Origin of the sequence: Allochromatium palmeri (assembly GCF_009720725.1) — a bacterium.
GTDB classification, from domain to species: domain Bacteria; phylum Pseudomonadota; class Gammaproteobacteria; order Chromatiales; family Chromatiaceae; genus Thermochromatium; species Thermochromatium palmeri.
Genome location: NZ_WNKT01000034.1, coordinates 1 through 44,644, shown reverse-complemented (window position 1 = coordinate 44,644; position 44,644 = coordinate 1). Strand labels below are relative to the sequence as shown.

General features: G+C 63.8%; 49 protein-coding genes and 3 pseudogenes. 27 read left to right on the top strand and 25 right to left on the bottom strand.

Translation table 11 applies throughout. From position 1 onward, the window contains the following. Nucleotides 1-321 precede the first annotated feature (321 nt). Nucleotides 322-2,229, bottom strand: a complete 1,908-nt coding sequence (locus tag GJ668_RS21110; RefSeq protein ID WP_186343117.1) for a glycosyltransferase family protein — start codon at nt 2,227-2,229, stop codon at nt 322-324. Nucleotides 2,230-2,499: 270 nt separating this feature from the next. On the opposite strand from GJ668_RS21110, the gene GJ668_RS14285 reads away from it, so the two are divergent. After that, nucleotides 2,500-2,676: a hypothetical protein gene (locus GJ668_RS14285; protein ID WP_155450812.1), complete on the top strand. Its 177-nt coding sequence runs from the start codon at nt 2,500-2,502 to the stop codon at nt 2,674-2,676. Here GJ668_RS14285 and GJ668_RS14280 read toward each other — a convergent pair. The 4 genes from GJ668_RS14280 to GJ668_RS14265 are packed head-to-tail and all read right to left on the bottom strand — an operon-like array spanning nt 2,673 to nt 5,726. Continuing rightward, nucleotides 2,673-4,070, bottom strand: a complete 1,398-nt coding sequence (locus GJ668_RS14280; RefSeq protein ID WP_155450811.1) for a type I restriction enzyme subunit R domain-containing protein — start codon at nt 4,068-4,070, stop codon at nt 2,673-2,675. The genes GJ668_RS14285 and GJ668_RS14280 overlap by 4 nt on opposite strands. A gap of 20 nt (nt 4,071-4,090) precedes the next feature. Further along, nucleotides 4,091-5,062, bottom strand: coding sequence for a Fic family protein (locus tag GJ668_RS14275; RefSeq protein ID WP_246194893.1), 972 nt, complete (start codon nt 5,060-5,062; stop codon nt 4,091-4,093). Between the two features lie 50 nt (nt 5,063-5,112). Beyond that, nucleotides 5,113-5,499 carry a type II toxin-antitoxin system VapC family toxin gene (locus GJ668_RS14270; protein WP_155450809.1) on the bottom strand — a complete coding sequence of 129 codons (387 nt, stop codon included), beginning with the start codon at nt 5,497-5,499 and terminating at the stop codon, nt 5,113-5,115. Then, the gene (locus GJ668_RS14265; RefSeq protein ID WP_155450808.1) at nt 5,499-5,726 is read right to left on the bottom strand and encodes a type II toxin-antitoxin system Phd/YefM family antitoxin; all 228 of its coding nucleotides are present in this window, start codon (nt 5,724-5,726) and stop codon (nt 5,499-5,501) included. The genes GJ668_RS14270 and GJ668_RS14265 overlap by 1 nt, the downstream gene beginning before the upstream one ends. 91 nt (nt 5,727-5,817) lie before the next feature. Between GJ668_RS14265 and mobI the strand changes: the two genes are divergently transcribed. Further along, entirely contained in the window at nt 5,818-6,252 is a 435-nt protein-coding gene (mobI, locus tag GJ668_RS14260) for a conjugative transfer protein MobI(A/C) (RefSeq protein ID WP_343032224.1), read from the top strand. A gap of 43 nt (nt 6,253-6,295) precedes the next feature. Here the strand turns inward: mobI and GJ668_RS14255 are convergent, their stop codons facing one another. From GJ668_RS14255 to GJ668_RS14240, 4 genes are all read right to left on the bottom strand, one after another. Continuing rightward, entirely contained in the window at nt 6,296-7,615 is a 1,320-nt protein-coding gene (locus GJ668_RS14255; protein WP_155450806.1) for a HipA domain-containing protein, read from the bottom strand. Beyond that, complete coding sequence (locus GJ668_RS14250; protein ID WP_186343116.1) at nt 7,605-7,883, bottom strand: helix-turn-helix domain-containing protein; 279 nt, start codon at nt 7,881-7,883, stop codon at nt 7,605-7,607. Before GJ668_RS14250 ends, GJ668_RS14255 begins: the two co-directional genes overlap by 11 nt. A 77-nt stretch (nt 7,884-7,960) precedes the next feature. Continuing rightward, the gene (locus GJ668_RS14245) at nt 7,961-8,404 is read right to left on the bottom strand and encodes a peptidoglycan DD-metalloendopeptidase family protein (RefSeq protein ID WP_186343115.1); all 444 of its coding nucleotides are present in this window, start codon (nt 8,402-8,404) and stop codon (nt 7,961-7,963) included. A gap of 274 nt (nt 8,405-8,678) precedes the next feature. Next, nucleotides 8,679-9,473 (bottom strand): outer membrane protein, encoded by a 795-nt coding sequence (locus tag GJ668_RS14240; protein WP_155450803.1) that lies wholly within the window; start codon nt 9,471-9,473, stop codon nt 8,679-8,681. A gap of 162 nt (nt 9,474-9,635) precedes the next feature. On the opposite strand from GJ668_RS14240, the gene GJ668_RS14235 reads away from it, so the two are divergent. Both GJ668_RS14235 and GJ668_RS14230 read left to right on the top strand, forming a co-directional pair. Then, the gene (locus GJ668_RS14235; RefSeq protein WP_246194891.1) at nt 9,636-9,926 is read left to right on the top strand and encodes a hypothetical protein; all 291 of its coding nucleotides are present in this window, start codon (nt 9,636-9,638) and stop codon (nt 9,924-9,926) included. A 114-nt stretch (nt 9,927-10,040) separates the two neighbouring features. Beyond that, complete coding sequence (locus GJ668_RS14230) at nt 10,041-10,397, top strand: DUF1622 domain-containing protein (RefSeq protein ID WP_155450801.1); 357 nt, start codon at nt 10,041-10,043, stop codon at nt 10,395-10,397. Nucleotides 10,398-10,574: 177 nt separating this feature from the next. Here the strand turns inward: GJ668_RS14230 and GJ668_RS14225 are convergent. Next, a pseudogene (locus GJ668_RS14225) lies at nt 10,575-10,850 on the bottom strand (GNAT family N-acetyltransferase); the annotation flags it as partial. A 129-nt stretch (nt 10,851-10,979) separates the two neighbouring features. Between GJ668_RS14225 and GJ668_RS14220 the strand changes: the two are divergent. The 4 genes from GJ668_RS14220 to GJ668_RS14210 are packed head-to-tail and all read left to right on the top strand — an operon-like array spanning nt 10,980 to nt 12,537. After that, nucleotides 10,980-11,312: a YebG family protein gene (locus GJ668_RS14220; protein ID WP_155450799.1), complete on the top strand. Its 333-nt coding sequence runs from the start codon at nt 10,980-10,982 to the stop codon at nt 11,310-11,312. A gap of 3 nt (nt 11,313-11,315) precedes the next feature. Then, nucleotides 11,316-11,465, top strand: coding sequence for a TM2 domain-containing protein (locus GJ668_RS20630; protein WP_246194889.1), 150 nt, complete (start codon nt 11,316-11,318; stop codon nt 11,463-11,465). Between the two features lie 27 nt (nt 11,466-11,492). Next, nucleotides 11,493-11,732, top strand: coding sequence for a TM2 domain-containing protein (locus GJ668_RS20625; protein ID WP_246194887.1), 240 nt, complete (start codon nt 11,493-11,495; stop codon nt 11,730-11,732). After that, complete coding sequence (locus GJ668_RS14210) at nt 11,704-12,537, top strand: nucleotidyltransferase domain-containing protein (RefSeq protein ID WP_246194886.1); 834 nt, start codon at nt 11,704-11,706, stop codon at nt 12,535-12,537. Before GJ668_RS20625 ends, GJ668_RS14210 begins: the two co-directional genes overlap by 29 nt. A 12-nt stretch (nt 12,538-12,549) precedes the next feature. Here the strand turns inward: GJ668_RS14210 and GJ668_RS14205 are convergent, their stop codons facing one another. Continuing rightward, a complete protein-coding gene (locus tag GJ668_RS14205) occupies nt 12,550-12,939 on the bottom strand; it encodes a hypothetical protein (RefSeq protein WP_155450798.1) in 390 nt (129 codons plus the stop codon). A 44-nt stretch (nt 12,940-12,983) separates the two neighbouring features. Next, on the bottom strand, nt 12,984-13,328 hold the full coding sequence (locus GJ668_RS14200) for a phenylpyruvate tautomerase MIF-related protein (protein ID WP_155450797.1): 345 nt from the start codon (nt 13,326-13,328) through the stop codon (nt 12,984-12,986). A gap of 196 nt (nt 13,329-13,524) precedes the next feature. Here GJ668_RS14200 and GJ668_RS14195 point away from each other — a divergent pair, with 196 nt between their 5' ends. Then, nucleotides 13,525-13,809 (top strand): ATP dependent RNA helicase, encoded by a 285-nt coding sequence (locus GJ668_RS14195; protein WP_155450796.1) that lies wholly within the window; start codon nt 13,525-13,527, stop codon nt 13,807-13,809. A 243-nt stretch (nt 13,810-14,052) separates the two neighbouring features. Here GJ668_RS14195 and GJ668_RS14185 read toward each other — a convergent pair whose 3' ends face one another. Genes GJ668_RS14185 through GJ668_RS14165 form a run of 5 tightly spaced genes read right to left on the bottom strand, consistent with a single transcriptional unit; the run spans nt 14,053 to nt 16,253 of the window. After that, a complete protein-coding gene (locus tag GJ668_RS14185) occupies nt 14,053-14,505 on the bottom strand; it encodes a hypothetical protein (RefSeq protein ID WP_155450794.1) in 453 nt (150 codons plus the stop codon). Between the two features lie 3 nt (nt 14,506-14,508). Further along, entirely contained in the window at nt 14,509-15,228 is a 720-nt protein-coding gene (locus tag GJ668_RS14180; RefSeq protein ID WP_155450793.1) for a ProQ/FINO family protein, read from the bottom strand. 1 nt (nt 15,229) lies between these two features. Continuing rightward, a complete protein-coding gene (locus tag GJ668_RS14175) occupies nt 15,230-15,799 on the bottom strand; it encodes a DUF2939 domain-containing protein (protein WP_155450792.1) in 570 nt (189 codons plus the stop codon). A 32-nt stretch (nt 15,800-15,831) separates the two neighbouring features. Further along, nucleotides 15,832-16,035: a YbaK/EbsC family protein gene (locus GJ668_RS14170; protein ID WP_425482494.1), complete on the bottom strand. Its 204-nt coding sequence runs from the start codon at nt 16,033-16,035 to the stop codon at nt 15,832-15,834. 38 nt (nt 16,036-16,073) lie between these two features. Further along, nucleotides 16,074-16,253: a hypothetical protein gene (locus GJ668_RS14165; protein ID WP_155450791.1), complete on the bottom strand. Its 180-nt coding sequence runs from the start codon at nt 16,251-16,253 to the stop codon at nt 16,074-16,076. A 273-nt stretch (nt 16,254-16,526) separates the two neighbouring features. On the opposite strand from GJ668_RS14165, the gene GJ668_RS14160 reads away from it, so the two are divergent. Then, a complete protein-coding gene (locus tag GJ668_RS14160) occupies nt 16,527-17,111 on the top strand; it encodes a hemerythrin domain-containing protein (RefSeq protein ID WP_343032222.1) in 585 nt (194 codons plus the stop codon). Between the two features lie 92 nt (nt 17,112-17,203). Here GJ668_RS14160 and GJ668_RS14155 read toward each other — a convergent pair whose 3' ends face one another. After that, nucleotides 17,204-17,740 (bottom strand): lipocalin family protein, encoded by a 537-nt coding sequence (locus tag GJ668_RS14155; protein WP_155450790.1) that lies wholly within the window; start codon nt 17,738-17,740, stop codon nt 17,204-17,206. A gap of 106 nt (nt 17,741-17,846) precedes the next feature. Continuing rightward, on the bottom strand, nt 17,847-18,119 hold the full coding sequence (locus GJ668_RS14150; protein WP_246194883.1) for a YchJ family protein: 273 nt from the start codon (nt 18,117-18,119) through the stop codon (nt 17,847-17,849). An 81-nt stretch (nt 18,120-18,200) separates the two neighbouring features. Here GJ668_RS14150 and GJ668_RS14145 point away from each other — a divergent pair. The 3 genes and pseudogenes from GJ668_RS14145 to GJ668_RS14135 form a co-directional block, all read left to right on the top strand. Next, nucleotides 18,201-18,571: pseudogene (locus tag GJ668_RS14145) on the top strand (YrrC family ATP-dependent DNA helicase); the annotation flags it as partial. Nucleotides 18,572-18,597: 26 nt separating this feature from the next. Continuing rightward, nucleotides 18,598-19,224, top strand: a complete 627-nt coding sequence (locus tag GJ668_RS14140; protein ID WP_155450789.1) for an arylesterase — start codon at nt 18,598-18,600, stop codon at nt 19,222-19,224. Then, a complete protein-coding gene (locus GJ668_RS14135) occupies nt 19,221-20,165 on the top strand; it encodes a bile acid:sodium symporter (RefSeq protein WP_186343114.1) in 945 nt (314 codons plus the stop codon). The genes GJ668_RS14140 and GJ668_RS14135 overlap by 4 nt, the downstream gene beginning before the upstream one ends. Here GJ668_RS14135 and GJ668_RS14130 read toward each other — a convergent pair. Further along, a complete protein-coding gene (locus tag GJ668_RS14130) occupies nt 20,152-20,706 on the bottom strand; it encodes a DUF427 domain-containing protein (protein ID WP_155450788.1) in 555 nt (184 codons plus the stop codon). The two genes, GJ668_RS14135 and GJ668_RS14130, sit on opposite strands and share 14 nt — an antisense overlap. Nucleotides 20,707-20,756: 50 nt before the next feature. Here GJ668_RS14130 and GJ668_RS14125 point away from each other — a divergent pair, with 50 nt between their 5' ends. The 4 genes from GJ668_RS14125 to GJ668_RS14110 are packed head-to-tail and all read left to right on the top strand — an operon-like array spanning nt 20,757 to nt 22,014. Beyond that, nucleotides 20,757-21,014 carry a hypothetical protein gene (locus GJ668_RS14125; protein WP_155450787.1) on the top strand — a complete coding sequence of 86 codons (258 nt, stop codon included), beginning with the start codon at nt 20,757-20,759 and terminating at the stop codon, nt 21,012-21,014. Beyond that, nucleotides 21,011-21,337 (top strand): hypothetical protein, encoded by a 327-nt coding sequence (locus tag GJ668_RS14120; RefSeq protein ID WP_155450786.1) that lies wholly within the window; start codon nt 21,011-21,013, stop codon nt 21,335-21,337. Before GJ668_RS14125 ends, GJ668_RS14120 begins: the two co-directional genes overlap by 4 nt. A 37-nt stretch (nt 21,338-21,374) precedes the next feature. Further along, nucleotides 21,375-21,857 carry a diguanylate cyclase domain-containing protein gene (locus tag GJ668_RS21100; protein ID WP_155450785.1) on the top strand — a complete coding sequence of 161 codons (483 nt, stop codon included), beginning with the start codon at nt 21,375-21,377 and terminating at the stop codon, nt 21,855-21,857. After that, nucleotides 21,748-22,014, top strand: coding sequence for a tyrosine-type recombinase/integrase (locus GJ668_RS14110; RefSeq protein ID WP_343032223.1), 267 nt, complete (start codon nt 21,748-21,750; stop codon nt 22,012-22,014). The genes GJ668_RS21100 and GJ668_RS14110 overlap by 110 nt, the downstream gene beginning before the upstream one ends. On the opposite strand, the gene GJ668_RS14105 is transcribed toward GJ668_RS14110, so the two are convergent. The 3 genes from GJ668_RS14105 to GJ668_RS14095 form a co-directional block, all read right to left on the bottom strand. Further along, nucleotides 21,962-22,135 (bottom strand): hypothetical protein, encoded by a 174-nt coding sequence (locus GJ668_RS14105; protein WP_222930796.1) that lies wholly within the window; start codon nt 22,133-22,135, stop codon nt 21,962-21,964. The genes GJ668_RS14110 and GJ668_RS14105 overlap by 53 nt on opposite strands. Before the next feature lie 84 nt (nt 22,136-22,219). Beyond that, on the bottom strand, nt 22,220-22,690 hold the full coding sequence (locus GJ668_RS14100; RefSeq protein ID WP_246194882.1) for a nucleotidyl transferase AbiEii/AbiGii toxin family protein: 471 nt from the start codon (nt 22,688-22,690) through the stop codon (nt 22,220-22,222). After that, a complete protein-coding gene (locus GJ668_RS14095) occupies nt 22,683-23,294 on the bottom strand; it encodes a DUF6088 family protein (protein WP_155450784.1) in 612 nt (203 codons plus the stop codon). Before GJ668_RS14095 ends, GJ668_RS14100 begins: the two co-directional genes overlap by 8 nt. Before the next feature lie 764 nt (nt 23,295-24,058). Here GJ668_RS14095 and pglW point away from each other — a divergent pair. From pglW to GJ668_RS14050, 10 genes and pseudogenes are all read left to right on the top strand, one after another. Beyond that, nucleotides 24,059-28,270 (top strand): BREX system serine/threonine kinase PglW, encoded by a 4,212-nt coding sequence (gene pglW / locus GJ668_RS14090; protein ID WP_155450783.1) that lies wholly within the window; start codon nt 24,059-24,061, stop codon nt 28,268-28,270. Nucleotides 28,271-28,313: 43 nt separating this feature from the next. Beyond that, nucleotides 28,314-28,538: a hypothetical protein gene (locus tag GJ668_RS14085; RefSeq protein WP_246194881.1), complete on the top strand. Its 225-nt coding sequence runs from the start codon at nt 28,314-28,316 to the stop codon at nt 28,536-28,538. Beyond that, a complete protein-coding gene (locus GJ668_RS14080; protein WP_155450781.1) occupies nt 28,535-28,954 on the top strand; it encodes a type II toxin-antitoxin system VapC family toxin in 420 nt (139 codons plus the stop codon). The genes GJ668_RS14085 and GJ668_RS14080 overlap by 4 nt, the downstream gene beginning before the upstream one ends. Before the next feature lie 62 nt (nt 28,955-29,016). Then, a pseudogene (gene pglX, locus GJ668_RS14075) lies at nt 29,017-31,608 on the top strand (BREX-2 system adenine-specific DNA-methyltransferase PglX); the annotation flags it as partial. Then, on the top strand, nt 31,600-32,634 hold the full coding sequence (locus GJ668_RS21280) for a DUF7008 domain-containing protein (RefSeq protein WP_425482493.1): 1,035 nt from the start codon (nt 31,600-31,602) through the stop codon (nt 32,632-32,634). The pseudogene pglX and the gene GJ668_RS21280, both read left to right, overlap by 9 nt. A gap of 33 nt (nt 32,635-32,667) precedes the next feature. Further along, nucleotides 32,668-33,267 carry a Uma2 family endonuclease gene (locus tag GJ668_RS14070; protein ID WP_155450779.1) on the top strand — a complete coding sequence of 200 codons (600 nt, stop codon included), beginning with the start codon at nt 32,668-32,670 and terminating at the stop codon, nt 33,265-33,267. 62 nt (nt 33,268-33,329) lie between these two features. Next, entirely contained in the window at nt 33,330-36,995 is a 3,666-nt protein-coding gene (locus GJ668_RS14065) for a BREX-2 system ATPase PglY family protein (protein WP_155450778.1), read from the top strand. A 10-nt stretch (nt 36,996-37,005) separates the two neighbouring features. Continuing rightward, nucleotides 37,006-39,729 (top strand): BREX-2 system phosphatase PglZ, encoded by a 2,724-nt coding sequence (gene pglZ / locus GJ668_RS14060; RefSeq protein ID WP_155450777.1) that lies wholly within the window; start codon nt 37,006-37,008, stop codon nt 39,727-39,729. Beyond that, complete coding sequence (brxD, locus tag GJ668_RS14055) at nt 39,726-41,084, top strand: BREX system ATP-binding protein BrxD (protein WP_155450776.1); 1,359 nt, start codon at nt 39,726-39,728, stop codon at nt 41,082-41,084. The genes pglZ and brxD overlap by 4 nt, the downstream gene beginning before the upstream one ends. Before the next feature lie 74 nt (nt 41,085-41,158). Then, nucleotides 41,159-43,345 (top strand): DEAD/DEAH box helicase, encoded by a 2,187-nt coding sequence (locus GJ668_RS14050; protein ID WP_155450775.1) that lies wholly within the window; start codon nt 41,159-41,161, stop codon nt 43,343-43,345. Between the two features lie 129 nt (nt 43,346-43,474). On the opposite strand, the gene GJ668_RS14045 is transcribed toward GJ668_RS14050, so the two are convergent. Both GJ668_RS14045 and GJ668_RS14040 read right to left on the bottom strand, forming a co-directional pair. Further along, complete coding sequence (locus tag GJ668_RS14045; RefSeq protein WP_343032221.1) at nt 43,475-43,819, bottom strand: WGR domain-containing protein; 345 nt, start codon at nt 43,817-43,819, stop codon at nt 43,475-43,477. After that, entirely contained in the window at nt 43,809-44,597 is a 789-nt protein-coding gene (locus tag GJ668_RS14040) for an SDR family oxidoreductase (protein ID WP_155450774.1), read from the bottom strand. The genes GJ668_RS14045 and GJ668_RS14040 overlap by 11 nt, the downstream gene beginning before the upstream one ends. Nucleotides 44,598-44,644: the final 47 nt, after the last annotated feature.

Here is a 44,644-nt window from a genome sequence, read left to right as displayed (position 1 = left end):
GTGATATGACGATCTACATGTGGCCGAAATGGGCCGCACGGGCCATTGAATGGAGCGCGAAACACTCATGACGTAGCCACTGAAAACAAAATGTTTGTGAAAAAGGGCACTTTCAGTGTTAACGAATAGTAAACGGTATTTGATCAGCGTTTCCTCAGGTCTTCGAGCTCAGACTGACTGAGCTTGATCTGATGCGTCGTTGGCCCAGTCGGTGTGAGGAGCTGTGAAATCCACCGCGCCTCAAAGTCAATGCCGAGGAACTGACACAGACGTCGCAAGCCTTGCCTAACGAAGTTCGGAATGCATTCATTCATCGTCGCTCTAACAAAGCTTGGGCCATCCGTGCGAAACGAATTTCGATAGAAGGTTCCGCCAGTCTTCGGCAATTGCCCGTGGCCCGAATCGATCATTTGCGGCTTGCCGAGCGCATTCCGCAATTGCATCGCGTCGCTCCTTCGATGCCGCAAGGTAGTCCAACCCTTTAGCCCAGTCATCTCCCGTTACCGCCAACAGTCCGCGATCTTCGGCCAAGAGCTCGGCATAGAGTGGGTTGTTGGTTGCAATGCTCGGTACGCCACACAATGCTGCCTCATACCATTTGAGCGGGCTTTTCGCGTCATTGAAGCGATTTCTGGTCAAAGGTATGAGATTGATATCGGCACGCGCAATTTCGTAGTGTAGGTTTGTGTGCGGTACGAGCGGTCGGCACTCCACGCGTGGATGCGCTGCGAGCTCGGGGAAGCGTTCCATGTCCAAATTGCCGACAAGGGATAGCGTCCAGTCCAGGTGTCGACCCAAGAATTCTACCAAGGGTTGGACAACGATCGCAAAATCACTGTCGTGTGTCGGTGACCCGCTGGCGTAAACGACTCTGCGTTGCTCCCCTGCAGATTGAAACTGCTGCCTCCAATGTTCGGACAGGCGGGCCGCAACGTCGCCGTATCCGTTTGGAATGCACGCGGCAGGTTGTCCGTTGGCGGTGAGGTGGTCGGCGATGGCTTGAGTACTGACAACAGAAAAATCGGCGGCAAACAGGGTTTTCCGGAACGCTTTGACCTTGTCTCGCCAGCCAGCGACCGCCGCGCCATCAAGGCCGGCAATAAATTCGATTTCCCCTCTGTCGATCAAGGCTTCGTCGAAGATGAGGTCGTCGATATCGGAGATGGTCGGAATACCTAGCTCGTGACAACGTTGGTATAGGGCCTCAATGGACGTATCCCAGAAGCTTCGGTGTACGACGACCAGCCGGGCATCTCGGAGCGTCCTCGGTTCGGCGAGTGCTTGCTCCGATCGCAGCCAAGTTGCTGCGATCCCGTGTTTATTCAGCGTGTCTACCATGTTCTTGACACGGTAGATATGGCAGGGAATTTGCGGCCGGTTGCTGACAAAGACGATCTGCTCACGACCTATAGCCGCACCGGGGGAAACTTCCGCCGCGCTCAGCAGGGTTGATGCGTGATTCCACTGAGCTGCGGCGATGAGGTCCTGGCTTGGCGATGAAGCTTCCCCTTGGCCAGATTGCGGCACCGAAAGCTTAAACGCCTTGTCCGCGAAACCACCGTCCCAATCAGGGGAACCTGCAGACAGTTGCTGGAAACAACGGGCCGTAAACATTGCGCTGTATGTTTCCTGGTTGGATTGCCCGATCTCTTTGGTGCCAAACCTCGGTGCTCGAATCTGCGGACTGGGTTGTTGTAACGCTGCATCCGGGAATCTGTGACGCACGAGGTTCCAAAGCTTTTCAGCCTCGCTGTTCTGATCCTCTAGCCAAGCGTCGTAGCGGATGGTGTGAATCGGTTCTAGCTCTAGCCATTGCAGTGCGTCCAAGTGGTACCTCAGCCACAGCATGCGGGCGTGGTCGGGGTCCGTAATCGCACCCGGCGCAATATCTGGGATCGTGCTGCGGTATGCCAGCGAACGCGCGACGTCCTCGGGGTTGCGAATGACCTGAATCAACAAAATCCTTGAGAACAGGTCAACCAGGATGGGGTGATAAAGCGGAAACAGCCGACAAAGCCTCGGATCCTTGATGATGATCTGATCCCCGGAATTCAAAGCGTCGGCGAGGATCTCGCGGATCTTTTTCTGCCCTGTGATAGCCGCTGGGTGTTTGAATGCCTCGGCAGCAATCTGGTTGGTCGCCTTCCAGCCGTCACCGATTTGATCGAGAACCCGATGGTTGGTGAGAATAAGTTCCTTGGGTTCCCAGTAACCCTCGGGATTGTCCACGGGGTGAGGGGGGAGAGGCTCTCCCGGAAGTTCAAATCCCATTTCGATTAAGTGCCGGGTCAATGCGGACGTTCCGCTCCTGTGCATACCAAGTACAACGATGCAAGACGAATGAGCGCAGGACATACTGAAGACCTGATTGGCGTATCGACCTCGGGATGAGGCCGGTAAAGACTAGACTGGCCTCCGAGACGCAGTCAAGAAGCGCCCTCATCCAGGCCCTTGAGCAGGGCGCGCAGCGTCTCCGGGCCGCTGTCGAGCAAATGCTGGTTGAGCCAGCGCAACGACAGGGGGCAGCCAGTCGCCGGGCGCGGCATCCGGCACCTGCTCGCGCAGGGCATCCAGCATGGCCCGCTCGAGCAGGCCGAGGCGACCTTTGCCCCGATTCAGCTTGACGAGCCGTGGTTCCTGCCCAAGTTTGAACTGATCGTAAAATATCGCGTTTAACCAACCGGGATCCCACTGATCATTGATAAATAGCGGTGTGTGGCAGTGAGCAACAATGCCATCGACGGATAAAGATGCCGTCTTTCCAAATAGCGGTTTGCGGCGGTGATCAAATCATCGATGGTCAGCGCCATCTCCACGGCGAGCCGGGTCCGGGTCTCGGCATCCGGCCGGGTATAGCGGCCCAGAATCTCGCCGACCACGCCAAAGAACGCCTGAGCAGCCCAGCGTCCGCGCAGTGGTGCCGGGATGGCGTCCTCTTGCCCCTGCACGATGGCCGCGTGATAGCGCTCCATGCGCTGAAGATACTCCACCTCATCGATCCGTCCGGCGCGGTAGTCGTCGATCGCCTGCTGCACCAGGTCGACGAAGCGCTGGTAAAACACCGGATCCTCGTCCATCTTCTCGGTGATGGTGCGCGTCAGCCGGCTGGCGATGGTGTCGGCCTTGGCCGCCTTGCCTTCGACCCGCTCGACCTCGGCCTGGAAGGCCTCGACGTTGAAGATATCCACCGGCGGGGTGATGACACTGACGTCCGGCGATTGAATGTGCGCGTCCATGAGTTTGCGCACTTGCTGCTCGTAGGCGCTGTAGTCGATCTTTTCGGCATAGCGCTGTTGGACCGAGCGCCGCAGCTGGACAAAGAACTTGAGATCCTGCTTGTATTGCGCGATGCGTGCCTCCGGGGTCTGCTCGAAGAACACCTCACTGCCGAGTGCGACCGCCAGGGTCTTCAGGTAGGCGCGCAGGACCGCGTAGAAGTCGGCGCGGACATCCTCCGCCGCGAGATGGCGCTCCAGCGCCTCCTTGTCCTTCTTGTTCTTGACCTCCTTGAAGATGGCCCAGAGGTCGGTGTGGCGTTGCGGCAGGCGGGCGATCTCAGCGGCGATGTCGATCAGGACGTCGGTGAGATCGACGTCCTGGGGATCGAATTCCGCCAGGGTGTCAAGGGTGTCATAGGTGTGCATGGCGGCGTTGAGCTTGCCGAGCACACCGCGATAGTCGATCAACAGACCCGTGTCTTTTTCCTCATAGAGCCGGTTGACGCGCGCGATGGCCTGGAGCAGCGAATGCTCCTGCAGCGGCTTGTCGATGTAGAGCACGAGGTTGCGCGGCTCATCGAACCCGGTCAAGAGCCGGTCGATGACGATCAGGATCTCGACCCCGTCGTCGAGGCTGTAGGGCGAAAACGCATAGGTGTGACCGCGCGTCTCGAAGCGGGCGTTTTTCTCCAACCAGGGCCGCAGTATACCGGTCAAGACCACCGGATCGAGTCGGCCGCCACGCAATTCCAGGGCCTCGTCCGGGGTCAGATAGGTCCAGCCGAGCGCTTCCAGAACCTGGATGGCGGGGATCTTGGAATCAAGGTCTTCGAGGTAGGGGGAAAGCGTCATGGCATTCAATCCTTACAAGATCATACAGCACCCTGCTGCGCCAGGCACTGACGGCCCTTGTCGGTTAGACGATAGTGCTGCAAGCGGCTATTGGGCTTATCTGGAATCGTCATCTCGATCAGACCATCGCTCAGAGCAGGCTGGAGATAGCGCACGCGAAAGGACTTGCGATCCCGCAGATCCAGAGCCGCTTGCAGTGTTTCGCGGGTCATTTCACCTCGGAGCGCCCGTAGCAGCGCACCGACTTGGGGGCTGACTTGTGGTGCGACTTGGGGGCGCGTGGTGGCCAGGGCCTCGGCGAGCATTTGCAGCATGAAGGCGATGAAGGACGCGCAATCGGTCTGGTCGGTGCTGTCTTGCAAGGCTTGGTAGTACGCGCTTTGATGCTCGAACACGAGACTTTCGACCGGCACGTCGGCGAACAGCGGATTCCAGTGCGCCAGGATCAGACTCTGCCACAACCGCCCCAGGCGGCCATTGCCGTCGGTAAAGGGGTGGATGAACTCGAATTCGTAGTGGAACACCGCGCCGGCAATCAAGGGGTGCGCGTCGCTGTCGGCCAGCCAGGCGAACAGATCCGCCATCAGGTGGGGCACGCGGTTGGCCGGCGGCGCCATGTGGATCACCTGCTCCCCGGCCATGACGCCCACACCGCTGCGCCGGTAGGCGCCGGCCTCGTCGATCAGGCCAGACATCAGGATCCGATGGGCCTCCAGCAGATCGGCTTCGCGCTCTGGATGCCAGGCGTCGAAGTGCTCGTAAGCGGTCAGGGCATTGCGCACTTCCTGGATCTCGCGTGGGGGAGCGATGATCCGCTTGCCCTCCAGGATGGCCGTAATCTGGGCTTCGCTGAGCGTGTTGCCCTCGATGGCCAGTGAGCCATGAATGGTGCGGATCCGGTTGGCACGCCGGAGCCGGAGCGCCCTGGTCTGCTCGGTGAGTAGGGTCAGCCGCCCGATGGTTTCGCTGATCCAGGCGACCTGGTTCCTCATGATTCGTTCATTTTGAGGGTACCCTTCTCTCATTCCATACAAGTCGCGTCTCACCAAACTCGCGTCACCCCATAGGCATCGAACGCTGTGTCGCTCGACACCAGCGTCAGCCCCTCTTGCCACGCCTGGGCGATCAACAGGCGATCGAAGGGATCACGATGATGCAGCGGCAGGGTTTCAACCAGGGTGGCATGCCCGAGGTCGATGGGCAGGAGCTGAAAATCGTTGGCCGGCAGATGTTCCTGGTAATAACGCTGCACAGACACCGCAAGCTTGAGCTTGCCTATGGCGCACTTGATGGCCATTTCCCAGGCAGAGACCAGGCTGACATAACAGTCGTTCTCGGCATCGCCGATCAGGTTTCGGGCCTGTGTAGAGAGTTGCGGGTTATCGTCCACCCACCAGAGGAGAGCGTGCGTGTCGAGCAGGAGCCGCATCAGACGTAATCCTCGAATCCATCCGGAATGTCATCGAAATCCGGTGCCATCCGGAGCAACTGTCCCTTGCCGGAGCCGGGCCGGCGCGCTCGCCTGGGTAATCGCACCGGCACCAGCCTGACCAGTGGGTGGTTGTCTCGGGCAATGATGATCTCCTCACCGGCGAGGGCGCGACGGGCGAGTTCGGAGAGCTGGGCCTTGGCCTCGGCGATATTGTATTGGCTCATGCGGCAATCCTGATCGGTCGTTTGTTGGTCATTTTAGGTGACTAACCGGCTTTTAGGAAGCGCTCCGGGGACTTGACACTCCACCCGCTGCATCGAGATTCTGGACGTTCTGGAAGAGGAGGCGAGGGTGCTGACGAGCGCCTTCACCGAGGCCATGCTCCGGGAGCGTCGAGCACGCCCGGCCAGCGAGCGTGGCAGCATCGGGCTGAGAGTGCGGCGAACGGCGGGGTCGGCACCGGGGCGCTTTCAGATCGAGTGGTATCGCGTGCGCGGCAAACGGCGCACCCAGTACCTCAAGTGTGGTAAGGACAAGGATGGGCGCATCAGCCATCGATATCGACCCAGCGCCTTTGGGCGTGTCACGGACTGGGAGAAGGCGCTGATTGCCGACTATGAACCCCAGTTATCGCGTCTGCGCGCCGTTCAGTCGCACATCGCTCAGATCGAGCGGCGCTTCGCCCTGATCGGGCAGGCGCTCAGTCCGCGCGACATCGGGACGGATGATACGGATGAGCCGTCATGGTGAAGCGTGTCGCGTATTTTGTAGCGGTAGCGTTTGCGCCCGCCCCTCAAACGACGGCCATCATCTCGCGAATCTGTGGGGCCAGCTCCAGTTGACGCCGGCACTGCTGTTCCACGATCGCACTGATCTGCTGGATGACCGCCTCCACCGCCCCAGCGTCCATGGCCGCCGCACGCACCGCCGGCAGCTGTCGGCGGATCAGCCGCACGCTGCGTTCGATTTCCTTGCGCACCTGCGTCGGATGTGTGTCCGTGGCAGCGCAAAACTGCGCCCATTCATAGGCCGACAGTTCCTCGGTGCTGAATGCATCCCCGACCGCCATGGCGAAGGTCTGACTGACCTGAGCCGGATAGAGCGCGCTACAGGTCAGGTCATAGGCCGGGGCCTGTACCGGACCGGCGGCGGTCATGAAAAAGGACAGATTCTTGGCGTGCGCATCGGCATTGCCCAGCAGCACCTGAAACACCTGCCAACGCAGCAACTGTAACCTGGCTTTCGCCGGCTGCGGACTGGCCGCGATCGCGGCGAAGAACCGGCCCAGCGAGGCCCCATCGCGAATCTCCCGCACATGGGGATGGTCGCCGTAAGGACGTTCGTATTTGTAACTGCCGGCCAGATCGAGCAGTTGGCACCCGTCGATGACGTGCCGCCGCCGTACCGCCGCCCCGTCGCGGTCACGATCGAAGCGGGCCACGCTCAGCACCGGCTCCGGCAGGTGATGCAGGTCCACGGGCGCGGCATCCAGCCCCGTGGCCGTCGCCAGCCGCATGCAGAAGAACTCGTTGGACGTCAGCCCCGCCAGGCGCGGATCGACGGGGTCGGGCTTGAGGATGTGTGTGGACGCCAAGTCCGGACCTTCGACCAGATACCAGTCCTCGTCCTCCACCAGGAGCGCCAGCTTGTCCTGGAAACCGGCGATGGACAAACGCACCTTGCCATCCCAGACCGTGAAGGGGACGTGCGGACGCTGGCGAAGACGTTGGGCGAGTTCATCCGGCGTCAGGAGACGCTTGTGGGTCTGATCCCGACCTGGACTGTCCGGAAGCACCAGACGCAGGGCGCCCGCCGTTTCGCGTCCCAGTGCGATCAGCAGGCCAATCAGATTACCTTTGGAGACGCGGTTGGCGCGTGCCGCCTCCTCCAGAGCCTGACCCTCGGGCAGCAGGTTCTCAAAGAACCGGCGCACGCGGGCGCTGTGCTCGTCGGCAGACTGATCGGACGGCGCGAGCGGGAGCGCCGGACTCAGCGGATAGGCCATCGGGCGGGCGCACCAGTCAGCGGTATAGGCGAATGAAAAACGGTGGTGCGTGGCATCATAAGCCAGCGTGCCGACCCGCTCCCGGTCGAGCCAGACCTCAAGCCGCATCCGTGCCTCCGGAACGGCCACCGTCGGGCGGCGCCTGCCAGGTCAGGCGAATCCCCAACCCGTTCATCACCTTGAATGCCAGTGCCAGTGACACCGTGCCGGTCCCGGTTTCGAGGTTTTGCAGGGTCTGCTTGGCGACCTTGACGCTCAGCGCCGTCTCTTCCAACGTGAGCCCCGAAGCCGTGCGCACTGCGCGCACCAGGGCACCCAGCTGTTGCGGGTGGGTGATGAGCGGCGCTGGGTGGGGTGTGGCCTTGACGGTACGCATACATTGATCCTTTTTTCCTAGGATCATAGCTGAGCGAGGGGCCGTGAACAATGTAAATACTTTTTAAATAGGATTATTCAATCCGTAGTGCCGGCGACGGTCGTCCAGCGCGTCAGCGGATCCGTGCGCGGATCGACGGCTCGACCATCGCGCCACACTTCGTAGTGTAGATGAGGACCGGTTCCCAGGCCCGAGTCGCCGGTATACCCGATGAGATCGCCTTGACGCACACGCTGCCCCGGCTCGACCAGGATCCCGGAGAGATGGAAGAACTTGGTCTCGACCTTCCCCGGATCGCCCTCCGGGCCATGATAGAGAGCGATGAAGTGACCGGCGCCGTGTTCCTGATAGCCGGTGCGGGCAAGGCCGTCGGCCGGGGCGAAGAGCGGCGTCCCCATGGGCGTAGCCAGATCGACTCCGCGATGCGCTTGAAGACGCCCCGTGACCGGATGCCGGCGCTCCGGTGAAAACGCCGAGGTTACGGGATAGCGTTCCGGATCCTGCAACGGCGCCGACAGCACGACATCCGGTCCAGCGACCGGCGCTGGAGCCCACACCCGCGTGATAGCTGAGATTGGAGGCATCCTTGGGCAGGACGCGGCCGTGGCGCGCGCCTATGGACGCGGCGTGCTGCGGATGGTGCGGGCGATGTCGTCCGGCCGTGAGTAAGCGGCCTGGACGCCACACCGACCGGCTGTCATGGGTTCGCGTGTTCCGTGGATGAGGCAAGCGATTCATGTGTAGCTCATAAAACGCGATTCATGAGCCAGTCGAAGCTGTCCCAGCACGTCCCGCTCAGAACTGATACCGCACTCCCAATCGAACGGACTGATTCCGGATCGCCGCCTCCGTGCCGTCGATCTCCAGGGTGCGCGTCCCACGCGCGCGCACGATCGTCGCCGTGCCGGCCTCTGTGCCCATCCAGCCCAGATCGGTATAGCTCCAGCTCAGATCGACCGTGAAACGCGAATCGACACGAACGCCCACGCCAACAGCCGCCCGCCACGCGAACTGATCCTGTTCGCCGTCGCTCGTCACCGTCACGGCTCCCGGAGCCAGTCCAGGGAAGCGATAGGTCATCGGATCCATTTCATGCCGGGCCCAGCCCGCGCCCACGGCCACCCAAGGAACTATCCGCTCCCAGCCGACATCGATATCCGCCACGACCTGCGCCATGAGCAAGCCGGTGTCGAGATCGCCCGTAACCGGCTGTGCCCCCGGCACCGAGAGGAAATTGGCCTCTCCCGAAAAGCTCCGGTCAGCGACCCGCTCATAGCCGAGTTCCAGACGCCAGATGGGCGAGAGCCGATAGCCCACGCCCAGATCCCAGCCCAGCGCGTCGTCGAGCCGGCCATAGGCGCCGATCGGCCGGCCATCGGAACCCAGAGAGCATCCAAAGAGGGCGGGTGGATTGTGGTTGGCGCAGTTCTCGTCGGTCAGGTGCTCATGGCTCGATGTCACCCAGCTCAGACCGCCGCGCAAATACCAGGGTGAGCCGTCGGCTATCGCCACGGGCGTGAAGGCCAGCAGTAGCCAGGCCGACATCCGGGGTTTGAGCCGATCGGACAGGGACGGGGGCGTGGTACGCATGACGGTCTCCGTGAGTCAGGGTCTGAGGATTCTATGGTGGATGTATCGCTTGAATGACGCCGGATGATATCCCACAGTATTCGCTTCCAAGCGGCGCAATCCAAGACAGGTGATCGATGCGTATCGGCGTCCCCCGCGAGATCAAGACCGAGGAATACCGGGTTGGGCTCACGCCCGACGACGCACACCGATCCGACCTATGTGGTCGATGGCGTGGTGCACTATGCCGTGGCCAACATGCCCGGTGCCGTTCCTTACACCTCGACCCATGCCCTGAATCATGCGACCCTGCCGCGCGTGCTGGCTCTGGCCGATCAGGGCTGGCGATCGGCGCTACGCGAGGATCCGCATGTGCGCCACGGTCTCAATATCGGCGAGGGGCAGGTGACGCATCCGGCGGTCGCGCAGTCGCTGGACGTCGAGTACGTGCCGGCTGAACAGGTGGTCGCCTGAGCGAACGCCTCAGCCGATCGACAGCGCCGTCATGCGCCTGCTCACCAGACTCCTGAAATGGATCAGCCTGCTGTTGGGCTGCCCCGGCTATGGGATTGAGGAACCGATACAACCATGACCCACTTCAAAGACCTCATCGAATGGATTGCCCTGCTGATCGACGGCGCTGGGGTGCTGGTCATCGTCGCCGGTATCCTGATCGCCGGTTGGCGTTATCTGATGCAACGGCGCGCGGGCAGCGATCCATACCACCGACTGCGGCAGGATCTGGGGCGCGGCATACTACTTGGCCTGGAACTGCTGGTGGCCGCCGACATCATCCGCACCGTGGCCGTGCCGCCGACGCTGGATGGCGTGATGGTGCTGGGTCTGATCGTGCTGATTCGGACCTTCCTGAGCATGGCGCTTCAGGTCGAGCTGGAGGGACGCTGGCCGTGGCAACGGGGGCGGGAGGGCGAGTCTCCGGAGTGATCTGACCTGACCACTGCCTGTGGCACAGTCCCAGGCCAGATCATGCGCGGCACAGGACTGCGCGAGCCAGGCGAAGAGGGCCGGTGGGTAGCCGGGCCGAGCACGGGCGTAGGTCGCCGCGACCGGGCTGAAATGGTCCTGGAACACTGTCATGGTGATGGCCTGGAGGTTTCCCCGTCAGCCCAACTCGAAACTGGTCACGCCATAGATTCGCGTCAGATCCAGCGTCGGTGCCGGACCGGCATACATGCGCGCGGTCTCGAACACCGGCTGCCAGCCGTGGCGTTCGACGAGCGCGACGGCGGCCGGATGACAGGCCGGAATGTCGAGGAACACGGGTTCCTTGCCCGCGACATCGGACCGGAGGGCGGTGAAGAGTCGCTCGGCACCGGCAGGTGTCTCGGCCAGGAGCGGGCCGATCTTGAATCCCTGCCGGCACGCGCGGCGCACGCCATAGGATCGGGCGCGCGCCTGTCATCCCGAACCTGGATCGATTGTGGCAGGTGCGCGCGGCGCGTGACAGGGTATGGCGAATCGGCGGGTTATACTTGCTCTTCAGACCCACACAGAGACGCGATCACCATGATCGAGATCGAATACATCGTCCGTGACCGCCGGGGAGTGGAACGCTTGCGCACCGCCGACAAGAAGGCCGCCGAAGCCTATGACCGGATTCTGGAGAACGCTGAGCGGCTGGCCGACTGGCTGCGCGCCGGTTCAGTGTTGCCGACCCTGCCTGATGAAGACCTGGAGACGCTGACGGTGCATCTGGCCGGTCATGCGCGCGAGGTCGAGCTGATCCTGAAGGGCAAGTCGGTGGAGTCTAAGCCGGACGCGAGGCCGGAGTCCTCACCCGAGATCCGACCCGAACCCAAGCCGACTGAACCCGCGCCGCTCAAGGCCGTGAAGGTGTAACCGATGCCCGACCGCGAGGCCGCGACCCACTCGCCGCTGATGGGCTATATCCTGTGGATCTTCGGCTTCATGGGGGCGCATCGCTTCTACTACGGCCGGCCGATCTCCGGCACGCTCTGGTTTCTGACGCTCGGGCTGTTCCTGATCGGCTAGATCATCGACCTGTTCCTGATTCCAGGGATGAGCCGGAGCGCGGATCGGCGCTATGCCCCAGGCGTCAAGGACTATGACCTGACCTGGATTCTGCTGACCTTTCTCGGGCTGTTCGGTGTCCACCGCTTCTATCTGGGCAAGTGGATCACGGGTCTGATCTGGCTGCTGACCGGTGGACTGTTCCTGGTCGGTTATCTCTACGATTACTGGACGCTCAACGATCAGATCGAGACGGTCAATGATGAGCAGCGTTCCGGGCGGGTCTGAGTCCGGCACGTTCGGACCAATGGCCATCGACCCGGCTATCCAGGCCGACATCGACGACCGGCTGACCGACATCGAGGCGGCGCATGCGGTGCGGATCCTCTACGCCTGTGAGTCCGGCAGCCGGGGTTGGGGCTTTGCTTCGCCCGACAGCGATTACGACGTGCGCTTTCTCTACGTCCATCCGTTGCCCTGGTATCTGCGTATTCATCCGGCGCGGGATGTGATCGAGGAGCCGATCAGTGATGTCCTGGACATCAACGGCTGGGAACTGCGCAAGGCGCTCGCGCTGCTGCACAAGGGCAATGCCACCCTGATCGAATGGCTCGATTCGCCCATCGTCTACCGGGCCGAGCCGGTCTTTCTGGAGCGGTTGCGCGAACTCGCCCAACGGCTGCACCGGCCTGAGCGCGCGTTTCATCATTACATCCACATGGCGCGGGGCAATGCCCGCGCCTATCTGGGCGGTGAGCGGGTGCGGCTGAAGAAGTACCTCTATGTGCTGCGTCCGCTGCTGGCGACGCTGTGGATCGAGCAGGGGCGCGGACCGGCGCCGATGCGCTTCGAGACCTTGGTCGAGACGCTGATCGCGGATCCGGCGTTGCGCGCGGCCATCGCGGACCTGTTGCGCGTCAAACGCTCAGTCGGCGAGGCCGAGCACGGCGCACACAGCCCGATTCTGGATGCCTTCATCGCGCGCGAGCTGACGCGCCTGGAGTCCGTGGTTCCGCCCACGGCCCCCAAGGTCGAGCCGACGGAACTGGATTACCTGCTCTACGAGACGGTGTGCCGATTGCGTGACGGATGACCACAAATCAACTCAATGCTTGGTGATATTAGAGTAATCACTTATTGGATCCGCGGTTGTCTTTGGCAAATATGCAACGGTGATTTTATATTCAACATCATTTTCCGTAATTTTCGCATACTCGATTGGAGATTTTGGTTTTGGAAACATTTCCCTCTTTTTTTGCATAAGAAATTCCATGTCGCGTTTTATATTTTGAATATTTTCTTCGCTTTCACTTGGGTTGTTTTTCTTGTAGTTATCCAAAAAATGAGCTAATGCGTCTTTTGCGTTTTTTTCTGAAAAAAGTGAAATGTTCCATGCGATGCAGACTACATTCAAATAGTTTTGTTTTTCTTCAATAGTTGATCCAAGGTCAATATAATCCGATGCCAGGTCAATAATCATTTGTGATAGTTTCATTGTATTGCACTTCAATTGTTTTCAATATGAACAGCACGAACACATCAAAAGGTCGCGTTGTTCCAGCCGAACAAATGTCGGGGTGGGGCGGCGAACTCGATGTAGACGCGCTCCGGCGGGATGGCCAGGGTCTCGGCGAGCAGACCACAGAGCGCGCGTGAGAACTCCGGTGTCCGCGACTCGGGCAGGCCCAGGCTCTTGAGTTCCAGATAGGCGGCCGGATCGGCTGTCCCCGCAAACAGCAGATCGCGTCCACCCTCCAGGACCACCATCACATAGGATTCGGGCTTACCGAGCAGGTCGGCGACCATGCGCGAGGCGCGGGCCAGCAGCTCCGGGCGGGACTCGGGGGCGATCTCGACGTTGGTCAGCAGGCGCAGTGTGGGCATGGGGTGATCCTCGTGGCGATGACGGGTGCTCAGGATAGCGCGCGAGCGGCTGACTGTCCGGGTTCGGAAAACCGATTGACAGGGGATGAGCTTTTAATAAAAATAAGAATCGTTATCAAATGTCCCCGCCAGCCACTCCAGACCGGATCGCTACGCTGGGTGTTTCATCAACCGCTCAGCTCGGGAGAAACACGCTATGTCCGCCCTGACGCACCACCTGGAACTCGACGATCTCACGCGCCTGGAAGCCTCGCACCTGCGCCGACGCCTCGCTGATCTCATCCATCAGTATGTGCGCGAGCGCTCGGTCGCGCTGGCCGAGACGATCTTGTGCCATATCGAGGCCCTGTGCCTGCATCCCACAGATTGCCGGGAGCCCGAGCAGCTGTGCGCCTATCGTCGGCTGGCCTGTCACTGGCGTTGCCTCGCCGATGTGCAGCGTCTGCGCGAGCAACAGGGTGATTCGGGTTGGCGGCCTTGAGCGGATGAATCAGGCACTATTTACGAAGACACAGGAGTTGGCGATGACTTTGAGACAGCTTCAGACGTCCGCGATCCGATGCCGGCCATTCTGGGGGCAAGCTTTGAGCACGGGTTTCGTGCCGCCGGTGCTGGCAATCGGCGCGCTGCTCGGTGGATTCTTCTGGGGCTTGCCGCTCGGGCTATAGGCTCAGTCAATCAAGGATGTGCCCATCGGTGGACATCGAGTGCGGGGCACGAATCATCAGGGCAACGGCAGGAATGGCGCCCACTGCGCGAAGAAGGCCACGGCGGCACTGTCCTGCTGCATGGCCGAGATGACCGCTGTGCCTTGAGCTGCACCGCCATAGGCGTAGTATCCGACGGCAGCCCCGCCGATGGCCACCAGTCCGACGGCCGCGCCACCCAGGGCCAGTGCCCCGAGCGCGAGACCGCCCAAGCTGACCACGCCGATCGCCAGGCCACCGATGGCGACCCCACCCATGGCCAGTCCGCCGAACGCCAGACCACCCCGCGCGAGTCCACCCAGGGCGATCCAGCCCGTGGCCACATCACCGATGGCCAGCAGACCACGCGCGTGACCGCGCCATTGGCCCTGTTCGGGATCTGGACCGATGGCCAGACTCACCAGCGGCAGTCCGAAGGCGTGGCGTGTCGAGCGGTAGCGGATGCCACGGGGTAGCGTAGAGGGTTGCATGGATTAGGGCTCCATGTGTGTATTATTCGGCTTCGCCTTCTTCTCGAACACCTGCAATGCCGGCTGCTCCAACACCACCACCGCCTCGCCATCGGCACCGGCTCGCGTCCCCAGCTTACCCGTGAGCGCCGCCACCCACTGCGGCCACTCCGCTTGCGCCTTCTCCAGCTTCTTCCAGGCTTTCGGCGGCAGCGTGGCCACCACCAGCGCCGAATCGGTCTGGACGCCGATCTTCATCCCGCTCTTGACCGGCATCGGCTTGGGCAGGGCGGAGAACTTCAGGGTCAGTTCCAGGCGTCCGGTCACGATGTTGTCCTCGCTGAGTGGGGCGTCGATGGGGAGGTCGGGGGCCGGTTGTCCGGCGGGTGCTGTATTGGAGGCCGGACGGTTCGGTGGTGTCCAGGTGCCGGCGAGCTTGGCCTTGGCCACGGCCTCTTCGGCTTCGGTTACGGCGCCGACCGGCTGGCCCTGGAGGTCGAGGCGGGGCATTCCGGCCAGCGTCACCTTCAGATAGGGGCGGCGCGCGCAGTATTTCGCCAGAGCGCGATGGATCATTTTTGGGTCATGCCCGGCGGCCAGCAGATCCTCACGAATCCCGATCTTGAGCGGGCGCGGTTGCTGCCAGTCGAAGCAGGCTGGATAGAGGGCGGCCAGTTCGATCCAGGGCTTCTGGGGCTTGGCGTCGGGCGCGACGGTGGATTCTGGGTTGGGTGTGTCGGTCATCTCAGGAGGTCTCATCGAGCGGCAGGATCACGTTGACCAGCTTCCAGGACAGTCCATCGCGTTGCAGCACGAAGCGCGTCTCCCGGCCATCCTTGCCTGGAACCCAAACCGAAAAACGGCTCAGCGAATCGTAGCTGTGGCGGGCGTTCTTGAAGAGGTCGCGGTCCTGTGTCTGTGCCTGATCCGGCTCGGGCGTTTGCACCGGGCTGGACGCCGCGCGTGACGGGGCGGAGCCGATGGACGGACGTTTGCCTTCCATCAGACTGGCCAGACCGGCTGGTGTGATGAAGGCGTCGACGAGACCATCGACCAGTGTGGTGGCCAGTCCGGTCGCTAGCGCCCCGAACGGATTGTCTTCCAGTTCCTTGGCCGCGCTCTTGAGGATCGTGACCTTGAGCTGGTCCTTGAGGTTTTGGCGCAGGGTCGGGAAGTCGACGCGCTCGGCGAGCCGTTCGGAATCCTTGTCGTTGATCCCGCGCTCGATGTCGGCCACGGCAAGATAGGGGCCGGCACCGATCCAGAGGGCGAGCAGCAGGGCAACCAAACCAATGATCCATCCGATTCGTTTCATTCGGGTCTCCAGAGCCTCCAGTTTTCTGGGCGTCAGACGGCCATGTCCACCAGGGTCGGCTGGAGTACGCGCAGCAGATCCCTCGTGGCCAGTGAAATGATGTAGCCGCGCTTGCCGCCGTTGATGTAGAGGCGCGGCCGTTCAGCGATGCCCTGCTCACAGTAGACCGGCATCGCGCGGCGCGTGCCGAACGGCGAGGTGCCGCCGACCTGATAGCCCGAATGCTTGTCGGCGATCTTGGGATCACGACGGGTTCCTTGGCGGGTTTCATCGGTCAGTGCATCCCTGAACCGAACAGGGCGCTCAGGATCGCCATGAACACCGAGGCGATGACCGTCAGGATGAAGACGGCCGGGATTGAGGCGATGGCCGCCTTGACCATGAAGACGACCATCGACAAGAACGGCATCTGGATGTCGACGACGGTGACACGGGTGTTGGGTTCATTGGACATCGGGCGGACTCCGTGTGGCGGATGGTGTGGCAGTATCGCGAGCCGGGGCGGGCGCTTCAAGCCTCACCGGGCGTTCCTCCGTCCAGATACGGCCGGCGCACTCGAATCCTTTCTGATCGGCTCCCATCACCGCGTTTCGCCTGTGGCGCTGGTGGAATGGCTGGAGCGCAACCAGAAGTTTCAGCACGAGGGCGTGTAAGTGTTGCGATGATGCAGGGATGTTCGTGTATGCTTGCCGTCGTCGTGTGCCGTGGACGTGGAGGGAGGGGCAGCGTGTCTTCAGAAGATTGTCAGGATTCCGGATCGAACGCGCTGGTGCCGCGTCCGGGCACGGGACTGGCCGAGACGAGGAGCGTTCTCATGCAGCGAGTCTTTGCCCTGCGTCAACTCTCCAGCGATCACCATCGCGGTCTGGTCTTGGCCCGACGCGCCCGCGAGAAGGCCACGACTGGTCCCGAGCACCAGGCCCGCGCCTGGGGGGCGGTGCGCGAAGCCTTCGTCCAGGAGCTGGAGCCGCATTTTCAGCTCGAGGAGCAGAACCTGCTTCCGGCCCTAGAGCACGCCGGCGCATCGGAGTTGGTGGCGCAAACGCTCCAGGAGCATCGCCAATTGCGTACCCTCGTCGCCAAGGGCCAGCCCAGAGACTTGGCCGCATTCGCGCAGACCCTGAGCGACCACATCCGCTTCGAGGAGACGCGTCTGTTCGAGACGGCGCAGCGCGTACTCGACGAGGCGACGTTGACGGCATTGGCCGAACGGCATGCCGAGGGTGCCCGAAGGGCGTGTGAGGCCCGTTTGGCGGTTTCTGGGTCTGATGCTCAGACGCGAGAGCCGGTGAGCGAACCCAGAGCCGGATGACGTCATGGGGAAGACCGGTCAGCGCATGTGGAGAGAGTGGATTCACGGCGGCACCCGACCGGACCTCGGAGCCACATGACCTAACGTCGCGCTCATCTCGCGGCGCGCTGCGGCGTTGGTCTCACGCGCGCCGCGTCATAGCCCCGCGCCGCCGCGATCGCCAACGCCCGATCATACTCGGCGGGATCGAGACGCGGCGTGCGCGCAATCAGCCACAGCCGCCGTCGACTCGGCGTGCCCATCAGCACCCAGCGGTATTCAGGGTCGAGCCCAATGACCCAGAGCGCCCCCCGAATCAGACGATAAAACGTCAGCACCAGCTTCGAGCCGCCCGGGTTCGCGGGCCGGACCCTTCCGTTCACCTCGGTGCGCCGCAGGCCCGCCTTGGCGTTGTAGGAGACCGTTCGAACGCCGATGCGCCCGTCGGGGCGCTTCGTGTAGGTGGCAGTGACGTCCACGCAGAATTGACCGAAACCGTCGGCCTCGAGATTGGGCAGCCTCGCCACTTCGAACCAGGTTCCCAGAAGGCGATCGAGGTCGACCTGCTCCACGGTCGCGGGCGGTTGACGGGCGGCGACGGAGCCGCCCTGGAAGACGTTGCGCAAGGCTCGGACGATGTCTTTGATCATGTCAGCATAGTTGGGCGTGGCTTGCGCGGATGCAACCGCGTCTCAACGGGCCATATCGTCGCCCGGCGCTGGGCGCGGCCCTGGAACTTGGAGCGGGCGACAAACGTCACCCAGCCCTCCTGATCAGCCGCACCCCGGCCTCGGTGCTCAGGATCTTGAGGCCGAGCCAGCGGAGTCCCGGCTCCAGGGTCAGCGTGGCCGGGCGGGTCGTCGGATGCCAGGTGGCGAGCAGATAGTCGGCCTGCTCAGTAGCAAAGGCGCTGTAGCGCGAGCGCATCAGGGCCTCGGCCGTTGGCGGGATGGTCTGGCCGGACAGATGGGGATCGCAGCAGTCGTCGAAGGGGCGACCGGAGCCGCAGGGGCAGTCCGAGCCGCTCATAGAGTCCGTTCATGCCGTTGATCGGATCACAGCACACTTCAGGCTACCATTGACACTGATTTCCAGCGACACCCGAGCATGATGATGCCCGCCACCCCCACGCCCGAGCGTCTGACCGGCGCCGTCGAGCGCGTGACCTTTCACAGCGCCGAGACCGGCTTTTGCGTGCTGCGCGTGAAGGTGAGCGTGAGCTGATGACGGTGGTCGGCTCGGCGGCCAGTGTCACGGCAGGGGAGTACCTGGAGGCCGAAGGCCAGTGGATCACGGATCGCCAGTACGGCTTGCAGTTCAAGGCCCAGCAGTTGCGGATCGTCCCTCCCAGCACCCTGGACGGGATCGAAAAGTATCTCGGATCGGGGATGGTCAAGGGCATCGGGCCGCACTTTGCCAAGACCCTGGTGCGCGCCTTCGGCGAGTCGGTATTCGAGGTCATCGAGCAGCAGCCTGAGCGACAACCACTGAATCGAGGAGATTTCCCATGCGCCTGTATCCCAGACTTACGCCCCTGATCCCGGCCCTGATCGCCCTGCTGTTGGCGGTAGGGCTGGCCGGCTGCTCTGAGCCGCGTCTGACGCCGATTCCGCCCGATGGGACACTGCTCGCCTTCGGCGACAGCCTCACCCAAGGCGTCGGGGCCGATCCGGATGACAGCTATCCGGCCGTGCTGGCCCGGCTGAGCGGGCGCACCGTCATCAATGCCGGGGTGTCCGGCGAGGTGACGGAGGAGGGCCGTGCGCGTTTCGAGGCGCTGATCGAACAGGAACAGCCGGATCTGGTGCTGTTGCTGGAAGGCGGCAACGATATCCTGCGCAACCTCGATCCCGCGCAGACGCAGGCCAATCTGGCGTCCATGATCGAACAGGCGCAGGCCCAGGGCATCCCGGTCGTGCTGATCGGCGTGCCGCGCAAGGCGCTGTTCTCGGATGTCGCGCCCTTGTATCGTGAACTGGCCGAGACCTACCGGCTCGTCTTCGTCGAATCGCTAATCGCGGATCTGTTGCGCACGCCCGCCTACAAGGCCGATCCGATTCATTTCAACCGCGCCGGTTATCGCGCCCTGGCCGAAGCCCTGCAAGCGGTGCTGATTCGGGAGGGCGCGCTGTGAATCACGGTCATGTCGATGGGCCAACGGGAAGCGTCCTGACCCGCCTGTTCCCGCTCTGGGCGTTGCTGGCGGGCCTCATCGGCTTTATCGCCCCTGAGACCCTGTCGAACTGGCGCGCGGCAGTGATGCCGTTGCTGGGCGTGGTGATGTTCGGGATGGGGGCTACCCTGCGCCCGGCCGATTTCCGGGCCATTGTCCGCCGACCGGCGCTCATCGGTCTGGGGGTGTGTCTGCAATTCGGCCTGATGCCGCTGATCGGCTGGACACTCGCGCACGCACTGGCACTCCCGCCCGAGCTGCTGGTGGGGATGGTGCTGGTCGGTGCCGCTCCCGGCGGCACGGCCTCGAACGTCATCTGCTATCTGGCACGCGGCGATGTGGCGCTCTCGATCAGTCTGACCGCCGCCTCGACCCTGCTGGCCGTCGTACTCACGCCCTGGCTGACCTGGGTCTATGCCGACGCCTGGGTGACGGTTCCGGTGGGGGAGATGCTGAAGTCCATCGCGCTGGTGGTGCTGCTGCCGGTCATCGCCGGAGTGGCGGTCAATCGCTTCGCCGGGCGTTGGCTCGGACAGATCCAGTCCTGGATGCCGAGCGTGTCGGTGCTGGCGATCCTGGTCATCATCGCCATTGTCGTCGCGCTCAATGCCGGGCGTCTAGGCACGGTCGGTCTGGGGTTGGTGGTGGCGGTGATGCTGCACAATGGATTGGGGCTAACGCTGGGCTATTGGGGCGCGCGGGCATTCGGACAGGACGCGGTGCGCGCCCGGACCCTGGCCATTGAGGTCGGGATGCAGAACTCGGGACTGGCCGCGGCCTTGGCGCTCAAATCCTTTCCGGCGGCCGCCGCGCTGCCGGGGGCGCTGTTCTCGGTCTGGCACAATCTGTCCGGCGCCATGCTGGCGGCCTGGTGGTCACGGCGGCTGCCTACCAATGCCTAGTCCCTGGCTCGCCCTTGAAGGGCCCGACGATCTCGGCGGTGATCCAGCCGCCATAGTAGCCGCCGGCTTGCGGGCGGACCGTCTCGCCGGCGACGACACAGCGCAGCCGCGCGGGATAGGCGGCCAGCCAGCCGGCGATTACCGCCGCGTCGCCCTCGGCGTCGGGATAGCTCCAGAGCGCGTCGCGGATGAGTCCGTCCGAGCCCTGGACATGCCAATAGTGCGCCTCACCCTTCCACTCGCACAGGGTGCGGCGTGGCGAGGGGCGCAGCATGGAAGCATCGAAGGCGTCGAACGGCAGATAGACGCTCGGCGGACTGCCAGTTTCCAGCACCCGGATGCTGACATCGGATCGGGCCAGACACCGGTTGCCGGCGTGGATCTCGATCAGGCGCGCATCGCGGACATACAGCGGCGGGCGCGGATAGTCCCAGACCGATTCCTGTCCGGCGCCGGGGACATGGGCAAAGGCGGGGCGCTGCTGGCCGCGAAAGGTCCAGGCGGCGCGGGCGCGTTCGAGAGCCTCCTGATCGATAGACATGACGAATCTCCTGACGGATAACGAGCGGGATCGGGTTCAGGCTATCATCCATGATCTCTGTCCCCGACCACCCTGGAACGCTCATGGAATTCTGCATCGCTCGGCGCATGTTCATCCTCTGGATGTTGGCTCTGCTGCTGGTGTCGCATCCGGCTGTCGCTGAAGACCCGGACATCGCGCGCCTCTTCGTCGAACGCGGCCTCACCGGTACGCTGGTTCTGTCATCGTTGCAGACCGACAAACAGGCGCTGTCATGGCGTCAGCGCCTGACGCGCGAGGCACTGCAAGCCAAGGAGATTGTGCAATGATCGATACATCGCTGTCACAGGGGCGCGGTTGGCTTCTGGCGCTGGTTCTTACCGTAGCCGCATCGCCTGCGGTCGCCCAGCTGGCCCAGCAAGCCTTCCAGGTCGTCATCACCCGTGCCGGGCACGACTGTCAGGCCATCGAGCGCACACGCGCACTCGGCACTGGCTCGAATTCGGATGCCTTGGTCGCCGTGGCCTGTGCCAAGGGCGGGCGTCATGTGGTGGCCATCCACCGCGACAACAGCGTCTCCTACATGAGCTCATGCGAAGCCTTCGCCACGGGTACGGGACTGGCCTGCTTCGAGGGGCGGTCATCGCGGTGATCGATCGGCCCACGATCAGGCGCACGCACGAGATCAGGTGCTCGAACGCCTCGTCAACAAAAAGACTCAGGAGCTGCAACAAGCCCTCACCGAGATCGCCCGCATCGCCACGACCGACAAGCTCACGGGCCTGTCCAATCGGCTCAAGATCGATGTGTATCTGGACACCGCCATCCAGCGGGCTCAGGACACGGCTTATCCGCTCTCACTGATCCTGTTGGATCTCGATCACTTCAAGCGCATCAACGACACCTACGGTCATCTCCAGGGCGATCGTGTCCTGAGCGCGCTCTGTGCCTCCATCGATCGCGTGCTGCATTGGGACGAGGCGCGCGATCAGGGCGAGATCTATTGTCTTTGGGGACAGTTCCAGGTGCGCCGTGAGTGCATTCGGGACGGGGTGCGCTGGGATCGAAGATTTCCGCTGGCACGATCTAAGACATACCTGGGCGAGCTGGCATGTTCAGGGCGGAACATCGTTGCAGGATTTGATGGCGATGGGTGGCTGGTCGAGCTATGACTTGGTGCTCCGGTATGCGCATCTGGCACCGGAACACTTGGCCGAAGCGGCAGCCCGGATTGAATCGGGCCGCACATTATCCGGCACACCGTTGAAGGCTGCAATCAGTAGTCCTCCGGCAGCAGAATCGTCGTTGCCGAGCGGTCCCACTCGGTGATGACCCAGACCTTCAGGTCATCGTGAATCCGGTAGGCGCTCAGCAGCCGAGAGCCGTCCTTGAGGGCTTGGTAGTTGCTGGCAGTCCTCCTCGTCCAAATCGCCCCAGTCTCCCAAAGCATATCGGGCGAGAATCGTCGGGGTAATCGCCTCCAGGCGCGCTGACGTAGATGTCTTTCTTTTCCTCCCCGCCGTGGTAGGCCGCTTCAGCGGCGACCAATGCTGTTGATTTCAGCTTCCAGCTGCCGCAGGCGCGCCACGATGGTCTCGAATGCCAGGGTGTCGCCGTAGAACATCTGTGCAGCCAGCATCGCTTGGTAATCCTGGCGTAAAGCGTCCAGCAGTGGCTGATCGGGAATCAGCCTGCGCCGGCTGTTGCTGGTGATGGATTCCAGTTCAGGTGCATCGGCTACCAGGCTGCGGTAGTCGACCGTGACGTCGATGTCTTCCGAGAAGCGCTCAATCGCCTTGTAGACCTTGGACAGCGAGGTGCCGCCCTTGAACGCCATGGGCTTGCGGCATGGAAGCTGAAACAGGATGTCGAGCACCTGGCACAGCCAAATGTCCTTTTCGAGGATCTCGGCCCGGCGTCCCATCACGGGCGCCAGGCTCTGGAGCACATCGGCTTGATCGCTGACGGGGAGGTCGAAGTAGTGCTCGCGGTGGATGTCAGCCATGCGCCACCGTGCCTTCCTCATACCGGCGAAGGGCTTCGACCATCCAGGCCGGCATCAAGGACTTGGCGCTACGTAAAGCCTCGAATTCGCTCGGCGGCAGTTTGGCGGCAATACGCTCGAACGTGGCCAGCGTGACTTGCCGACGACCGAGGTACCAGAGTGCGGACAAGGCCTGACCCGCTGGACGACCGGCCAGTGCTAGCTTGCGCGCCGCGACGTGCTGCAGTCGTACCTGCAGCTTGCCCATCCGCACGGTGTGAGACGAGCCGGTGGTGTAGAAGACCGGCTGGGCCGGCACCTGGGTGCTGAAACCAAAACGACGAGCGGCTTCGGCTCCGTGCATTTCGATGGAGGCTCCTTCGGTAGCCGCTACTGTCTGCGCCACCGTTTCTGGCGAGGGCATGATTTTCAGACCAAAACGGCTGGTTTTGGGGACGGTGTAGAGACCACGGCCGAGGCGTTCGATGAGACCTTCCTTGGTCAGGCGCATCAGGGTCTGATCAATGGACGCACGCGACCCCAACCCTGCAAATAGGGCCGGGGTGAAAGGTGCTCCAACAGGTTGAGCCGCAATGCGCTCGCGGATGGCTTGAGATGTGTTCATGGCAGCCTCCTTGTTAGATAATTTAATAAAAAATCTAACAGTTCACAAGGAAGACCGCACTCGTGAGTCGTAGTATTCAGGCCTGCTACGGCCTGAGTGTGATTGGCCGCCGCTGTCAGTCGCGCCCGTGCCTGCGCATGTCGAGCTTGATCGCCCGTTGTCAGGCGGCCTGGTCCGCCTTTCACGCCCCGCCAGACAGTGTCTCGAACCGGGACGACCGCCGTGCGCCGGCCTCGGTCGGGCCGAAGCCTGAGATTCCGCGCTATCCGCCCTTCCTCAAGGGACTGCCCCGGTGGCGCGCACGGCGCAGATCCTGGAGACCCAACGTGCGCCTCGGCTCCGGGGGATCTGTAGCTGGGTGTCGGGCGCTACCATCATTGGAAGGATGCAGCCGTGGCGCGCGCCTATGGGCGCGGTGTGCTGCGGATGGTGCGGGCGATGTCGCCCGGCCGTGAGTGAGCCGACCTGGATGCCATCCCTGCGAGCTGTCGTGGGTTCACGTTTTCCGAGGATGTGCCAAACAATTCATGTGTGGCTCATAAAACGCGATCCATGAGCCACAAATCGATTTGCGGCTCATGCGTGAGCCAAAGGTCACTGCCAATGGCTGTGTGGCAGACCGTAAGCACCTCTTGACGGAAAGTGGTCTCGTCCGCGATCTTGGGCTTGAGCCAATGCCGGGCCGATGGTCTGAAGTCACCAGAAAAAATTCGGTATTTTGTGCTCATCCATTGGCCCTGACGACGCTCGCAGCGTACATAAATATGGATAAGCTCTGGAAGCAGATAACCCCCTCGGACTTCGCCTGGGAGCGTGAGGCGCTGGCCTTTCTCAAAGAGCGGCTGCCCGATCACGAGCCCTACCGTGTCTGGGCCAACTTCGAATTCATCGCACAAGACGGCTCCATCAACGAGATCGACGCCCTCGTCCTGACACCCAAAGGACTCTTCCTCGTCGAGATCAAGTCTCACCCCGGCGAAATCAGCGGCGATGCCGGCGCCTGGGTCTGGATCAGCGAGGGGCGCCGTCGCGTCTTCGACAATCCGCGCCTGCTGGCCGATCGCAAGGCCAAGAAGCTCAAATCCCTGCTTGAGAGCCAGCGCTCGGCGCTGAAGGCGAAGGAGCGTCTCCCGTTCATCCAGACGCTGGTCTTCCTGTCTGCCGAAAACGTCGTCAACAGGCTCCAGGGGCCGGCGCGCCTTCAGGTCTGTACCCGCAAGAACGTCATGGAGGCGCTCTGTCACATCGACAGTGGCTGGACGCATCGCCCGCTCGACCGGCCGATCTCCAAGGCCGTCGCGCGCGCCCTTGAGGAAGCCGGGATCAAGGAATCCCTGCGTGCGCGGCGCGTCGGACTCTACGCGCTCAATACGCTGCTGGACGAGGCGGATCACTTCCAGGACTGGCTCGCGACCCACTCCGAGACCGGCGTGCAGCGGCGTATTCGTCTCTATCTCACCCACGGCAAATCCGAGCAGGAGGCCGCAACCCTGCGCAATGCCGCCAAACTGGAGTTTCGGCTCCTTGAAGGCATCGAGCATCCCGGCATCCTCCAGGCGCGGGACTATCAGCAGCATGACCAGGGGCCGGCCCTGGTCTACGAGTACGATCCCGCCGCCGTGCGTCTCGATCATTTCCTGATCGGACTCGGCGCCGGCCAGCGGCTGGAGACGCTGGCGGCTTTGACGCTGCTGCGCCAGATCGCTGAAGCCGTGCGCTTTGCCCATGGCAAACGGCTCTATCACCGCGCGCTGAGCCCGCAGAGCCTCTATGTGCGCGACGACGGTGATGGAGGTCTTTCCGTCAAGATCGCCAACTGGGCCACCGCGCGGCGTGCGTTCGATGGCGAAACACGGGCGCTGACGGCGCTCAGCCACCTGAGCTGCATCCTCCAGGAGGAGGCCGGTCCCTATCTAGCGCTCGAGGCCCACGCCGAGACGTTGAGCGCCGGCGCGAGCGACAGCGTCTATCTCGACGTCTTCTCGCTCGGCGCCATCGCCTACCTGCTCTTCACCGGCCAGCCGCCCGCCGCGAACGGTCTGGAACTGCAAGACAAGCTCAGTCGCGGCAAGGGCTTGCAGATCACCGATGCGCTCAACGGCGCCGGTCGCGAGCTGCAAGACCTCATCCAATACGCCACCCATCCGGATACCGGCAGTCGCATCGGTTCGGTCGCTGAATTCATCGAGTACCTCACCCTGGTCGAGGACGAGCTCAGCCGTCCCGACAGCGAGCGCCGTGTCGATCCCGCCGCCGCGCGCGCCGGCGACACCTTTGAAGGCGGCATCCGGGTGACCAAGCGCCTGGGGCGCGGGGCCAGCTCGGTGGCCTTCGTCGTCGAGCAGCGCGGGCAGGAGCGCGTGCTCAAACTGGCCGCCAGTCCTGAGCACAACCAGCGCCTGCGCCAGGAGGCCGAGACACTGAAGAAGCTGCGCCATCAGGCCGTCATCGCCTACCACGAGACCCACGATTTTCTCGGTCACACCGGCCTCATCCTCGACTATGCCGCCGAGGGCACGCTCGCTGAGCGTCTGCGCAAGCTCGGTCCCATTCAGTTCGAGCTATTGGAACGCTTCGGCGACGACCTCCTGAGCGCCCTCTGCCATCTGGAGGAAAAGGGTCTCTCGCACCGCGACATCAAACCGGAGAACATCGGCCTGATGAAACAGGGCCGGCAGTTGCATCTGGTGCTCTTCGACTTCTCGCTGGCGAGCCTCGGTGCTGAGAATTTCACCGCCGGCACCCTGGCCTACATGGACCCCTTCATCCGCGACCCAGGCCGCCGGCGCTGGGACGACTACGCCGAGCGCTTCTCCGCCGCCCTGACGCTCTACGAGATGGCGACCGGCCGGCTGCCGACCTGGGCGGACGGGGAGGGGCTGCCGCCCCTGATCGAAGGCGCCCTGGAGATCGATCCCGCCGTCTTCGACCCGAGCGTGCGTGATGGCCTGGCCGGGTTTTTCCGCACGGCGCTCGCCCGGGACGTCAAGGCGCGCTTCGGCAATGCCGAGGACATGCGCCGCGCCTGGCGTCAGCCTTTCGACCAAGCCAAACGGAAGACGACCCAGCACCCTGGCGAAGGCGTCGCTGTGCAACCCTGCCCGATCGGCGAGGCCCGGCTCGACACTCAGATCGGCCTGCTCCCGCTCTCCGCCCAGGCACTGGATACCCTGAGCCGGCTCCACATCAACAGCGTCGGCGAACTCATCCGTCTGCCGCGCAACGAGCTGGTCCGCATGACGGGTGTCGGCACCCAAACCCGGCGCGAACTCTCGGAGGTGATCGCGCGCCTACAGGCGCGTCTTGCGCCTCCAGAGTCCAGCCGGACCGGCCGCGATGCGATCTCATCCGCTCCGATCGAGGGCGAGGGCCTGCTCATCAGCGTCGACCAACTGATGCGCCGCCTCCGCCCGCCCCCGACCAAGGCCGCCGACCAGGATCGCTACCGCTTCCTCACCGAATACCTGGGCCGTCTCGACGCCGCCGGCGCCCGAGCGGCGGACAACGTCCATTGGCCCACCCTGATCACCCTCGGTGCCGAGATCGGTATCGAGTCCGCCGCCGCACGCGATCTGCTGGCGCGCGTTCTGGCGCAGTGGGGCAAGAACCGATTCATCACCCAATTACGCCAGGATGTCGCCAAGCTCCTCGCAGAGCAGGGCGGCGTCATGACGGCCGTCGAGCTGGGGGAGGCCATCCTGCTGCGTCGCGGCTCGGTCCAGCCCTCGCCGATTCGCGATCGCTGGGCGCAGGCCGTGGTGCGGGCCGCGATCGAGACTGAGCTAGCCCGTCAGGAGTCGCGCTGGATTCTGCGCCGGTGCGGTAAGCGCATGCTCATTGCCGACGACACTCAGGGGTTGGGCGAGGCGCTGGCGGACTATGCCGAGGCGCTCGGCCAGCTCGCGGACGAATGCGCCGAGCAACAGCCGCTGCTGTCGCCGCTGCGCGCCCTGGAGCGTATCCGCGCGCTCCCGGCCCCGGACTCCTTCGCCGGTCTCAGCAACCATCGATTGCTGCGTCTGGCCGTCGCCGCCTCGCAGGGGGCGGCGCTCTCCAGCCGTGCGGAGTTCTACCCCAAGGGGATGCCCGCCGAGCGCAGTCTTGAGCTGGCCCAGGGGGCCTTGCTCGGTACGCCCAGGCTCTCAGTGGCCGAGGTGCAGGACCGCATCCAGGGCCGCTATCCCGAGGCGTTGCCGCTTCCCGGGCGGCCGCAGCTCGACGCCCTGCTGAACCGCCTTGAGCTGGGGTTCATCTGGGATCCCCAAGTCGAGCATGGCGGCAAGCGCGGGGCCTACTGTCTGCCACGGGCCGGTGCGCTGGGCGACGGCAGCTCCACCCTCGCCGCCACCCGGACCAGCGTTCACTACACCCGGCATGAAGTCGGGGATGACTCGCTGGCGCGCGAGCTGAAGGCGTTCGAGCAGCGCGTCCGCAACGCCCTCGATGCCGGGCGTTTCCTGGCCCTTTCGGTCAGGCCCCGGCTGTGGCAGCGGGCGCAGCAGCATCTCGCCGAGACCTTCGCGTTGCAGGTGGTCAGTTTCGATGCGCTACTGCTGCGCCATCTGCACCGTCTGTGCGACGGCATGGCCAATCCGCCCAACTGGCAGGTCGTCTTGAAGGCCGATGCCGCCGACTCCGGCAGTGTCGACTGGTCGCGTTTGCAGGGGCTGGTGCGCCGGGTTCTGCCGGCCATGGCCGAGGAAATCAGGGCGGCTGATCGCCCGGTTCTGCTCACCGATCCTGGACTCATCGGTCGCTATGGTCTGGTCGACACCTGGCTCGGTGAACTGCGCCGGCAGTTGGAGGATGACCCGCAGACACAGGCCCTGTTTCTGCTGCTCGCCAACGAGACGGCCACTGCGGCGGCCTTCATCGATGGAGTCAGTGTGCCGAGCGGCGCGGGCAGTCGGGAGTTTGCTCGGATTCCGAGCGCTTGGGTAAATCCTTCCCTTGTCCGGCAAGGCTCTGCCGACTAATATTGTCGAAGTTTTCAACAATTAATATCCCGCTATGGCGACCATGAACTTCAGCATCCCGGACGACATCCGGGACGCCTTCAATCGCGAATTTTCGGGTCAGAACAAGAGCGCCGTGATCGCTCGGCTGATGCAACAGGCCATTGCCGAAGCCGATCAGCAGCGACGGCGGCAAGCGGCCTTCAAGCAGCTCACCGCCGCACGCGCCGAGCGGCCGGCATTGACCGATGCGATGGCCCGTGCGGCCCGCGAATCGGGCCGCCCATGATTCTGGTCATTGACGCCAGCGTCATCATCAAGTGGCTGTTCCAGGATCCCGAGCGCGAGGCCGATACCGAGCAGGCGACCGCGCTCATGGCGGCCGTCGCTCGCGGTGATCTGAGTGTTGTGCAGCCGCCGCACTGGCTGATCGAGGTCGCGGCGGTCATGGCGCGCGAGACGCCGGAGCGTGCCCAGCGGGATCTGGCGCTGCTGGAGGCCATGACGCTTCCGGTTCGCAGCGATGTCGAGGTGCTGACACGCGCCTGTACGCTCGCCATTGATCTTGGGCATCATCTCTTCGACACGCTGTATCACGCGGTGGCCCTGGAGTCGGGGGCCTGCCTTGTTACGGCGGACGAGCGCTACCATCGCAAGGCCAAGGGGCTGCCGTGCATTCGGCATTTGCGCGACTGGGATGGCTGAGTCGGCCACTCCAAAGATACGTCCCCACGCACCTGTGACCGCACAAGGATTAACGAGACCCGATGATCCATCCCCAACGCCTGCTCGCCGACCTCCAATCCCTGCTGCCCAAGCTGGAGCAGGACATCCTGACCTATTGCCAGGCCCGACCGGAGCTGGAGAGCCATCTCAGGGCCGAGTACGCCAAGGCGCAGGCCGCCAATCGCACCGCCGAGCATTTTGTCGTCTGGCGCGAGGCTCAGATCACTCAGGCGGCGGCGGCCTGGGTGCTGACCGGCGTGTTCGTCCGCTTTCTGGAGGACAACCGGTTGCTGGAGGCGCCGTTCATTTCCGGGCCGACGGCGGGGGCGGGGCGCCGCTCGGATCAAGGCGCGCTGCAACAGGCCAAGGATCGGATGACGGTCTATTTCTCCGAGCATCCGACGGAGGCTGAGCGTGACTATCTGCTGGCGGTCTTCGGTGAGCTGGCGCATCTGCCGGCGATGGCTGAGTTGCTGGATCGCGCCCACAATCCGCTCTGGCAACTGCCGCTGTCGGCGGACGGTGCGAAGGCGTTGATCGATTTCTTTCAGCGGCTCGATCCTGAGACCGGGGAGATTGTGCACGATTTCACCGATCCGGAGTGGGATACCCGCTTTCTCGGCGATCTCTATCAGGATCTTTCGGAGAGCGTGCGCAAGCGTTATGCGTTGTTGCAGACGCCTGAGTTCGTCGAGCGTTTCATCCTCGACTATACGTTGGAGCCGGCGAAGGCGGCCTTCGGTCTGCCGGGGCTGAAGCTGATCGATCCGACTTGTGGGTCGGGGCATTTTCTGTTGACGGGCTTCGAGCGGTTGTTCGACGACTGGCAGAAGCGCGAGCCGGCGACGAACGCGCGTGCGCTGGCGCAGCGGGCGCTCGATGCGATTCATGGGGTGGACATCAATCCGTATGCGATTGCGATTGCGCGTTTCCGGTTGCTGATTGCGGCGATGAAGGCGGCGGGGAGCGATCGGTTGAAGGAGGCGCCGGACTTTCATTTCAATCTGGCTGTGGGCGATTCGCTGTTGCACGGGCGGCGGCATGAGTCGCAGGGGCAGGGCATTCAGCGCGATCTGCTGGATGATGCGCTTGATCATGTGTTCGAGGTGGAGGATCGGGACAGGCTGGAACGCATTCTTGGGCAGCGTTATCAGGTCGTGGTCGGCAATCCGCCCTATATCACCGTCAAGGACAAGGCGCTGAATCAGGCGATTCGGGATAAGTATCCGACCTGTCATCGTCAGTATTCGCTTGGGGTGCCCTTTACTGAGCGGTTTTTCGATCTGACGGTGCCGGCGGAGGGCAATCGTCCGGCTGGGTTCGTGGGCATGATTACCGCCAACAGCTTTATGAAGCGCGAGTTCGGCAAGAAGCTGATCGAGGGGTATTTGCCGCGCAAGGATCTGACGCATGTGATCGATACTTCGGGGGCTTACATTCCGGGGCATGGGACGCCGACGGTGATTGTGTTTGGGCGTAATCGGATGCCACAGGCCGAGCGGTTGCGGGCGGTGTTGGGGATTCGCGGGGAGCCGAGCACGCCGGAGGATGCAGCGCAGGGGTTGGTGTGGCGGTCGATCATGGAGTTGTTGGAGCGGCCGGGAAGTGAGAGCGCCTTTGTCAGTGTGGTGGATCAGGAGCGGGGGTTGTATTCCAAGCATCCGTGGAGTGTCGGGGGCGGCGGTGCCTCTGACCTCAAATTGCTGGTCGAGGCAGGTGCTGAAAAGACGCTATTTGATTACGCTACTGAAATTGGGTTCGGCGCGGTGACACGTGAGGACGAAGCCTACTTGGTTGGTGGAAAAGTGTGCTTGCGCTTTGGGATTCCTGCTGAACAGATCCTCCCATTGGTTGAAGGCGAGCGCATTCGAGATTGGTCACTCGACAATCCTGTTTGTGGGATATGGCCTTACCATCCGCACACCTTAAATGCGCAGGCTGATAATTCGGTAAGTCGATATTTGTGGCCGCTCAAGCAGCAGTTGTCTCAGCGGGTAGCTTATGGCTTGAACCAGTTGGAGCGTGGTCTTCAATGGTTTGAGTATTCGATGTTCTTTGATAAGCGCTACAAAATCCCTCTCTCCATCACCTTCGCCTTCGTCGCCACCCACAATCATTTCGTCCTCGACCGGGGCGGCAAGGTCTTCAAACAGTCCGCGCCGGTCATCAAGCTCCCAGCCGGGGCGAGCGAGGACGATCATCTGGCGCTGCTGGGCCTGCTCAACAGCTCGACCGCCTGTTTCTGGATGAAGCAGGTGTTTCACAACAAGGGAGCGACAAGCGACAAGGGAATCCTTCAGGATGATCCGGAGAAGTTCCGATTCGAGTTCGACGGAACCAAGCTCAAGTTGTTTCCTATTCCGGATCTATCCGACGATGATCGACGAAAAATCATCTTGTTGGTTGCAGCTCTGGATAAATCTGGGAACGCTTTAACGAGTTTCTCGTTCTCCAAGTTTTGCGAAGCAGCTTTGCAGGAAGGCAAATCACTCAAGGAGGAGATGAGTCGGGTGATTCAGGAACGCAATAACACCCGAAAGAAGATGGTGCGCTGGCAGGAAGAGCTGGACTGGCTGTGTTATGAGCTTTACGGACTCATTATCCGTTCCGATGCCGGCGCTTCAATGATCCATGAAACTGCGGTGGACGAAATGACTCCTTTGGACAAGGATTCGAGGCTCTACCGCTGCCTGGATGAGACGCCATCTAACGCGAAGTCGGTAGCCCGCTTGCGACTCATCAAGGAAAACCATTCGATCGCACTCATCGAAAGACCTGAATATAAGCGTCGCTGGTTCCGATCGGCTGGTGCCTACGACGAGCGCGATCTGACCGACGAGATCCAGTTCCCGCGATGGATGCGGGAATGGTTGCTGGATCATTTGGAAACCTACTGCCACGCCCCCGAGTTGATGACCGTCGCCCAACTCGCCGAGCGCGCCCGTCACAACGCCGCCTTCCAACAGATCGCCGCCCTCTACACCGGCACCGACACCTTCGATGCCCGCACCCTCGTCGCCGAACTGGTCGAAAGCGATCAGGTGCCGCAAATGGCCGCTGCCCGCTACAAACCCAAAGCCATGCCCAAATTCCGCGCCTGGCAGGAAACCTGGGACAAGCAGCGCGCCGAAGACGCCATCGACGCCCGCACCGCACTCGACCCCGCCGACCCCCACTTCCTCACCGCCGAACACGCCCGCGCGCTCAAAGCCGAACACATCGGCGACATCCCGCTCCCGCCCAAATACGCCGCCGCCGACTTCCGCAAACCCAGCTACTGGAGCCTGCGCGGCAAACTCGACGTCCCCAAAGAACGCTTCTTCAGCCTGCCCGGCGGCGAGCGCCCCGGCGACGCCACCCTCGTCATCGGCTGGGCCGGACTCGATCACCTGCAACGCGCCCAAGCCATCGCCACCTGGACCCTGGAGCGCAAGGAACAGGACGGCTGGGACGCCGAACGGCTCAAGCCCCTGCTGGTCGCCCTCGACGAACTGATCCCCTGGCTCAAACAGTGGCACAACGCCCTCGACCCCGAACTCGGCGAACGCCTGGGCGACTACTACGAAGGCTTCCTGCTCGAAGAACTGCGCCAGTTGGAACTGTCGCGCGACGAGCTGGAGGCATGGGAACCGCCCGCTGCCCGGCGTGGTCGGCGCTGACACCAGACGCCTTACACTTAAAGGAACGACATCATGCAGACACAACCCATACCCGAGTATCGGTTTGAGGACTATCTCGCCATCGAGCGCGAATCGACCGATGTGAAGCACGAGTATTTCGCCGGTCAGGTGTTCGCCATGAGCGGCGGCAGCTACGAGCACAGCTTGATCACGGTCAATCTGGCCGGCGAACTGCATCAACGGCTCAAAGATAGTTCCTGCGCGGTCCTCTCCAGCGACATGCGGATACGCATCGAAACCGCCGATGCCTGTGCCTACCCGGATGTCAGCGTGCTGTGCGGTGAACCGATCTTTCATGACGCACGGCGCGATGTGCTGACCAACCCGGTGCTGATCGCCGAAGTTCTCTCGCCCTCGACTGAAGCCTACGACCGCGGCGGCAAGTTTGCCCTCTACCGCCAACTGCCGAGCCTGCGTCACTATCTGCTGGTCGCGCAGGACCAGATCGCGGTCGATGTCTTCACCCGCCAGCCCGACGGCCGCTGGGTGCTCGACGCCTATACCGACCCGGACGCCGAGATACTTCTGGAGGCACTGGACTGCCGACTGTCGATGCGCGAACTCTATGATCGGGTAATATTTGGCGCCGCCGATACCACGCCTCGATCCTGAGACAAAACCAGGCTCGACGCCAACGATTCCGAATCTGACAAGACACGGATGCCGATCATCGTATGTCTGTTCTCATCAAAGACCTCATCCACATCCCCGAGCGCGTCCAGCGTGGCGATTTCGTACTCAACCTGGCCAGCGGCCTCGAAGCGGATGCCGTCGAGCAGACCCTCAAGGACTATGTCGTCACTCCGCAGCTCGCCCGCTGTTTCGAGGACGCGCTGAGCTTCATCCAGAGTACCGCCGCCAGCCGGCAGAATCGCAACAAGGGCGCCTATCTGCACGGCAGTTTCGGCAGCGGCAAGTCGCACTTCATGGCGGTGCTGCACCTGCTGTTGCAGGGCAATCCCCAGGCGCGCGCCATCCCCGAGTTGGCCCCGTCGGTCGCCAAGCACAGCGACTGGATGCAGAGCCGCAACATCCTGCTGGCGCCCTATCACATGATCGGTGCGGCGAGCATCGAGTCCGGCGTGCTCGGTGGCTATGCCCGTTATATCCGCAAGCTCCACCCGGATGCTCCAGTACCCGGCTTCTATATGAGCGAGCGCCTCTTCGCCGATGCCCAGGCGATGCGCGGGCACATGGGCGATGAACGCTTCTTCGCGGCGCTCAACAGCGCGGGCGGCGCGGCGGGGGGCGACGATGGCTGGGGTGACGCTGCCACCGGCTGGGAGGCGGTGAGCTTCGAGGCCGTGGTCAGCGGGCAGGCGGGCGACGATGACCGCATCCGCCTGGTCGGCGATCTGGTCGGCTCCCTGTTCAAGTCCTTCGCCGATCTCGCCAACACCGAAAGCGGCGGCTATCTCGAATTCGACGAAGGCCTGCGTGTCATGACCCGGCACGCCAAGGCGCTCGGCTATGACGCCGTCATCCTCTTCCTCGACGAGCTGATCCTCTGGCTCGCCAGCCGCCTGTCCGACCGCAACTTCATCAACAGCGAGATCCAGAAGGTCGTCAAGCTGGTCGAGACCGGCCTCCCGCGCGAGCTGCCGCTGATCAGCTTCATCGCCCGTCAGCGCGACCTGCGCGAGTTCGTCGGCGACCAATACAGCGGCGTCGACCAGGAGATCCTGAGCGACTCGCTGAAATACTGGGAGGGGCGCTTCCACACCATCACGCTGGAGGATCGCAACCTCCCGGTGATCGCCCAGCGGCGTCTGCTCGCACCCGTCAGCGCGGCGGCCCAGGACCAGATCGAAGCGGCCTTCGCCCAGACCGAGCGGATGCGCGAGGAGGCGTTCACCCTGCTGCTGACCAGTCAGGGCGACCGCGACATGTTCCGCGCCCTCTATCCCTTCAGCCCGGCCCTGGTGCAGGCGCTGGTGGCGCTCTCCTCAGCGCTCCAGCGCGAGCGCACGGCGCTCAAGGTCATGCTGATGCTGCTGGTCGAGCAGCGCGAGACCCTGGCGCTGGGCCGCGTCATCCCGGTCGGCGACCTCTATGATGTCATCGCCTCCGAGGCCGAGCCTTTCTCCGAGCAGATGCGACAGCATTTCGACAACGCCAAGCTGCTGTTCGAGCGCAAGCTGATCCCGGTCCTGGAGCAGGAGCACCAGATCAGCCTTCAGGCGCTTCAGGAGCTGGCGCCGGACGAGGCCAAACGGCAGGCCTTCAACAACGATCTGCGCCTGCTCAAGACCCTGGTGCTGGCCGCCCTGGTCCCCGAGGTCGAGAGCTTCAAACAGCTCACCGCGACCAAGCTCGCGGCGCTCAATCACGGCACCATCCGCTCGCCCATCCCAGGGCGCGAGGCGCAAACCGTCTTGCAGAAGTGCCGCAAATGGGCGGGTCAGGTCGGCGAGATCAAGATCTCCGACGACCCCAATCCCACCATCGGCGTGCAGCTCTCGGGCGTGGATACCGAAAGCATCATCGAGCAGGCACGCATCAACGACAACGACGGCAACCGCCGACGCCTGGTGCGTGAGATGGTCTTCGACGCCTTCGGCATCCGCGACGACAACCAGCTCTTCGTCGAGCACGAGTGGCTGTGGCGCGGCACCCGGCGGCGGGTGGAGGTGCTGTTCCAGAACATCCTCGGAATCACGGACGACAGCCTCTTCGAGTCGCGCGACGATCAGTGGAAGGTCATCATCGACTTCCCGTTCGGCGCCGGGACGCATTCCCCGACCGACGCTCAGGCGCGCGTGCGCAACTTCGAGGCGGCAGGCGGGCAGGCGAAGACGATCTGCTGGCTACCCTATTTCCTGAGCCAGAGCGCGCAGAAGAACCTCGGCAAACTGGTCGTGCTGGAAGACATCCTCAAGAGCGAGGACAGCTTCAACCGCTACAGCCGTCATCTCAGCCCGCAGGATCGCGCGAGCGCCCGCACCCTGCTCGACAATCAGCGCAGCCAGCTGCGCCAGCAGCTCAAGGACATCCTGATCGGCGCCTACGGGGTGGCTCAGGCGTTGCCCGGCTCGCTCGACCACAACGATCTGCTGGAATCGCCGCTCCTGTCGCTACAGCCGGGGTTCACGCCACGCCCGCCGCAGGGCACCACCATGGCAAAGGCCTTCGAGCAGTTGCTCGGGCAGGCCCTGGCCTGGCAGTACCCGGATCACCCCGCCTTTTTTGATGCCCAAGGCGACGGCGAGGTGAAGACGAGCGATCTCGGCAAGGTCTTCACTGAGCTGCGCCGCGCGATTCATGCCCCGCACGGGCGTATCGACGTCGACGGCCCCCTGCGGCCGCTGATGCGCCAGATCGCGCAGCCGCTCAAGCTCGGCGAGATGCACGAGCGCCACTTCATCTTCAAGGAGGACTGGCCGCAACACCTGAGCCGCGAGCTGGCCCGAATGGGTGGTGAGGCGACTGTGCGGGCGCTCCGTGAGGCGATGGACCAGCCGCGTCCTCGGGGCTTGCCGACGGCCGTGCAGAACCTGCTGATCCTCGTCTTTGCCGAGCATGGACAGTACGCCTTCACTTTCCACGGCGGTCCGTTCGAGGATGTGAGCCTCAAGGACATCCGCGACGACCTGGTACTGATCAAGCAGGAGCTGGCCGAGCCTGAGATCTGGCGGAAAGCACTGGACCATTTCGCCGCCGTGCTCGGTCATACGATCAATCCCTTGCTCACCGCCAACAACCAGAACGCGCTGCAAAAGGAGGTGCAGGCCGAGGTCAATGCCCGCCTGGAGGACTGCCGCAGCCTGGTCGCGGATCTGACTCAACAGCTCGATGCGCTTGGACTGGCGGCGACCGGCAACCGGCTGGCCAACGCCCGGCTCGCCGTGCAGTGGCTGGAGGATCTGCAATCCCGCGAGGGGCCGGCCCTGGTCGAAGCCTTGGCGGAGCTGGAGCCGGTCACCAGTCTGCAAGCGCTAGGTCGCAGCCTCATCACGGCAACGCGGGTGAGTCATGCGCTGGCGGACAACAATTGGGACTTGCTGCGGGCCGTTTGGGGCGAGGGGGAGGGGACGCGCATCAAGCGCGCCGTGGCCGATGCACTCGCGGCGGACGAGCTGGTGACATCGCTGGCCGATGCGCTCAAGCAGGCCCAGGCGGATGCAACACGCCTGATTCAGCGCCCGCCCGCTGTCGTTCCCCCGATCGACCCGCCGCCGACGCCGCCCGTGAGACCCAAGGGCAAGCGGGTGCTGAAGCAGGACGACCGCCAGGGCCTGGCAGTCGACGAGGCTCGCCGCGTGCTGGAGGAGATCGAGCCACTGCTGAGCGACGGTGTGACCCTGGACATCAGCTACCGGATCCTGGGTGAGACGGATTGAAGCACTGCCGATGACCTCAGTCGTGTCGAATCCGTCCGTCTCCGAGCATGCCAAACTCCCCAGCGCCGTGCTCACCCAGGTGCAGGCGATCCTGGCTAGGGACGCCCAGGCCGATCGGATCGCCCTGGTCTGGCCCGAACCCATCGAACCACGCGAGCAGCGGCTGCCGCTGTCGGACACATGGCTGCGGGTGGTCTATTGCCCCTCGGAGCTGGCGATGCGTGAACGGCTGGTGACCCATAGGCCCGGCGCCGAGCGGTTGGTAATGCTCTCGCCCTTCGATGAGACGCGCCTGTCGCAGGACGTCCTGGCACGGCTCTGGGGCGGCGAGCCGAAGCGCATCAGCCCCTGGCGCACCCTAGAGCAGTTGCTGCGGGTGCGCCGGATCGATCCGCGGCTGACGGCTAAATCCTACCGCTGGATCGCCGAGGCCCTGGTCGAGGGCTTCGAGCGCTATCGTGGTCGCATTCAGTTCGGCGAGGTGCTGGATTTCGACAAGGCTTGGCGCGCCCTGGCCTTGGCGCGGCTCGATTTCGCAGGCGAAGCGCTCGATCTGGACGCGCTCCTGGAGTGGTCGCGCGGCTCGGAGGTCAGCGCGGCGGTCTCGGCACTCCCCGAGACCGTGACGGCGCACCTGGGCGACTGGCTCAGGCCCCGACTGGGCGCCGCGACCGAGCTGGTTCTGAACCTGTGGCGACACGGGCACGCGGGGGACATGGTGGCGATCGGTCTGGTCTGCTCGGTGCTCTATCGCGCCGGTTTGACGCTCGACCAAGCCCTGTTCCAGGCCAGGGGACGCTTGCGCGAGCGCCTGATCGGCGGCGCACGGATCGACGACGCGACGCTTGAGGACTATGGACGGACAACCGTCGACTACCTCGAACGGCTCCTCGCCGAGCGCCCCTATCGCGTGCTCAATGCCCCGCTTGCACAGGCCGAGCAGCTCCTCGCGAGTCTCGACATGCAACCGCTGGCCGCCGCCTCCGACCTGCTTCCGGGCGGATACGGACAGCGGCTCGATCGGCTCGCGCAGGCGCTCCAGGCGGCGCTCGCGGGCAAACCCATCGAACCCGCGCTCGCCGCCCTGGCGGATCTGCGACGTCATCAGTTGGCCAGGGTCCGCACCGAGCAGCTCGGCACGGCGGAGCTGGCGGTGCGTGCCTGCCGCTGGCTGAAGACCGAAGAGGTGGAGCGCGGGAGCCTGCTGGAGCAGGTCGACGACTATGTTGCGAGCGGCGGCTATCTGGACTGGGCGCGCAGCCGCCTCTGGTCGGGCGATGAGCACGAGGCACTGAATCGTCTCTACACACGGCTGGTCGGTCAGGTGTCCGCGCGGCGCGAGCGCCTGAACGAGCGCTTCTCGCATCACCTGTCGGCCATCGCTCGGGGAGATCAGGTCGATGCCTCGGTCTTGCCGGTGGAGCGGGCGCTGGAGGGCTTGGTCGCTCCCCTGGCGAAGCAGCAGCCGGTGCTGGTCCTGGTGCTCGATGGGATGAGTCACGCCGTCTACCGTGAACTCGCGGGCGATCTGTTGCATCACGGCTGGGTGGAGCTACAGCCGGCGGAGCGTCTGGCGCCCTGCTGTCTGCTCGCCGCCTTGCCGACGATCACCCGGATCAGCCGCTATGCCTTGCTGTCCGGAGCGCTGGGCGAGGGCGCCAGTGGCGAGGAGAAACAGGCCTTCGCCGCGCACCCCGCCTTGAAGGCGCTGTCATCGACGAAGTTTCCACCCCTCTTGTTTCACAAGAGCGATCTCCAGCAGCCGGGCAGCGGCGCCCTGGCCGAAGGGGTTCGGGACATCATCGCGGGCCAGGCGCACCGGGTCGTCGGTGCGGTGATCAACGCGGTTGACGACCACTTGAGTAGCGGCGCCCAGGTGTCGGTGCGCTGGTCGGTGGCGTCAGTCGGCGTGCTGCGCCAGATCCTGGAGGCCGCCCGCGAATCCGGGAGACTGGTGATCCTCACCAGCGACCATGGTCATGTGCTGGATCACGACATGCGGCTGATGCCGTCCAATGCCGAGTCGGCGCGCTTCAAGCCGACGACCGAGGCGGTCGGGGACGGCGAGGTGCGGGTCTCGGGCGAGCGCGTGGCGCTGCCCGGCCACCAGGTCATCCTGCCCTGGTCCGAGCGGATTCGCTACACCTCGAAGAAAATGGGCTATCACGGCGGCGGCTCGCTTCAGGAGGTGCTGATTCCGTTCGGCGTCTACCGCAATGCCGGCGAGACCGGCCCGATTACCGGCTGGCAGGAAGTCGCGCGACAGGCGCCCGCCTGGTGGGCGCTCGATCCGGTGTCGGAGCCGCCGGCCAAGGCCGCCGTGGCGTCCGCGCCTGTGTCCTCCGCCCGTCCGTCGAAGCAGAACACGCTAACGCTCGACCTCTTCGCCGAGCCGCCCACGCCAAGCCCGGCGATGATAGGGGAGGGCGATTGGATCGCCGCCCTGCTGGCCTCGCCGGTCTATGCGCAGATGAGGGCGCGCAGCGCTCGGGTCATGGTGAGCGAGGCACAGTTGCGCCGGCTCCTGGAGTTGCTGTCACAGGCGGGCGGTCAGCAGATGGCCGCCGCCGTGGCGCAGGGCCTGGGGCTCCCTGAGATCCGCCTGAACGGACTTTTGGCGGGTGTGCAGAAGTTGCTCAATGTCGATGGCTATCCGGTCCTGGCGATCGATCGGGCGTCCAAGACGATCCGCCTCGATCTCGCGTCGCTGAAGACCCAGTTCGAGTTGTCATGAGCATCAGTCGCCAGCGCCGAGCCGACATCATCGACGCACTGCGGCGCGGCACGGTGCCGCAATACGGGCTCGATGCGCTGGCGGTGGGGCTCACGTCCTTCGAGGCCGCCTTCGACGACGCGCTGACGACGGTCGCGCGCGGGCGCGGCCAGTTCAAGGCCATCCGCGGTGAGTACGGGAGCGGCAAGACCTTCATGGTGCGCTGGCTGCGTGAGCGCGCCCATCGCCTCGGCTTCGCCGGCGCCGAGGTGCAGATCTCCGAGACCGAAACGCCACTGCATCGACTGGAGACGGTCTACCGCCGGTTGATCGAGCGGCTGACCACCGCCGATTCACCCTCGGGGGCGTTTCGCAACGTCATCGACGCCTGGTTTTTTGCCTTGGAAGAGGACGTGATCGCACAGGGCGGGGTCGATCCCAACGACGCCTCGGCCCTGATCGAGGCCACCGACGGCTTGATGGAGAAGCGCCTCGGTGAGGTGGTGCGTTCGGCGCCGGCCTTTGCGCTGACCCTGCGCGCCTATCGCCGCGCGCTGCTCGAAGGGCACGAGGACATCGCCGACGGCCTTCTGGCCTGGATGGCGGGCCAGCCGAACATCGCCGCTGCAATCAAGCGCTACGCCAACATCAAAGGCGACATCGACCACTTCGGCGCCCTGAGCTTCCTGCAGGGCGTGCTCACCATCCTCAAGGATTCCGGCCATCCGGGGCTGCTGCTGGTGCTCGACGAGGTGGAGACCCTGCAACGTATGCGCGGGGACGTGCGCGACAAGAGCTTGAACGCCCTGCGGCAGCTCATGGACGAGATCGACAGCGGGCGCTTTCCGGGACTCTATCTGGTGGTCACCGGGACGCCGTCCTTCTTCGATGGCCCGATGGGGGTGCAGCGACTGCCGCCCCTGGCGCAGCGACTCGCCGTGGATTTTGCGACCGAGGCCCGCTTCGACAACCCCAGAGCGGTGCAGATCCGCTTGCGGGGCTTCGACGTCGCCGCCCTCTGTGAGGTGGGCCGCAAGGTGCGGGATCTCTATGCGGCGGGGTGCGTGGAGGGGAAGGCCTGCGAGCGTATCAGCCAGGTGGTTGACGACGCCTATGTCGCCACACTAGCCCAGGCGGTCACCGGCGCCTTGGGCGGCAAGGTCGGAATCGCGCCTCGGGTGTTTCTGAAGAAGCTGGTCGGCGAGGTTCTCGACCGGGTCGATCAGTTCGCCGACTTCGACCCGCGCCGGCATTATGCCCTCACCGTCAGCGACCAGGAGCTGACCGCTGTCGAACGCTCGGCCCGCTCGGCCGCTCGCGTTGACGACATCGAGTTGGAAATCCCCCCTGGCCCCCCTTTTTCAAAGGGGGGTTAAGAGAGGCTGATGGCCAGTAACACCAGTGTTTCTCAGGATAAGCCCCCTTTGATCAAAGGGGGTGAGAGAGGCTGATGGCCAGCGTTTCACAAGAGAAGCCCCCCTTTGAAAAAGGGGGGTTGGGGGGATTCTCCTTCGATCAGTTGCATCCGGCGCTTCAGCACCACATCGTCAACACCCTGGGCTGGCGCTCACTGCGTCCGTTGCAGGAGGCGACGATCGCGCCGATTCTGCGCGGGGAACACGCCATCCTGCTGGCGCCCACGGCGGGCGGTAAGACGGAAGCGGCGGTCTTCCCTGTTCTGTCGCGGATGCTGAGCGAGCGCTGGGAGGGACTCAGCGTCCTCTACATCTGTCCGATCAAAGCGCTGCTCAACAACCTCGAGCCGCGGCTCGCACACTATGCCGGGTTGGTCGGGCGGCGCGTCGCGCTGTGGCACGGCGATGTCGGCCCGGCGCGCAAGGCCAAGCTCATCGCCGACCCGCCGGACATCCTCCTGACGACGCCCGAGTCCCTGGAAGTGACGCTGATCTCCAGGCGGATCGACCATCGGCAGCTCTTCGCGAATCTGCGCTGTGTCGTCCTTGACGAGGTACATGCCTTTGCGGGCGATGATCGCGGCTGGCATCTGCTGTACCTGCTTGAGCGGCTCAGCCGCATCGCGGGGCGAGACTTGCAGCGGGTGGGACTCTCGGCGACGGTTGGCAACCCCGAGCACCTGTGCGACTGGCTCGCAGCGGGCCTTGACCAACCGCGCCGCGTGATCGATCCGCCGACGGATGCCGGTCGACCTCCGGAGATCGAACTCGACTGGGTCGGCAATCTGCGCAATGCGGCCCTGGTGATCTCCCGGCTGCATCGAGGAGAGAAGCGCCTGGTCTTCTGCGACAGCCGAATGCAGGTCGAAGAGCTGGCAATCGAACTGCGTGGACTCGGTGTGAGCACCTATGTCTCGCATAGCTGCCTGAGTCTGGAGGAGCGACAGGCGGCGGAGACGGCCTTCAGTCAAGGACAGGACTGCGTGATCGTCGCGACCAGCACGCTGGAGCTGGGGATCGATGTGGGGGATCTCGACCGGATCATTCAGATCGATACCCCGAGCCGGGTGTCGTCCTTCCTGCAGCGGATCGGACGCACCGGACGTCGCCCGGGGACCGCGCGCAACTGTCTCTTTCTGATCACCAAGGCGGAGGCCTTCCTGCCGGCGGCGGCCCTGCTGCAACTGTGGAGCGAAGGCTTTGTCGAGCCGATCGAGCCGCCGCCCTTGCCGATGCATCTGTTCGCTCAGCAGATCATGGGCCTCGCCCTCCAGGAAACCGGGATCACCGCCGCGGATTGGCCCGCCTGGCTGGGACGGCTTCCGGGATTGGGGACGCTCGAGCGGGATGACTTTCAGCGCATCCTTGACTTCATGCTCGAAACGGAGATTCTCCACACCGATCAGGGGCTGCTGGGGATCGGCGGATCGGGTGAGCGTCAATTCGGCGCCAGGCACTTCATGGACCTGTTCTCGGTGTTCGTGAGTCCACCCTCGATCAAGGTCTTCCATGGCCGACAAGAGATTGGTGAGGTCCATCAATCGACCTTCATCCTGAAAGAGGAAGGGCCGGCGCTCCTGACCCTCGGAGGTCGCTCTTGGGCAACCCAATACATTGACTGGCCGAGACGCAAGGCATACGTCGAACCGACAGCGCTACGCGGACGCTCGCAATGGCTGAGCGCCGGCCAACCCTTGCATTTCGAGCTCTGTCAGGCGATTCCCCGCGTGCTCGCGCGCGCAGAACCACCGGTCGCCTTCTCGCGTCGCGCCCTGGAGCACATGGCCGAACTGCGCGAAGCCTTGGACTGGGTAGAGCCGGGCAAGACCTTCCTCATCGCTGAGGCGCGCGACAGCCTCGTCTGGTGGACCTTCGCGGGCCGGCTCGTCAATGCGACGATCGCGAATGCGCTGGCTGGAGAGGCGACCAGGATCGTCGCCGATAATCTCACGATCAGCTTCACCGGCGCGGTGGATCTCGCGTCGATGGCGACGGCGATCCGCAACAAGGTTTTCGGCAAAGCGAGCGAACTCGCGCTGCCGCTCGACGAGACGTTCATCGCTGAGCTGAAGTTCGGGGAATGCTTACCAGCCGAGCTCAGGGAGCGTGAGATGATCGCTCGCCATGACTGTTCCGATGCACTTGCGTTGCTGGCGAGCGTGCCTATGGCGGTCATGCGGCTGAGCGACTCTAGCCTGGCAAGCGGGCAGATCAGTCGCTAGCCGGCAAGTCCACGGAGCCCGCCAGATGAACTCACGTCTTTGCTACGCCCTGGAGGCCGCAGCAGTCCGGGCTGATCGTCATGTTCGCGGGCGCTGGCTATCGTGGCCAGTCCGTGACCTGGCATGTGTTCAGCGAATGTCTGTGGAGACGGGCTCCGGCTCCCGATAACCATGCTGCCGGCGCCGCTTCCCGGTCGCCATGATCTGTTGGAGTCCAGCCTCGCGCGACTCGACCCACACGAGGCGCTGTCCGCCCAGATGTGAGCCGATTGCTCCCCAACACTGAAGCAATGTCCACTCGCCGAACAGGTCGCGGACCAGGGCGACGCTGTAGTAACGCTGTTTCTCCGGATGAATCCAGCGGCATTGAGACGGCTCGCCATCGGTGTGAGGCCGGACCGGCCGGTTCGGCGCTGTCTCCAGGCTCGGGCGACGTGTTGAGTGTCGTGCGCCCATGTCGGCGTCACGCCGCATAGATCATGGTCCGGGTCATCCCGCCATCGACGATCAGGTTCTGGCCGGTGATGAATCCGGCCTGGTCGCCGGCCAGGAAGCGCACGGCGGCGACGATGTCTTCCGGCGCGCCGACCCGCCCGACGGCATGTTGAGTCCGATCGATCGGGCGATGGTGCGGGACGCGCCGATGGGCCGACTTCTGGAGCGGACCGGTCTCGATCCAGCCGGGGCTGATGGCATTGACCCGGATCTCCGGTCCCAGACTGATCGCGGCAGCGTGGGTGAAAGCCAGCAGGCCGCCCTTGGCGGCGGCATAGGCTTCGCAGTGCGGTTCGGATTGCAGGGCGCGGGTCGAAGCAATGTTGACGATCGCACCGCGACGTCGGCGCAGCCCTGGAATGGCCGCGCGGGTGCAGAGAAAGGCGCCGGTCAGATGGCTATCCTGCCAGCGCCGCCAGTCGGCCAGCGACAGTGTTTCGAGCGGACCGCTCAGCGGGTCGGCCAGACCGGCGTTGTTGACCAGCAGATCCAGGCCGTCGGGCTGGCCATCCCGAGACTGCCAGGCCGCGAGTGCGGCGAAGGCGCGCTCGACCGCCGCTTCATCGCCGACATCAGTGTCCAGCCCGAGACAGGCCGGGGTCGCCCATTCAGCCGTCACCTCAGCCAGCGCTTCGGCCTCCCGGTCGAGCACGGCCACGCGCCATCCCTCGGCCAGGAATGCCTGAGCCAGGGCGCGACCGATGCCTTGGGCGCCGCCCGTGATGAGTAAAGTGGACCCTGAAAACCGGACAGTCATTTAAGTTATCAAACCGGTACAGAAGGGTTAGTCAAAATGGGTGAATC

Coding starts and splice junctions, on each gene's coding strand:
- GJ668_RS14155 (WP_155450790.1), bottom strand. CDS start 17,740: ATGATCAAAGACATCGTCCGAGCCTTGCGCAACGTCTTCCAGGGCGGC.
- GJ668_RS14050 (WP_155450775.1), top strand. CDS start 41,159: ATGGCCAGCGTTTCACAAGAGAAGCCCCCCTTTGAAAAAGGGGGGTTG.
- GJ668_RS21280 (WP_425482493.1), top strand. CDS start 31,600: ATGATCCATGAAACTGCGGTGGACGAAATGACTCCTTTGGACAAGGAT.
- GJ668_RS14280 (WP_155450811.1), bottom strand. CDS start 4,070: ATGACGCTTTCCCCCTACCTCGAAGACCTTGATTCCAAGATCCCCGCC.
- GJ668_RS14230 (WP_155450801.1), top strand. CDS start 10,041: ATGACCCACTTCAAAGACCTCATCGAATGGATTGCCCTGCTGATCGAC.
- GJ668_RS14200 (WP_155450797.1), bottom strand. CDS start 13,328: ATGCCCACACTGCGCCTGCTGACCAACGTCGAGATCGCCCCCGAGTCC.
- GJ668_RS14270 (WP_155450809.1), bottom strand. CDS start 5,499: ATGCGGCTCCTGCTCGACACGCACGCTCTCCTCTGGTGGGTGGACGAT.
- GJ668_RS14180 (WP_155450793.1), bottom strand. CDS start 15,228: ATGACCGACACACCCAACCCAGAATCCACCGTCGCGCCCGACGCCAAG.
- GJ668_RS14220 (WP_155450799.1), top strand. CDS start 10,980: ATGATCGAGATCGAATACATCGTCCGTGACCGCCGGGGAGTGGAACGC.
- GJ668_RS14065 (WP_155450778.1), top strand. CDS start 33,330: ATGTCTGTTCTCATCAAAGACCTCATCCACATCCCCGAGCGCGTCCAG.
- GJ668_RS14040 (WP_155450774.1), bottom strand. CDS start 44,597: ATGACTGTCCGGTTTTCAGGGTCCACTTTACTCATCACGGGCGGCGCC.
- GJ668_RS14045 (WP_343032221.1), bottom strand. CDS start 43,819: ATGCGGCGTGACGCCGACATGGGCGCACGACACTCAACACGTCGCCCG.
- GJ668_RS14070 (WP_155450779.1), top strand. CDS start 32,668: ATGCAGACACAACCCATACCCGAGTATCGGTTTGAGGACTATCTCGCC.
- GJ668_RS20630 (WP_246194889.1), top strand. CDS start 11,316: ATGCCCGACCGCGAGGCCGCGACCCACTCGCCGCTGATGGGCTATATC.
- GJ668_RS14165 (WP_155450791.1), bottom strand. CDS start 16,253: ATGTCCAATGAACCCAACACCCGTGTCACCGTCGTCGACATCCAGATG.
- GJ668_RS14210 (WP_246194886.1), top strand. CDS start 11,704: ATGATGAGCAGCGTTCCGGGCGGGTCTGAGTCCGGCACGTTCGGACCA.
- GJ668_RS14205 (WP_155450798.1), bottom strand. CDS start 12,939: ATGAAACTATCACAAATGATTATTGACCTGGCATCGGATTATATTGAC.
- pglW (WP_155450783.1), top strand. CDS start 24,059: ATGGATAAGCTCTGGAAGCAGATAACCCCCTCGGACTTCGCCTGGGAG.
- GJ668_RS14175 (WP_155450792.1), bottom strand. CDS start 15,799: ATGAAACGAATCGGATGGATCATTGGTTTGGTTGCCCTGCTGCTCGCC.
- GJ668_RS14185 (WP_155450794.1), bottom strand. CDS start 14,505: ATGCAACCCTCTACGCTACCCCGTGGCATCCGCTACCGCTCGACACGC.
- GJ668_RS14265 (WP_155450808.1), bottom strand. CDS start 5,726: ATGAGCCAATACAATATCGCCGAGGCCAAGGCCCAGCTCTCCGAACTC.
- GJ668_RS14125 (WP_155450787.1), top strand. CDS start 20,757: ATGATCTCTGTCCCCGACCACCCTGGAACGCTCATGGAATTCTGCATC.
- GJ668_RS14250 (WP_186343116.1), bottom strand. CDS start 7,883: ATGCGTACCGTCAAGGCCACACCCCACCCAGCGCCGCTCATCACCCAC.
- GJ668_RS20625 (WP_246194887.1), top strand. CDS start 11,493: ATGAGCCGGAGCGCGGATCGGCGCTATGCCCCAGGCGTCAAGGACTAT.
- GJ668_RS14105 (WP_222930796.1), bottom strand. CDS start 22,135: ATGCTTTGGGAGACTGGGGCGATTTGGACGAGGAGGACTGCCAGCAAC.
- GJ668_RS14085 (WP_246194881.1), top strand. CDS start 28,314: ATGAACTTCAGCATCCCGGACGACATCCGGGACGCCTTCAATCGCGAA.
- GJ668_RS14095 (WP_155450784.1), bottom strand. CDS start 23,294: ATGAACACATCTCAAGCCATCCGCGAGCGCATTGCGGCTCAACCTGTT.
- GJ668_RS14255 (WP_155450806.1), bottom strand. CDS start 7,615: ATGCGGCTTGAGGTCTGGCTCGACCGGGAGCGGGTCGGCACGCTGGCT.
- GJ668_RS14100 (WP_246194882.1), bottom strand. CDS start 22,690: ATGGCTGACATCCACCGCGAGCACTACTTCGACCTCCCCGTCAGCGAT.
- GJ668_RS14120 (WP_155450786.1), top strand. CDS start 21,011: ATGATCGATACATCGCTGTCACAGGGGCGCGGTTGGCTTCTGGCGCTG.
- GJ668_RS14275 (WP_246194893.1), bottom strand. CDS start 5,062: ATGAGGAACCAGGTCGCCTGGATCAGCGAAACCATCGGGCGGCTGACC.
- GJ668_RS14130 (WP_155450788.1), bottom strand. CDS start 20,706: ATGTCTATCGATCAGGAGGCTCTCGAACGCGCCCGCGCCGCCTGGACC.
- pglZ (WP_155450777.1), top strand. CDS start 37,006: ATGACCTCAGTCGTGTCGAATCCGTCCGTCTCCGAGCATGCCAAACTC.
- brxD (WP_155450776.1), top strand. CDS start 39,726: ATGAGCATCAGTCGCCAGCGCCGAGCCGACATCATCGACGCACTGCGG.
- GJ668_RS14240 (WP_155450803.1), bottom strand. CDS start 9,473: ATGCGTACCACGCCCCCGTCCCTGTCCGATCGGCTCAAACCCCGGATG.
- GJ668_RS14195 (WP_155450796.1), top strand. CDS start 13,525: ATGTCCGCCCTGACGCACCACCTGGAACTCGACGATCTCACGCGCCTG.
- GJ668_RS14140 (WP_155450789.1), top strand. CDS start 18,598: ATGCGCCTGTATCCCAGACTTACGCCCCTGATCCCGGCCCTGATCGCC.
- GJ668_RS14150 (WP_246194883.1), bottom strand. CDS start 18,119: ATGAGCGGCTCGGACTGCCCCTGCGGCTCCGGTCGCCCCTTCGACGAC.
- GJ668_RS14080 (WP_155450781.1), top strand. CDS start 28,535: ATGATTCTGGTCATTGACGCCAGCGTCATCATCAAGTGGCTGTTCCAG.